49 protein-coding genes and 1 riboswitch (2 of these 50 only partly in view) are annotated in these 57,144 nt (G+C 61.0%); of the genes, 27 read left to right on the plus strand and 22 right to left on the minus strand.

Annotation, left to right across the window (positions count from 1 at the left end; genetic code table 11):
* Both secA and mutT read left to right on the plus strand, forming a co-directional pair.
* Window positions 1-1,189 carry the 3' portion of a preprotein translocase subunit SecA gene (gene secA / locus BN1123_RS02080; protein ID WP_042025088.1) on the plus strand. The gene continues 1,532 nt to the left of window position 1, outside the view, so the window shows 1,189 of its 2,721 coding nt (coding positions 1,533-2,721); its start codon lies beyond the left edge, outside the window; its stop codon occupies window positions 1,187-1,189.
* Window positions 1,190-1,279: 90 nt separating this feature from the next.
* The gene (mutT, locus tag BN1123_RS02085; protein ID WP_026457309.1) at window positions 1,280-1,675 is read left to right on the plus strand and encodes an 8-oxo-dGTP diphosphatase MutT; all 396 of its coding nucleotides are present in this window, start codon (window positions 1,280-1,282) and stop codon (window positions 1,673-1,675) included.
* A 62-nt stretch (window positions 1,676-1,737) separates the two neighbouring features.
* Here the strand turns inward: mutT and yacG are convergent, their stop codons facing one another.
* The 9 genes from yacG to BN1123_RS02130 form a co-directional block, all read right to left on the minus strand.
* Window positions 1,738-1,932, minus strand: a complete 195-nt coding sequence (gene yacG / locus BN1123_RS02090) for a DNA gyrase inhibitor YacG (RefSeq protein ID WP_042025089.1) — start codon at window positions 1,930-1,932, stop codon at window positions 1,738-1,740.
* 9 nt (window positions 1,933-1,941) lie between these two features.
* Entirely contained in the window at window positions 1,942-2,664 is a 723-nt protein-coding gene (gene zapD / locus BN1123_RS02095; RefSeq protein WP_042025090.1) for a cell division protein ZapD, read from the minus strand.
* Window positions 2,665-2,701: 37 nt separating this feature from the next.
* Window positions 2,702-3,316 (minus strand): dephospho-CoA kinase, encoded by a 615-nt coding sequence (coaE, locus tag BN1123_RS02100; protein WP_042025092.1) that lies wholly within the window; start codon window positions 3,314-3,316, stop codon window positions 2,702-2,704.
* 3 nt (window positions 3,317-3,319) lie between these two features.
* Window positions 3,320-4,195, minus strand: a complete 876-nt coding sequence (locus BN1123_RS02105) for a prepilin peptidase (RefSeq protein ID WP_042025093.1) — start codon at window positions 4,193-4,195, stop codon at window positions 3,320-3,322.
* A gap of 66 nt (window positions 4,196-4,261) precedes the next feature.
* Window positions 4,262-5,503, minus strand: a complete 1,242-nt coding sequence (locus tag BN1123_RS02110; RefSeq protein ID WP_026456598.1) for a type II secretion system F family protein — start codon at window positions 5,501-5,503, stop codon at window positions 4,262-4,264.
* 219 nt (window positions 5,504-5,722) lie between these two features.
* Window positions 5,723-7,429: a PilB family type IVa pilus assembly ATPase TapB gene (gene tapB, locus BN1123_RS02115; RefSeq protein WP_042025094.1), complete on the minus strand. Its 1,707-nt coding sequence runs from the start codon at window positions 7,427-7,429 to the stop codon at window positions 5,723-5,725.
* Between the two features lie 3 nt (window positions 7,430-7,432).
* Window positions 7,433-7,876 carry a type IVa pilus major pilin TapA gene (tapA, locus tag BN1123_RS02120; RefSeq protein WP_411595158.1) on the minus strand — a complete coding sequence of 148 codons (444 nt, stop codon included), beginning with the start codon at window positions 7,874-7,876 and terminating at the stop codon, window positions 7,433-7,435.
* 374 nt (window positions 7,877-8,250) lie between these two features.
* Complete coding sequence (nadC, locus tag BN1123_RS02125; protein ID WP_042025095.1) at window positions 8,251-9,108, minus strand: carboxylating nicotinate-nucleotide diphosphorylase; 858 nt, start codon at window positions 9,106-9,108, stop codon at window positions 8,251-8,253.
* Window positions 9,109-9,111: 3 nt separating this feature from the next.
* Complete coding sequence (locus tag BN1123_RS02130) at window positions 9,112-9,582, minus strand: retropepsin-like aspartic protease family protein (protein ID WP_042025097.1); 471 nt, start codon at window positions 9,580-9,582, stop codon at window positions 9,112-9,114.
* A gap of 23 nt (window positions 9,583-9,605) precedes the next feature.
* Here BN1123_RS02130 and ampD point away from each other — a divergent pair, with 23 nt between their 5' ends.
* The 5 genes from ampD (at window position 9,606) to lpdA (ending at window position 17,553) form a co-directional block, all read left to right on the plus strand.
* Window positions 9,606-10,187: a 1,6-anhydro-N-acetylmuramyl-L-alanine amidase AmpD gene (ampD, locus tag BN1123_RS02135; protein ID WP_042025098.1), complete on the plus strand. Its 582-nt coding sequence runs from the start codon at window positions 9,606-9,608 to the stop codon at window positions 10,185-10,187.
* Window positions 10,188-10,453: 266 nt separating this feature from the next.
* A complete protein-coding gene (gene pdhR / locus BN1123_RS02140) occupies window positions 10,454-11,218 on the plus strand; it encodes a pyruvate dehydrogenase complex transcriptional repressor PdhR (RefSeq protein WP_026456603.1) in 765 nt (254 codons plus the stop codon).
* 84 nt (window positions 11,219-11,302) lie between these two features.
* A complete protein-coding gene (gene aceE / locus BN1123_RS02145; protein WP_042025099.1) occupies window positions 11,303-13,963 on the plus strand; it encodes a pyruvate dehydrogenase (acetyl-transferring), homodimeric type in 2,661 nt (886 codons plus the stop codon).
* Window positions 13,964-14,079: 116 nt separating this feature from the next.
* Window positions 14,080-15,963, plus strand: coding sequence for a pyruvate dehydrogenase complex dihydrolipoyllysine-residue acetyltransferase (gene aceF, locus BN1123_RS02150; protein WP_042025100.1), 1,884 nt, complete (start codon window positions 14,080-14,082; stop codon window positions 15,961-15,963).
* Window positions 15,964-16,125: 162 nt separating this feature from the next.
* Window positions 16,126-17,553, plus strand: a complete 1,428-nt coding sequence (lpdA, locus tag BN1123_RS02155; RefSeq protein ID WP_042025101.1) for a dihydrolipoyl dehydrogenase — start codon at window positions 16,126-16,128, stop codon at window positions 17,551-17,553.
* A 128-nt stretch (window positions 17,554-17,681) separates the two neighbouring features.
* Here the strand turns inward: lpdA and BN1123_RS02160 are convergent, their stop codons facing one another.
* Both BN1123_RS02160 and BN1123_RS02165 read right to left on the minus strand, forming a co-directional pair.
* Window positions 17,682-17,864: a hypothetical protein gene (locus BN1123_RS02160; protein WP_026456693.1), complete on the minus strand. Its 183-nt coding sequence runs from the start codon at window positions 17,862-17,864 to the stop codon at window positions 17,682-17,684.
* Between the two features lie 134 nt (window positions 17,865-17,998).
* Window positions 17,999-19,909: a methyl-accepting chemotaxis protein gene (locus BN1123_RS02165; RefSeq protein WP_042025102.1), complete on the minus strand. Its 1,911-nt coding sequence runs from the start codon at window positions 19,907-19,909 to the stop codon at window positions 17,999-18,001.
* 248 nt (window positions 19,910-20,157) lie between these two features.
* Here BN1123_RS02165 and BN1123_RS02170 point away from each other — a divergent pair, with 248 nt between their 5' ends.
* The 4 genes from BN1123_RS02170 to BN1123_RS02185 all read left to right on the plus strand — a co-directional run bounded on the left by BN1123_RS02170 (window position 20,158) and on the right by BN1123_RS02185 (window position 28,809).
* On the plus strand, window positions 20,158-22,413 hold the full coding sequence (locus tag BN1123_RS02170; protein WP_042025104.1) for a patatin-like phospholipase family protein: 2,256 nt from the start codon (window positions 20,158-20,160) through the stop codon (window positions 22,411-22,413).
* Window positions 22,414-22,642: 229 nt separating this feature from the next.
* Window positions 22,643-25,240, plus strand: a complete 2,598-nt coding sequence (gene acnB, locus BN1123_RS02175; protein WP_042025177.1) for a bifunctional aconitate hydratase 2/2-methylisocitrate dehydratase — start codon at window positions 22,643-22,645, stop codon at window positions 25,238-25,240.
* 269 nt (window positions 25,241-25,509) lie between these two features.
* Window positions 25,510-27,102, plus strand: a complete 1,593-nt coding sequence (locus BN1123_RS02180) for an EAL domain-containing protein (RefSeq protein WP_042025105.1) — start codon at window positions 25,510-25,512, stop codon at window positions 27,100-27,102.
* A 129-nt stretch (window positions 27,103-27,231) separates the two neighbouring features.
* A complete protein-coding gene (locus tag BN1123_RS02185; protein WP_082037446.1) occupies window positions 27,232-28,809 on the plus strand; it encodes an EAL domain-containing protein in 1,578 nt (525 codons plus the stop codon).
* Between the two features lie 103 nt (window positions 28,810-28,912).
* On the opposite strand, the gene BN1123_RS02190 is transcribed toward BN1123_RS02185, so the two are convergent.
* Window positions 28,913-30,190 carry a cation:proton antiporter gene (locus tag BN1123_RS02190; protein WP_026456942.1) on the minus strand — a complete coding sequence of 426 codons (1,278 nt, stop codon included), beginning with the start codon at window positions 30,188-30,190 and terminating at the stop codon, window positions 28,913-28,915.
* A 202-nt stretch (window positions 30,191-30,392) separates the two neighbouring features.
* Between BN1123_RS02190 and metH the strand changes: the two genes are divergently transcribed.
* Both metH and rimK read left to right on the plus strand, forming a co-directional pair.
* Window positions 30,393-34,100 (plus strand): methionine synthase, encoded by a 3,708-nt coding sequence (gene metH, locus BN1123_RS02195; RefSeq protein ID WP_042025106.1) that lies wholly within the window; start codon window positions 30,393-30,395, stop codon window positions 34,098-34,100.
* A gap of 240 nt (window positions 34,101-34,340) precedes the next feature.
* Window positions 34,341-35,237, plus strand: coding sequence for a 30S ribosomal protein S6--L-glutamate ligase (rimK, locus tag BN1123_RS02200; RefSeq protein ID WP_042025107.1), 897 nt, complete (start codon window positions 34,341-34,343; stop codon window positions 35,235-35,237).
* 66 nt (window positions 35,238-35,303) lie between these two features.
* On the opposite strand, the gene BN1123_RS02205 is transcribed toward rimK, so the two are convergent.
* The gene (locus BN1123_RS02205) at window positions 35,304-36,515 is read right to left on the minus strand and encodes a sensor histidine kinase (protein WP_042025108.1); all 1,212 of its coding nucleotides are present in this window, start codon (window positions 36,513-36,515) and stop codon (window positions 35,304-35,306) included.
* Window positions 36,512-37,180, minus strand: a complete 669-nt coding sequence (locus tag BN1123_RS02210) for a response regulator transcription factor (RefSeq protein WP_026458199.1) — start codon at window positions 37,178-37,180, stop codon at window positions 36,512-36,514. Before BN1123_RS02210 ends, BN1123_RS02205 begins: the two co-directional genes overlap by 4 nt.
* Before the next feature lie 88 nt (window positions 37,181-37,268).
* On the opposite strand from BN1123_RS02210, the gene BN1123_RS02215 reads away from it, so the two are divergent.
* The 9 genes from BN1123_RS02215 (at window position 37,269) to thiH (ending at window position 47,127) form a co-directional block, all read left to right on the plus strand.
* The gene (locus BN1123_RS02215; RefSeq protein ID WP_042025109.1) at window positions 37,269-37,685 is read left to right on the plus strand and encodes a hypothetical protein; all 417 of its coding nucleotides are present in this window, start codon (window positions 37,269-37,271) and stop codon (window positions 37,683-37,685) included.
* A 72-nt stretch (window positions 37,686-37,757) separates the two neighbouring features.
* Complete coding sequence (locus BN1123_RS02220; protein WP_042025179.1) at window positions 37,758-38,228, plus strand: hypothetical protein; 471 nt, start codon at window positions 37,758-37,760, stop codon at window positions 38,226-38,228.
* 278 nt (window positions 38,229-38,506) lie between these two features.
* On the plus strand, window positions 38,507-39,985 hold the full coding sequence (locus tag BN1123_RS02225; RefSeq protein WP_042025110.1) for an aerolysin family beta-barrel pore-forming toxin: 1,479 nt from the start codon (window positions 38,507-38,509) through the stop codon (window positions 39,983-39,985).
* Window positions 39,986-40,094: 109 nt separating this feature from the next.
* Window positions 40,095-40,208, plus strand: a riboswitch (TPP riboswitch).
* A gap of 263 nt (window positions 40,209-40,471) precedes the next feature.
* Window positions 40,472-42,514, plus strand: coding sequence for a phosphomethylpyrimidine synthase ThiC (gene thiC / locus BN1123_RS02235; protein WP_042025112.1), 2,043 nt, complete (start codon window positions 40,472-40,474; stop codon window positions 42,512-42,514).
* Window positions 42,511-44,121 carry a thiamine phosphate synthase gene (gene thiE, locus BN1123_RS02240; RefSeq protein WP_042025113.1) on the plus strand — a complete coding sequence of 537 codons (1,611 nt, stop codon included), beginning with the start codon at window positions 42,511-42,513 and terminating at the stop codon, window positions 44,119-44,121. Before thiC ends, thiE begins: the two co-directional genes overlap by 4 nt.
* On the plus strand, window positions 44,111-44,887 hold the full coding sequence (locus BN1123_RS02245; RefSeq protein WP_042025115.1) for a HesA/MoeB/ThiF family protein: 777 nt from the start codon (window positions 44,111-44,113) through the stop codon (window positions 44,885-44,887). The genes thiE and BN1123_RS02245 overlap by 11 nt, the downstream gene beginning before the upstream one ends.
* On the plus strand, window positions 44,884-45,090 hold the full coding sequence (gene thiS, locus BN1123_RS02250) for a sulfur carrier protein ThiS (RefSeq protein WP_042025116.1): 207 nt from the start codon (window positions 44,884-44,886) through the stop codon (window positions 45,088-45,090). The genes BN1123_RS02245 and thiS overlap by 4 nt, the downstream gene beginning before the upstream one ends.
* Before the next feature lies 1 nt (window position 45,091).
* Window positions 45,092-45,859, plus strand: a complete 768-nt coding sequence (locus BN1123_RS02255; RefSeq protein WP_042025117.1) for a thiazole synthase — start codon at window positions 45,092-45,094, stop codon at window positions 45,857-45,859.
* Entirely contained in the window at window positions 45,856-47,127 is a 1,272-nt protein-coding gene (gene thiH / locus BN1123_RS02260; protein WP_082037447.1) for a 2-iminoacetate synthase ThiH, read from the plus strand. The genes BN1123_RS02255 and thiH overlap by 4 nt, the downstream gene beginning before the upstream one ends.
* A 636-nt stretch (window positions 47,128-47,763) precedes the next feature.
* Here thiH and BN1123_RS02265 read toward each other — a convergent pair.
* On the minus strand, window positions 47,764-49,038 hold the full coding sequence (locus BN1123_RS02265) for a radical SAM protein (RefSeq protein ID WP_156130314.1): 1,275 nt from the start codon (window positions 49,036-49,038) through the stop codon (window positions 47,764-47,766).
* Window positions 49,039-49,555: 517 nt separating this feature from the next.
* On the opposite strand from BN1123_RS02265, the gene BN1123_RS21950 reads away from it, so the two are divergent.
* Genes BN1123_RS21950 through BN1123_RS21960 form a run of 3 tightly spaced genes read left to right on the plus strand, consistent with a single transcriptional unit; the run spans window position 49,556 to window position 50,243 of the window.
* Window positions 49,556-49,708 carry a hypothetical protein gene (locus tag BN1123_RS21950; RefSeq protein ID WP_326938631.1) on the plus strand — a complete coding sequence of 51 codons (153 nt, stop codon included), beginning with the start codon at window positions 49,556-49,558 and terminating at the stop codon, window positions 49,706-49,708.
* 30 nt (window positions 49,709-49,738) lie between these two features.
* Window positions 49,739-49,924 (plus strand): hypothetical protein, encoded by a 186-nt coding sequence (locus BN1123_RS21955; protein WP_326938632.1) that lies wholly within the window; start codon window positions 49,739-49,741, stop codon window positions 49,922-49,924.
* On the plus strand, window positions 49,869-50,243 hold the full coding sequence (locus tag BN1123_RS21960; RefSeq protein WP_326938633.1) for a hypothetical protein: 375 nt from the start codon (window positions 49,869-49,871) through the stop codon (window positions 50,241-50,243). Before BN1123_RS21955 ends, BN1123_RS21960 begins: the two co-directional genes overlap by 56 nt.
* Window positions 50,244-50,505: 262 nt before the next feature.
* Here BN1123_RS21960 and BN1123_RS02275 read toward each other — a convergent pair whose 3' ends face one another.
* Genes BN1123_RS02275 through BN1123_RS02290 form a run of 4 tightly spaced genes read right to left on the minus strand, consistent with a single transcriptional unit; the run spans window position 50,506 to window position 52,674 of the window.
* A complete protein-coding gene (locus BN1123_RS02275) occupies window positions 50,506-51,048 on the minus strand; it encodes a GNAT family N-acetyltransferase (RefSeq protein WP_042025121.1) in 543 nt (180 codons plus the stop codon).
* 22 nt (window positions 51,049-51,070) lie between these two features.
* Window positions 51,071-51,586, minus strand: a complete 516-nt coding sequence (locus BN1123_RS02280; protein WP_042025123.1) for a hypothetical protein — start codon at window positions 51,584-51,586, stop codon at window positions 51,071-51,073.
* Window positions 51,587-51,590: 4 nt separating this feature from the next.
* Entirely contained in the window at window positions 51,591-52,010 is a 420-nt protein-coding gene (locus tag BN1123_RS02285) for a GNAT family N-acetyltransferase (protein ID WP_042025124.1), read from the minus strand.
* A gap of 28 nt (window positions 52,011-52,038) precedes the next feature.
* Complete coding sequence (locus tag BN1123_RS02290; protein WP_042025125.1) at window positions 52,039-52,674, minus strand: Vat family streptogramin A O-acetyltransferase; 636 nt, start codon at window positions 52,672-52,674, stop codon at window positions 52,039-52,041.
* 510 nt (window positions 52,675-53,184) lie between these two features.
* Between BN1123_RS02290 and BN1123_RS02295 the strand changes: the two genes are divergently transcribed.
* Window positions 53,185-54,357, plus strand: coding sequence for a CD0519/CD1768 family membrane protein (locus BN1123_RS02295; RefSeq protein ID WP_042025126.1), 1,173 nt, complete (start codon window positions 53,185-53,187; stop codon window positions 54,355-54,357).
* Window positions 54,358-54,437: 80 nt separating this feature from the next.
* On the opposite strand, the gene BN1123_RS02300 is transcribed toward BN1123_RS02295, so the two are convergent.
* Window positions 54,438-55,130, minus strand: coding sequence for a B3/B4 domain-containing protein (locus tag BN1123_RS02300; RefSeq protein ID WP_042025127.1), 693 nt, complete (start codon window positions 55,128-55,130; stop codon window positions 54,438-54,440).
* A 457-nt stretch (window positions 55,131-55,587) separates the two neighbouring features.
* Here BN1123_RS02300 and BN1123_RS02305 point away from each other — a divergent pair, with 457 nt between their 5' ends.
* The gene (locus BN1123_RS02305; RefSeq protein ID WP_042025181.1) at window positions 55,588-56,043 is read left to right on the plus strand and encodes a hypothetical protein; all 456 of its coding nucleotides are present in this window, start codon (window positions 55,588-55,590) and stop codon (window positions 56,041-56,043) included.
* A gap of 62 nt (window positions 56,044-56,105) precedes the next feature.
* On the opposite strand, the gene BN1123_RS02310 is transcribed toward BN1123_RS02305, so the two are convergent.
* Both BN1123_RS02310 and argH read right to left on the minus strand, forming a co-directional pair.
* Window positions 56,106-56,741, minus strand: coding sequence for an FMN-binding negative transcriptional regulator (locus BN1123_RS02310; RefSeq protein ID WP_042025128.1), 636 nt, complete (start codon window positions 56,739-56,741; stop codon window positions 56,106-56,108).
* A 144-nt stretch (window positions 56,742-56,885) separates the two neighbouring features.
* On the minus strand, window positions 56,886-57,144 hold the 3' end of the coding sequence (gene argH / locus BN1123_RS02315; RefSeq protein WP_042025129.1) for an argininosuccinate lyase. Its footprint extends 1,124 nt past the window's final position; the window shows 259 of its 1,383 coding nt (coding positions 1,125-1,383); its start codon lies beyond the right edge, outside the window; its stop codon occupies window positions 56,886-56,888.

Here is a 57,144-nt window from a genome sequence, read left to right on the forward strand (position 1 = left end):
CGACATCGTGCTGGGTGGCAACTGGCAGGCGGAGATCGCCGCGCTGGAGAACCCGACCGACGAACAGATCCGTGAGATCAAGGCAGCCTGGCAGGCGCGTCACGACGCGGTACTGGCCGCTGGCGGTCTGCACATCATCGGTACCGAGCGCCACGAGTCCCGCCGTATCGACAACCAGCTGCGCGGCCGTTCCGGTCGTCAGGGTGACCCGGGCTCCTCCCGCTTCTATCTCTCCATGGAAGATACCCTGATGCGGATCTTCGCCTCCGATCGCGTGACCGGCATGATGAAGAAGCTGGGCATGGAGCAGGGCGAAGCCATCGAGCACCCCTGGGTGACCAAGGCCATCGAGAACGCCCAGCGCAAGGTGGAAGGTCGCAACTTCGACATCCGCAAGAGCCTGCTCGAGTTTGACGACGTGGCCAACGACCAGCGCAAGGTGGTTTACGAGCAACGTAACGAGCTGCTGGATACCAATGACATCTCCGAGACCATCCACGTGATCCGCGATGACGTCTACAACAACGTGATCGACGAATATATTCCGCCCCAGTCTCTGGAAGAGATGTGGGACGTGGCCGGCCTGGAAGCGCGCCTCAAGGGTGACTTCTCCCTCGACCTGCCGCTGGTCAAGTGGCTGGAAGAGGATGACAAGCTCTACGAAGAGAAGCTGCGCGAGCGCATTCTGGACGAGGCCCGCAAGCTCTACGCCCACAAGGAAGAGCTGGTCGGCACCGCGGTGCTGCGCAACTTCGAGAAGGCCGTGATGCTGCAGACCCTGGACGGCCTGTGGAAGGAGCACCTGGCGGCCATGGATCACCTGCGTCAGGGCATCCATCTGCGCGGTTACGCCCAGAAGAACCCCAAGCAGGAGTACAAGCGCGAATCCTTCGATCTGTTCACCCAGATGCTGGAAACCCTCAAGCGCGACGTGGTCAGCATCCTGAGCCGGGTTCAGGTACAGGAGCGCGACGTGGAGGCGATGGAGGCCCAGCAGCGCCAGCAGGCTGAAGCTGCTCCCCGCACCTACACCCATGCCAGTGCCGAGAACCAGCTGGCGGGTGAAGAGGCAGCCTCCGACGAGGGTCATACCACCTTCGTGCGGGACGAGCAGAAAGTAGGTCGCAACGATCCCTGCCCCTGTGGCTCCGGCAAGAAGTACAAGCACTGTCACGGTCAGTTGACCTGATAACGCGCGATGCCATCACGAGGCGGGCCCAGTGCCCGCCTTGTTATTGATGAGGAACGCGCAGTGGCCGTATCTGACGAGGTAACCGAGATGGAACAGAAAAAACGGATCTGGGTGGCGGTGGGCGTCATCGAGAACGAGCGGGGCGAGATCTTCATCGCCAAGCGATCTTCCGACCGCCATCAGGGGGATCGCTGGGAGTTCCCCGGTGGCAAGGTGGAGTCGGGTGAAGACTTGCTCACCGCTCTGGACAGGGAGCTGTGGGAGGAGATCGGCATCCGGGTACAGGATTGCTCCCCCTTCATGGAGCTGCACCACGACTATCCCGAGAAGCAGGTGTTGCTGGATATCTGGAAGGTGACGCGCTTTAGCGGTGAGCCGTTCGGCAAAGAGGGGCAGGAGTGTCTCTGGGTGCCAGTGGCCGAGCTGCACAACTATCACTTCCCCGATGCCAATGGCCCCATAGTGGCGCGCCTGCAGGGCTGATCCTCTGATCCGGAAATGAAAAAGGGCCTTCAGGCCCTTTTTTGTATTTTGGCGGATGCGGCTTATAGCCAGCGGTCGCTCTCTTCCTGATCCGGCAACAGGTCGGGGTTGGTCTCCCCCGGGATGCGCTTCTCTTCATCGGCCCATTCGCCGAGATCGATCAGCTGGCAGCGCTTGCTGCAGAAGGGGCGAAACGGGCTCTGGGGGCTCCATTCCACTTCACTGTTACAGGTAGGGCACTTGACCTTGGTGACCATGAGAACTCCTCAGCAGCAGGCGAGTTGGAACGCTACATCGCCAATCTGTTGCTCTGCGGTGGGCAGAAAGCGCAGGGCGAAGCGATTCTTGTGACCGCTCAGGGTCGGGTAGCACAGCAGGTTGTCCGCCAGTCTGATGCGGATAAGCTCGGCGCTCTCGGCGGTGTCCTGGAAGAAGCCGTTGGTGGCCACCTGATCGCTGAAGCAGCCTGACTCGCGCCACAGCCGCAGCAGCAGGGAGATGGCATTCATCATCAGGGTGATGTCGCTGAGCCAGCCCTGCATCTGTTGATGGCGGGTGATGGCCGGGGTGGCGAGCCAGTGGTGCAGCTGCGGCACGTCGAAGGCGCACAGGCCGCCCGGAATGGAGAAACGCTGGCGGATGGAGCCGAGCAGGCGATCTTCTTTCAGGCGGGCACCGGGGCGGGGGGCATTCAGCAGGCTGCGGGAGAGCTGGCTGCACTCTTGTTGCATCAGCTTGACCTGCTCCAGATCCACGTCGGGCAGGTTGGCCCAGTGGCTCAGACGCTGGCTGAGGCGCTCCAGATCCTTGATAAGATCGGCCCGCAGATCGCCGCGCTCAAGCAACTCCTGCAGATCGAACAGCCCCTTGAAAAAGGCGATATGTGCCCAGGACTGGTCACTCTCCAGATTGTCGTGGATCTGGGAAAACAGGGATTCCAGACGCAGATAAGTCCGGCTTTTTTCATTGAGGGGGAAATCGTAAATCATGCCTAATCCTGGCCAGCCATAAACCGGCCTAGTGTACTCACTGTTGCTTGGCTTGTTGAGAGGCAAACGCCAGATATGTTTGGTGCAGGGCCAAAATTTGCGTTCTGATTGCCATTTTGTCCTCTACCCGGTTGTCGAGGATGTCGTCGGCGACCGCGAGACGCTCATCCCGGCTGGCCTGAGCGGCCAGAATGGCCTGGGCCTGCTCCCGATTCACCCCATCCCGGCGACAAGTGCGTGCGATCTGGGTCGCTTCGTCCACGTCGATCACCAGCACCCGGTCTGCGAGCCCGGTGAGCCTGTTCTCCACCAGCAGGGGAACCACCAGCAGGCAATAGGGGGAACGGGCGGCGGCGCACTGGCGCTGCATCTCGCTGCGGATGAGGGGGTGAAGCAGGGCATTGAGCCAGGCCTTGGCATCGGGTTCGCTGAAGACCCGCTCCCGCAGCTGGCGGCGATCTAGCCGGCCATCGGAGGCGATGACATCCGGGCCAAAGTGGGCTGCGATGGCGGCAAGGGCCGGGGTGCCCGGTTCCACCACCTCGCGGGCGATGACGTCGGCATCGATCACATCGATGCCGAGCTCGGCGAACTGGTTGGCCACCGTGGTCTTGCCGCTGCCAATTCCGCCGGTGATTGCGACTACATACATGGGTCAGAGCACCATTTCGAGATACCAGCGGGTGATGGTATCGCCCCACAGCAGGGCGATCCAGCCTGCGATGGCCAGATAGGGGCCAAAGGGAATGGGCTTGCCCTGATGGTGCTTGCGCAGCGCGATCAGCGTGATACCGATGATGGCGCCCACCAGGGAGGAGAGCAGCAGTATGATGGGCAGCGACTGCCAGCCCAGCCAGGCCCCGAGCGCCGCCAGCAGCTTGAAATCGCCATATCCCATCCCCTCCTTGCCGGTCAGCAGCTTGAATGCCCAGTAGAGGCTCCATAGCACCAGATAGCCGGCCATGGCCCCGATCACCGCGTCGCCTAGCGGTACAAAGCCACCCAGCAAATTGAACAGCAATCCGCCCCACAGCAATGGCAGGGTAAGCTGGTCGGGCAGCAGCATCTTGTCCAGATCGATAAAGGTGAGCGCCACCAGCACCCAGGTCAGCAGCAGGGCTGCCAGCACACCCCAACCCGGGGGCAGGGTCGTGGCTACCGCCACCGAGAGCAGGGCGGTCAGCAGCTCCACCAAGGGATAACGGGCCGAGATGGGGGCCTGGCACTCCCGGCAACGACCCCTGAGCCAGAGCCAGCTCAGGAGCGGGATGTTCTCGACGGCCGTGATGGCATGGCCGCAGTGGGGGCAGGCGGAGCGCGGCACCATCAGGTTGTAGCGCTCAACCGGCTCGCTGTTTGGCGTTTGTGTCTCGAAGTAGCCGTGATACTCGGCCTGCCACTCCCGCTCCAGCATAATGGGTAGGCGGTGGATCACCACGTTGAGGAAGCTGCCGATCATCAGGGAGAAGAGAAAAACCAGGGAGAGATAGAGCCAGGGCAAGCCGTGCGCCAGCTCGATAAGAAGTGTCATAACCAACCGTCAGTCATCAAATGAAGGGAAGGGCATGGGCGGCCTTGGCCTGCATGCCCTCATGAATCAACCCACGACATCGCCGAGCTTGAAGATGGGCAGGTACATGGCGATTACCATGCCGCCGACCAGCACCCCGAGCACCACCATGATGAGGGGTTCCAGCAGGCTGGTGAGGCCATCCACCAGATCATCCACCTCCTGTTCAAAGATGGTGGCGACCTTGGAGAGCATATCATCGATGGCGCCGGACTCCTCGCCGATCATCACCATCTGAATCACCATGTCGGGGAAGAGATCCACGGTGCGCATCGCCACGTTGATCTGCATGCCCGCTACCACCTCGTTGCGAATGGCCATGACGGCAGTGCGATAGACATAGTTGCCGGAGGCCCCCGCCGCCGAGATGAGGGCATCCACCAATGGGATACCGGCCGAGAAGGTAGTGGAGAGGGTGCGGGCAAAGCGGGCCATGGCCGCCTTGTGCAGTATCATGCCGACCACCGGGATGGTCAGCACAAACTTGTCGGTGTTGTCTCTTACCTTTTGAGAAGCGCGCCAGGCGCGGACGTAGAGGAAGATGGCGAGCGCCGCCCCGCCGAAGAAGACATACCACCAGTTCTGCATGAAGCGGGAGATGCCGATGACGAACTGGGTGAAGATGGGCAGCTCGGCGCCGAAGCTCTTGAAGATGTCCTCGAACTGGGGGATGACGAACAGCAGCAGGATTGAGGTGACGACGATGGCCACCAGGATGACCATGGTGGGGTAGAACATCGCCTTCTTGATCTTGGACTTGAGCGCTTCCGACTTTTCCCGATAGGTGGCGATACGATCGTAGATGGTCTCCAGTGCGCCGGACTGCTCGCCCGCCTCCACCAGATCGCAGTAGAGGGCGTCGAAGTAGCGGGGATGGCGGCGCAGCGCCTCCGACATGGGGGTACCGGTCTCCACATCGGCGGCGACGATCCCCATCAGCTCGCGCATCGAGGCTTTTTCATGGCTGCGGGCGATGATCTGCAGGCTCTGCACCAGCGGTACGCCAGCGGAGAGCATGGTGGTGATCTGGCGCGAGACGATGGCGATATCCATCGGCTTGATCTTGGCGCCGCCCTTGGAAAACAGCCCCTGGGATTTCTTGGCCACCTTGGTGACATTGACCCCCTGCTTGCGCAGCTCGGCCTTGACGGTATTGATGCTGTCGGCCTGGAGTTCGCCAGAAACTTTCTGGCCCTTGCGGTTGACCCCGCTCCAGCGAAACGCGAAGACTTTCTTGGGGGCATTATTCTTGTTGGTTAGCGTTGCCATCACTGCATCCTGCAATTGGGTCGGGCGCAGGGTGTCTTGCACCTCTTCGCCATTGACCTGGTCAAGGTCCCCGGTTGGCACTTGCCAGCGGGATACTGATTCGATGGGGGGCCATCTTGGCGCCTGCCCGATTTGCTCTCTGGCATCCCGTATTTATGTCGCCAGCTTCCAGAAGGCGTTACGGTACGATCCGGCATTGTCCGTAGAGGGGGCCTCTGGTTAGTTGGTCGTGACCCGGTTCACTTCCGCCAGACTGGTGACGCCCAAACGGGCCTTCTCCAACCCGGAGGTGCGCAGGGTCCGCATCCCCTCTTTCTGGGCGATGGCGGCGATCTGCAGCGAGTTGGCTCCCTGCATGATCAATTTTGCGATATTTTCCGACATCAGCATGATTTCGTAGATGCCGACCCGTCCCTTGTAGCCCCCCGAGCACTCCTTGCAACCTACCGGTTTGAACAGCCGCAGCCCCGCTGCCAGTTGCTGCGGGGTAAAGCCCAACTCCAGCAACTCGGCCTCCGGCACTACTTCGGGCGCCTTGCAGTGATCGCACAGCTTGCGGGCCAGCCGCTGGGCCATGATCAGGGTCACTGAGGAGGCGATGTTGAAGGCCGGCACCCCCATGTTCATCATCCGGGTCAGCGTCTCGGCCGCCGAGTTGGTGTGCAGGGTGGAGAGCACCAGGTGGCCGGTTTGCGCCGCCTTGATGGCGATCTCTGCGGTTTCCAGATCCCGTATTTCCCCGACCATCACCACATCTGGATCCTGGCGCAGAAAGGAGCGCAGGGCGCTGGCGAAGGTGAGGCCCGCCTTGGGATTGACCTGCACCTGGTTGACGCCGGGCAGGTTGATCTCCACCGGATCCTCGGCGGTAGAGATATTCACCTCTGTGGTGTTGAGAATGTTGAGGCCGGTGTAAAGCGAGACCGTCTTGCCCGAGCCGGTGGGACCGGTCACCAGGATCATCCCCTGGGGTTTGGAGAGGGCGCGCAGGTATTGTGCCTTCTGTCGATCGTCAAAGCCGAGCTGCTCGATATTGAGGCGCGCCGCCGATGAGTCCAGCAGACGGATCACGATCTTCTCCCCCCACATGGTGGGCAGGGTATTGACTCGCATGTCCATTGACTTGTTGCGTGACAGCTTCAGCTTGATGCGGCCATCCTGGGGCAGGCGCCGCTCGGCAATATCGAGCCGTGCCATCACCTTGAGACGGGCCGAGAAGCGGTTGGCCAGATTGACCGGCGGTGTGGCTATCTCGTGCAGGATGCCATCGATGCGAAAACGGATGCGGTACTTCTGCTCATAGGGTTCGAAGTGCAGGTCGGAGGCGCCGCGCTTGATGGCATCCATCAGGATCTTGTTGATGTATTTGACGATGGGGGCGTCATCGTCCGTGGTGTTGACACTCTCGTCGAGGCGACTGCCCTCGTCGGAGACCTCAAGATCCGAGATTTCGGACTCGTCGATATCCTCCATTCCGAGCACGTCGGTCTCGTTCTCCAGCAGCTTGCCGATGGCGGTGGTGAGCTTGTTTTCTTCCACCAGCAGCGCCTCGGTATGAAGCCCGAAGCTGAAGCCGAAGTCTTCCAGCGCCGACACATTGGTCGGATCCGACATGGCGATATAGAGGGTGTGGCCCTGGGTGTAGATGGGCAGCACATGGTGTTTTTCAATCAGCTTCTGATTGAGGTACTTCTGCGGGATCTCGGCCAGATCGAAGGCGGCAAGATCCAGTAGAGGTACCCCATACTCCAGCTCGCAGAAATCAGCCAACGCCTTGCTGTCGAGGATCTGGTTCTCCACCAGAAATGCCACGAAGGGTTTGCGCTGGGCCTTGGCCTGACTCAGGTAGCGCTGGGAATCCTCTTCACTGATCAACGAAGAGGCGGCCAGGCTTATCGCCAGGCCGCTATGGGGGCTAGAGGTCATGCGTTAGCAGAGGCCGCTAGTTTTACAGGTTCCAGTTACAGCCCAAGTAACCTTGCCATCAGCCTGGACCGTGGGGGTAATAACGTAGTTTTGTGTTGCCCCAAAGGTTGCTGATTGACCTGTAGCAGTTACAGCATTCGTTGTTGTACTAACCACCACAGAATCAACTTCACCTGTACCTGCACCAGCGGCTATGTCAGCAGGTACCCCATTAGTGCCTGAGTCACAAGTTGAGAGTGCTCCGCTTACAGCTGCGGTTGTCTGGGCACAGATCTCAATAGCTGTCTTGTAGGGGCCAACAGCAGAAACAACCTCAGAAAACTTCGCGCGTTTGGTGTAGGTCTGATACGCCGGCAGTGCTACCGCCGCCAGAATGGCCACGATCGCGACCACAATCATCAATTCGATAAGGGTAAAGCCTGACTGTTTCTTCATTTTGCTTTTCATAGAAAATGTCCTTTTATCCATTGTTCCTGGGAAGTGGCGGTGGAAAACTAACCACACGTCAATATCTTATCTGAGCGGATGGCGTTGGCAACAAGTGCGCAGGCCCGTCATTAAAGTTTTTGATCCAATCCTCTATTTGGGTGAAAAAAGAGCGAAAACTGACCTGTTTCTGCTTAATTGCCTCCCCCTTCTCTTGTTGCTGGTACGACATATAAAGAAAAGGCGCCGAGGGCGCCTTTTGCAAGTCGAGGGGGCGGTTATGTTGACGGGCCTCTCAATGAGTCTGTTTTAGCTGCCTTATCAAGCCATTACCTATAGAGGTGATGGTATCTGCCGGATATTCGGCTGGCGTAGCCGGAACGGTCACAATCCGTTCAGATAAAGCGCATGGAGAGATCCAGCGCCCGCACATGCTTGGTCAGCGCGCCCACCGAGATATAGTCCACTCCGGTCGCGGCAAACTCGGTCAGGATCTCCAGGGTGACGTTGCCGGAGACCTCCAGCTTGGCGCGTCCCTGATTGATGGCGACCGCTTCGCGCATCATGGCCAGGTCGAAGTTGTCCAGCATCACGATATCGGCACCGGCGGTCAGTGCCTGCTCCAGTTCAGTCAGGGATTCGACCTCGACCTCCACCGGTTTGTCCAGATTGAGGCGACGAGCCTCCTGGATGGCGCCGGCGATGCCGCCACAGGCAAGGATATGGTTCTCCTTGATGAGGTAGGCGTCGAAGAGGCCGATGCGGTGGTTCTTGCCGCCGCCGCAAGTGACGGCGTACTTCTGGGCACTGCGCAAGCCGGGAATTGTCTTGCGGGTGTCGAGCAGGCGGCAGCCGGTCTCTTCCAGCTCGGCCACATAACGGGCGGTGAGGGTGGCGACGCCAGAGAGGGTCTGCACAAAGTTGAGGGCATTGCGCTCGCCGGTCAGCAGCAGACGGGCCGGACCATGGAGGCGGAACAGTTCCTGATTGGGGGAGAGGTGCTCGCCATCTTGCACCAGCCACTCCACCTTCACCTCGCCGCCGAGCTGGGTAAAGACTTCATCCACCCAGGGCTGGCCGCAGAAGACGCCGGCCTCGCGGGTGATAACTCGGGCGCTGGAGATGCGATCGGCGGGGATTAGCTGGGCCGTGATATCGGCGCTGGCATCCGGCTGGTCCAGCGTGGTGAGGGCATCGCCCAGATCTTCGAGTAGTGCGGCGCGCACGGCGCGGCTGACATCCTGTTGAAACATGCCTTATTCCTGCAAGGGTCTGAGCAGCAACTGCCGCTCCTTTTGAACCAGCTCCAGCCGACCGAGGGCATTCATGCCTACCAGCACCTCGTCTCCCTCTGCCGCCGGATTGATGAAGATGGCCAGATCGTACAAGGTCAAAGGGCCCATCGCCAGCGTTTCGATGGTGCCGTTGCCGACCCGGATCATCCCGGCCGCCGTGTTGACCTGGCTGCTGCCATGGGCGGGCAGTCCCAGCCGTTCGGCGACCGGCAGCGGCACGGTTATGCGGGTGGCGCCGGTGTCGAGCAGCAGTTGCACCGGCTGACCGTTGATGGCACCCTCCAGACGATAGTGGCCGCTCTGGTCGGCCCTTAGCAGCAGTTCGCCGCTGGCGGTGACGCTCGGCTGGGAGCGGGAGTGGAAGTAGAGGGTCAGCAGACCCATCAGAGAGAGCCAGGCCAGTAACCAGAACCAGCGCGCCGTTTGCTGCATACCTCATCCATATCGAGCCAAAGATGACCCAGCCTAACACACATTTTTCCATCGACGCCGCCGGCTGGTGCCGGGAGGCACGCCGGGTTCCATCCCCCCATCACAACGAGCGACCCGTATCGGACGATATCTCCCTGCTGGTGGTGCACGGCATCAGCCTGCCCCCTGGCGAGTTTGGCGGCCCCTTTATCGACGATCTCTTTATGGGCAGGCTGGATCCCGGGGCTCATCCCTATTTTGCCGACATCCATCAGCTGCGGGTTTCGGCCCACTGCCTGATCCGCCGCGATGGCGAACTGGTGCAGTATGTGCCGTTCGTTGCCCGCGCCTGGCATGCGGGAGTATCCAGCTGGCAGGGGAGAGAGGCATGCAATGACTTCTCCATCGGTATCGAGCTGGAAGGGACGGATGAGCTTCCCTACACGGAGGCGCAATATGCAGTGCTGATTGGGCTCGCTCGGGCCATCTGTGACCAGTATCCGGCCATCACTCCGGAAAAAATTGTGGGTCATTGCGATATCGCACCTGGGCGCAAGACGGATCCGGGGGACAGCTTCCAATGGCAGGATTTTCGCAATAAATTCAACGTTTCCTGTAAAAATTAAAATTCACTTTGCCTTTTTAAATCAATGGCTTGCCAATGTGGCAGGCCATTTTTGTTGCTGGTTATCCAAATGTTATTTGTGAGCTATCTCAAGAATATTGGTAAGACCATTTTCTATGAGCTAAATCATGTTTGCACCAATTTACCCCTTAAGTGGTGCCTTTCATTCTTGATTCAGATCATCTTTTGGGTGGACTTTTCAATGCCCCTCTGCTAATTTTCGCCCCATCCATAAAATTGGTAATACCAATTTAACAAAGTAGCCTCATGCCCTATCGCAAGATCACGCAACCCAAGTTAGCTGACGCCATCGTCGCCGAACTGGAACAGATGATTCTGGAAGGCAGCCTGCAGCCGGGACAGAAACTGCCCCCCGAGCGCGAGCTGGCCATCCAGTTTCAGGTTTCGCGCCCCTCCCTGCGCGAAGCCATCCAGCGGCTGGAGGCGCGCGGGTTGCTCTATCGCCGTCAGGGCGGTGGCACTTATGTGCAGAATGCCCTGAGCAAGGGGATCGCCGATCCTCTGTTCGAGCTGCTCAGCACCCACCCCGAGGCTCGCTACGATCTGCTGGAGTTCCGTCATGCGCTGGAAGGCATCTGTGCCTACTACGCCGCATTGCGGGGCACTGAGTCAGACTTCGAGCGGATCCGCAAAGTGCAGATCTCCATCGAGGAGGCTGGGCAGCTGGGGTCGCTGGTGGCGGAATCCGCTGCCGTGACCCAGTTTTATCTGGCGGTGGCCGAGGCCTCCCACAACGTGGTGCTGCTGCACCTGTTGCGGGCCATGAGCCCCATGCTGGAGCAGAACATTCTGCAAAATAACGAGATTTTGAATCGCCGCCCGGGAGTGGTAGCCAAGATCCGTCGCCATCGTGCGAGTCTGATCGAGGCTATTCTTTCGGGGGCTCCGGAGCGGGCCAGAGCTGCTTGTCATGAGCACCTGGCCTTTATCGAGGACACCTTGTTGGATATGCAGAGGGAAGACAGCCGGATCCAGCGATCCATGCGTCGGATCCGTCAGCAGGAAAACTAATCCCACAAGGCTTTCTTTTATTGTCGAATGCTTGCGCCCTTCGCCGTGCAATGCCGTGCAATCACAACAAAATAGGAACCAGCCATGTCTGATATCCTGAAGAACGATGTGGACCCGATAGAAACGCTGGAGTGGCTTGCCTCTCTGGAATCCCTGCTGCGTGAAGAGGGTCCCCAACGCGCTCAGTTCATCCTTGAACAGTTGGCCGAGAAAGCCCGCGCAAGCGGTGTGGACGTGGCTGCCAAGGCAAACCGCGATTACATCAACACCATTCTGTCCAGCGAAGAGCCTGACTACCCGGGCGACCTGGAGATGGAGCGCCGTATTCGCGCCATCATCCGCTGGAACGCCATGATGATCGTGCTGCGCGCCTCCAAGAAAGACCTGGACCTGGGTGGTCACATGTCTTCCTTCGCTTCCTCTGCGACCATCTACGAAGTCTGCTTCAACCACTTCTTCCGTGCCCGCAACGAGAAGGATGGTGGCGACCTGGTTTACTTCCAGGGTCACATCTCCCCGGGCATCTACGCCCGTGCGTTCGCTGAAGGTCGTCTGACCGAAGAGCAGCTGGATAACTTCCGTCAGGAAGTGGATGGCAAGGGTATCCCCTCCTACCCGCACCCGAAACTGATGCCGGACTTCTGGCAGTTCCCGACCGTCTCCATGGGTCTGGGCCCCATCGCCGCCATCTATCAGGCCCGTTTCCTGAAGTACCTGACCGACCGTGGCATCAAGGATTGCTCCGAGCAGACCGTTTACGCCTTCCTGGGTGACGGCGAGATGGACGAGCCGGAAGCCAAGGGCGCCCTGACCGTTGCCGTGCGTGAAAAGCTCGACAACCTGGTGTTCGTGGTCAACTGCAACCTGCAGCGTCTGGATGGCCCGGTTGTCGGCAACGGCAAGGTCATCAACGAGCTGGAAGGCCTGTTCGCCGGCGCCGGCTGGGATGTCACCAAGGTGATCTGGGGCCGCAAGTGGGATGAGCTGCTGAAGAAAGACACTTCCGGCAAGCTGATCCAGCTGATGAACGAGACAGTGGACGGTGACTACCAGACCATGAAGTCCCGCGACGGCGCCTACGTTCGCGAGCACTTCTTCAACCGTTATCCGGAAACTGCCGCCCTGGTCAAAGACATGACCGACGAGGAAATCTTCGCCCTGAACCGCGGTGGTCACGATCCTCGCAAACTGTTTGCCGCTTTCTCCAAAGCCGCAGCAACCAAGGGCAAGCCGACCGTTATCCTGGCCAAGACCATCAAGGGCTATGGCATGGGCGAAGCGGCCGAAGGCAAGAACATCGCTCACCAGGTCAAGAAGATGGAGCTGGACTCCGTGCGTCACCTGCGTGATCGCTTCAACCTGCCGGTATCCGACGAGCAGCTGGCCGACCTGCCGTACCTGAAGATCGAAGAAGGTACCGAAGAGCACAAGTACCTGCACGCCCGCCGTGCCGCACTGAAGGGCTATGTACCGACCCGTCTGCGCGAGAGCACCACCAAGCTGGAAATCCCGGCACTGGATGCCTTCGGCCCGCTGCTGGGCGAACAGGCGCGCGAAATCTCCACCACCATGGCGTTCGTGCGTTCCCTGAACGTGATGCTGAAAGACAAGTCCATCGGCAAGCGCATCGTCCCGATCCTGGCTGACGAAGCCCGTACCTTCGGTATGGAAGGTCTGTTCCGCCAGATCGGTATCTACAGCCCGCACGGTCAGCAGTACACCCCGCAAGACCGTGACATCGTCTCCTACTACAAGGAAGACAAGCAGGGTCAGGTTCTGCAAGACGGTATCAACGAGCTGGGCGCCATGTCCTCCTGGCTGGCTGCTGCAACCTCTTACAGCACCAACGACTGCCCGATGATCCCGTTCTACATCTACTACTCCATGTTCGGCTTCCAGCGGATCGGCGACATGGCGTGGGCAGCCGGTGACCAGCAAGCCCGTGGCTTCCTGCTGGGCGCGACCTCCGGTCGTACCACTCTTAACGGAGAGGGCTTGCAGCACGAAGATGGTCACAGCCACATCCTGGCCAACACCATCCCGAACTGCGTCTCCTACGACCCGTCCTACGCCTATGAAGTGGCGGTGATCGTACAGGATGGCCTGCGCCGCATGTACGGCGAGAACCCGGAGAACGTGTTCTACTACATCACCACCCTGAACGAGAACTACGCCATGCCGGCCATGCCGGAAGGCGCCGAGGAAGGCATCCGCAAGGGTATCTACAAGCTGGAATCCGTGGCCGGCGACAAGGCCAAGGTTCAGCTGCTGGGCTGTGGCTCCATCCTGGGTCACGTGCGCAAGGCCGCCCAGATCCTGGCCACCGAATACGGTGTCGGCTCCGACGTGTTCAGCGTGACTTCCTTCAACGAGCTGGCTCGTGACGGTCAGGACGCGGACCGCTGGAACATGCTGCACCCGACCAGCGAAGCCCGCGTGCCCTACATCGCTCAGGTGCTGGGCGCCGAGGCCACCATCGCTGCGACCGACTACATGAAGTCCTTCGCCGATCAGGTCCGTGCCTTCGTTCCGACCGAGAACTACCGTGTGCTGGGTACCGACGGTTACGGCCGCTCCGACAGCCGTGCCAACCTGCGTCGTCACTTTGAAGTGAACGAGTTCTACGTGGTGGTTGCTGCCCTGACCGAGCTGGCCCAGCGTGGCGAGATCGACAAGCAGGTTGTGGCCGAGGCCATCACCAAGTACGGCATCGACGCCGACAAGGTGAACCCGCTGTACGCGTAAGAGGATCAAGTGCCGTGCCGGGACAAGCTGCCCGGCATGGTCTTGCAAAGGTTAACGCGAGATGCGCGTGAGGCTGCCAGTCAGCAACGCGGATGCACGCAAGAGGATAAAGCACAATGTCCAAACAGATTATGGTGCCGGATATCGGCGCCGATGAGGTTGAAGTTACCGAGATCATGGTAGCCGTGGGTGACAAGGTCGAGCTCGACCAGTCCATCATCGCGGTAGAAGGCGACAAGGCCTCCATGGAAGTCCCGGCTCCGGCCGCCGGCATCGTTAAAGAGATCCTGATCAAGGTGGGCGACAAGGTCGCCACCGGTTCCCAGATTATGATCTTCGAAGCCGAAGGCGCTGCCGCCGCACCTGCAGAAGTGGCTGCACCGGTTGCTGCTGCCCCTGCCGCCGCTCCGGCTGCTGCCGCCCGTCAGGACGTTCACGTACCGGACATCGGTGGTGACGAAGTCGAAGTCACCGAGATCATGGTTGCCGTGGGCGACATGGTCGAGGCCGACCAGTCCATCATCGCCGTGGAAGGTGACAAGGCTTCTATGGAAGTGCCGGCACCGTTCGCCGGCCGCGTGGTCGAGATCAAGGTTGCCGCTGGCGCCAAGGTTTCCACCGGTTCCCTGGTGATGGTATTCGAAGTGGCTGGCGCCGCGCCGGTTGCCGCCGCTGCACCGGCTCAGGCTGCCGCCCCTGTGGCTGCTGCCCCTGCTGTTGCCGCCGCCAAGGACGTCAACGTACCGGACATCGGCGGTGACGAAGTGGAAGTCACCGAGATCATGGTGGCCGTGGGTGACAAGGTTGAAGCCGACCAGTCCCTGATCGCCGTGGAAGGTGACAAGGCCTCCATGGAAGTCCCGGCTCCGTTCGCCGGTGTGGTCAAGGAAATCAAGGTGAAGGCGGGTGACAAGGTCTCCACCGGATCGCTCATCATGGTGTTCGAAGTGGCTGGCGCCGCGCCGGCTGCAGTTGCTGCTCCGGCCCCTGCCGCAGCCCCGGCCCCGGCTCCGGTTGCCGCCGCCCCTGCGCCGGTCGCCCAGGCTGCTGCCTCCGACTTCGTCGCCAACGATGCCTACGTCCACGCCTCTCCGGCGGTGCGCCGTCTGGCCCGTGAATTCGGTGTCAACCTGGCCAAGGTGAAGGCCTCCGGTCGCAAGGGCCGCATCGTCAAAGAAGACGTGCAGGCTTATGTGAAGGATGCGGTCAAGCGCGCCGAGTCCGCACCGGCTGCAGGTCAAGGCTCTGGCAACGGCATGAGCGTACTGCCGTGGCCGAAGGTCGACTTCAGCAAGTTTGGTGACGTGGAAGAGGTCGAACTGACCCGCATCCAGAAGATCTCCGGTCCGAACCTGCACCGCAACTGGGCCATGATCCCTCATGTCACCCAGTTCGACGAAGCCGATACCACCGAGCTGGAAGCGTTCCGCAAAGAGCAGAACGTGCTGGCCGAGAAGCAGAAGCTGGACGTGAAGATCACCCCGCTGGTGTTCATCCTGAAAGCCGCCGCCAAGGCCCTGGAAGCCCATCCACGCTTCTGCAGCTCCCTGTCCGAAGATGGCAGCAAGCTGATCATGAAGAAGTACATCCACATCGGTGTGGCGGTGGATACCCCCAACGGTCTGGTTGTGCCGGTCGTGCGCGACGTCAATAAAAAGGGCATCATCGAGCTGTCCCGTGATCTGGCCGAGATCTCCAAGAAGGCTCGCGCCGGCAAGCTGACCGCAGCCGACATGCAGGGCGGTTGCTTCACCATCTCCAGCCTGGGTGGCATCGGCGGTACCAGCTTTACCCCGATCGTCAATGCGCCGGAAGTGGCCATCCTGGGCGTCTCCAAGTCCGAGATGAAGCCGAAGTGGAACGGCAAGGAGTTCGTGCCGCGCCTGATGCTGCCGCTGGCTCTGAGCTACGACCACCGCGTTATCGATGGTGCCGATGGAGCCCGCTTCATCACCACCATGAATGGCGTACTGTCCGACATTCGTCGACTGGTCCTGTAAGTGAGAGGGCGGGCCCAGAGCCTGCCCTTTTTACTTCTCATTTCGTTAACAGGATTGTAAACTTGCCCCGTTTTTTCACGGCTGCAGCCGCCTTGTTTTGCAACAAAAAGAAGGTTTAAGAGTGCGCAGTCCTGGGGATATAAGAACGACAAAGAGGTCATGATGAGTAAAGAAATCAAAACCCAGGTCGTAGTACTGGGTGCTGGCCCTGCCGGTTATTCCGCTGCTTTCCGCGCCGCCGATCTGGGCCTGGATACCATTATCGTCGAGCGTTACTCCACCCTGGGTGGCGTCTGCCTGAACGTGGGTTGCATTCCCTCCAAGGCCCTGCTGCACGTCGCCAAAGTCATTGAAGAAGCCAAGGCGCTGGCCGAGCACGGCATCGTCTTCGGTGCCCCGCAGACCGACATCGACAAGGTGCGTCTGTGGAAAGAGAAGGTCATCACCCAGCTGACCGGCGGTCTGGCCGGTATGGCCAAGATGCGTAAAGTTCAGGTTGTGAATGGCTTTGGCAAGTTCACCGGTCCGAACACCCTCGAGGTGGAAGGCGCCGATGGCAAGACCACCATCACCTTCGACAACGCCATCATCGCGGCCGGTTCCCGTCCGGTGAAACTGCCGTTCATCCCCCATGACGATCCCCGTGTATGGGACTCTACCGACGCGCTGGAGCTGAAAACTGTTCCCGGCAAACTGCTGGTCATCGGTGGCGGCATCATCGGTCTGGAGATGGGTACCGTGTACTCCTCCCTGGGCTCCGAGATCGACGTGGTGGAATTTGCCGATCAGCTGGTACCGGCTGCCGACAAAGACATCGTCAAGATCTACACCAAGCGCGTTGCCAAGAAATTCAACATCATGCTGGAGACCAAGGTCACCGCAGTTGAAGCCCGTGAAGACGGCCTGTACGTCTCCTACGAAGGCAAGCACGCTCCGGCCGAGCCGGTTCGCTACGACAACGTGCTGGTTGCCGTAGGCCGTGTGCCGAACGGCAAGATGCTGGACGCCGAGAAGGCGGGCGTTGCCGTCAACGAGCGCGGTTTCATCGAGGTGGACAAGCAGCTGCGTACCAACGTGGCCCACATCCACGCCATCGGTGACATCGTCGGTCAGCCCATGCTGGCCCACAAGGGTGTTCACGAAGGTCACGTTGCTGCTGAAGTCATCGCTGGCAAGAAGCACTACTTCGACCCGAAAGTGATCCCGTCCATCGCCTACACCGAGCCGGAGATGGCCTGGGTTGGTCTGACCGAGAAGGAAGCCAAGCAACAGGGTCTGAACTTCGAAGTCGCCACCTTCCCGTGGGCAGCTTCCGGTCGTGCCATCGCCTCCGATTGCTCCGACGGCATGACCAAGCTGATCTTCGACAAGGAGAGCGGCCGCGTCATCGGTGGTGCCATCGTGGGTACCAACGGTGGTGAGCTGCTGGGTGAAATCGGTCTGGCCATCGAAATGGGTGCCGACGCCGAAGATATCGCCCTGACCATCCACGCTCACCCGACTCTGCACGAGTCCGTGGGTCTGGCTGCCGAAGTGTTCGAAGGCTCCATCACTGACCTGCCGAACGCCAAGGCCAAGAAGAAAAAGTAATTTTCTTCAATTGGTTGCACAAGAAAGCCGCTCAATCGAGCGGCTTTTTTTGTTGCTGCACTTTTTATTGATGCCTGTTGCGGCACTTCCCGTTGCAGCTCATGCGGCCTGGTCGAGGTTAACTGCCTTTAGCAGCGTCCCTTCTTCGCCTGGCCCGGCGGGCAGAAGGTGCCGTAACCGTCCCTGCTGCCATCACTGATGCGGATACGGGCGTCATCGACGCTCACATCGGCACTGTGTACCCGTACCGGTCCACTGCTGCAGGCACTGAGCAGTCCCCCCAGCAACATTACGACAACCAGCTTGCTCATACTGCCTCCTGTTTTTCCCTGATTATGAGGCATTTCCGGCCTTTGGAGCAGAGAGGGCGAGAGGGCTGCGTCATGGTATGGCGCGACCATGAAAAAGGGCGCCAAGGCGCCCCCGAATAATCTCGCAATGCTCATCACAGGCGGAAGCTGCCGACCAGTTTATCGAGCTGGCCGGATAGCTGCTGCAGGCTGCGACTCGATTCGGTCAGCTGATGAGCGATGTCGGCGGTCTCCATGGTGAGCTGGTTGATGTCCTCCACGTTGCGGTTGATCTCGCCGACCACGCTGGACTGCTCCTCGGTGGCGGTGGCCACCTGGATGTTCATGTCGCTGATCTGGGTGATGTGGGCAGTGATCTGGCCGAGCGCTCCGTTGGCCTCATCTGCCTGGTTCACCACTTCCAGACTCTGGTTGCGGCCCCGGGCCATGGCGCTGACCGCACGGGCACTCTGCTCCTGCAGCCGGTTGATCATCTCCTGGATCTCCGCGGTGGAGGCGGCGGAGCGGCTGGCGAGGTTGCGCACCTCGTCGGCCACCACGGCGAAGCCGCGGCCCTGTTCCCCGGCCCGGGCCGCCTCGATGGCGGCGTTGAGGGCCAGCAGGTTGGTCTGCTCCGAGATGCTGCGGATGGTGTCGAGGATGCTGCCGATGGAGTCGGTCTGGCTGGCCAGGGATTCAATGACGCCAGCCACCTGCTCGATCTCGCCGGAGAGATCGACGATGCCGTGGCGGGCCTGGGCGACCACCTGGGCCCCCGCATCCGCCTGATCGTTGGCCTGTTTCGCCACGTCTGCCGCCAGCGACGCATTGCCGGCGATCTCGCTCACCGTTGCCCCCATCTCGTGGATGGCGGTGGCCACCTGCACGGTGCGGTCGCGCTGGGCGGTGCAGTTGTGCTGGGTCAGTTGCGCCTTGCCGGCCACCTCGTTGGCGGTAGCGGCCAGTTGGCGGGAGTTGTCGGCCACCTGCTCGATGGAGGCGTGGATCTTGGCCACGAAGTTGTTGAAACCACTGGCCACCTGGGCCAGTTCATCCCGCCCTTCCACCTTGAGGCGGCGGGTCAGATCGCCATCGCCGCTGCCAAGCTCCTTGAACAACCCGGCCAGGTCGTTGAGCGGGCGGCTCACCGAGCCCGCCAGCAGCATGCCCATGGCGCCCATGGCCAGCGCGATGACGAGAGAGATCATCAGGATCTCGTTGCGGGTCTGGGCCAGCCCGGCATAGATCTCGGCCTGGGGCACCTGGGTGACCAGATACCAGTCCAGCATGGGGATATAGCTGCTGGCCAGCACCATGGGTTGGCCGTCCACCTCGGCGTTGATGACGGCGAAGGGACGCTTGGCGAGCAGGCTGGCACTGTCACCGCTGACCAGCGCGCCCAGGGTATCGCGATCGATATGACTGGCGTTGGGGTGCAGCTTCACCTTGCCGCTGCCATCGACTATGAAGACGATGCCGCTTTGCTCAAGCCGGAAGCTGGAGACCATGGCGACCATGGTATCAAGGGATTTGGCAAATCCGGCCAGGCCGCGGCCATCGAGTTGCTGGAAGTTGACGAACAGCTTCATCTCGCCGTTGCTTTCGCGAAAGATGCTGAGAGTCATCTCCTTCTGGCTCTTGGTGTAGTCGTAGAACCAGGCATCCTGGGTTGGCGTCAGGTTGCGCAGGAAGCCGTCCTGGTTGTAGTAGGCCGCGCTCTGGCGATCGGCGAAGGAGGCGGTCACCAGACCATACTGGCTGGCCACGTCCTTGAGCTGGTTGATCACGATGGGTTCCTGCTCTTTGGGCATCCCCCTGTCCACCCAGTCGAGGATGAAGCGATCGGTGGCCAGCTGCCGTGCCGCCTGGGCGATCCCCTTGAGATCCTGTTCGATCTCCTTGCTGATCCGCTGGGTCAGGTTGGGTAGCTCCTGCTCGAACATCCGCTTCTCGATCAGCTGCTGGGCCGAGCGCTGGCTGAAGTAACCCACCAGCAGGCAGGAGAGCACGACGGCCAGAGTGATGGTGGCCAGGATTTTCTGTTTGAGTGTCAGGCTTGCAAGCATAAGAGTGACTCGGGTGGAGGAACACGGGATGAGCTGATATTAGCGGCCAGGGGGCCATGCCCTTGAGTCAAGGGACACCTTTATTCGCAGATTACGTTTGCGCTCACAGGAGGCGAATCCCGTATGGCACCAAGGATGCGAACTGGTGACCACCTGACACGCGGATGCAGTTTGCGATCATCGGAGCGGCCCTTATAGTAGGGGCCAATCCTGGTGAGTAATCCCCCTTGAATGATATGGAAAATATGATGCGCTGCTTCCGTGCGGGATGGACCCGTTTGTTTCTGCTGCTCCTGGCTCTCTGCCCCCTGCTGGTGCAGGCAAGCGAAGGGAGCCGCCCCAAGGTCGCTCTGGTACTGAGTGGGGGCGGGGCCAAGGGCTCGGCCCATATCGGTATCCTCAAGGTGCTGGAGGAGAAGCGGATCCCGGTCGACATCATCGTGGGTACCAGCATGGGCTCCTATGTGGCGGGGATGTACGCCATGGGGCTCAGCGCCGAGGAGGTGGAGCGCACCACCCTCGCCATCGACTGGAACAAAGGCTATCAGGACAAGGTCGGCCGCAACGAGCTCTCCCTGCGCAAGAAGCAGCAGAGCGAGCAGTACCAGCTGCGCACCGATATCGGGGTCAACGGCGATACCACCCAGCTGCCGGACGGTTTCTTCCAGGGGCAGTCCATGGCCAGCCTGCTGCGTCACGCCACCTCCAACCTGCCGGTGCAGAAGAGCTTCGACGATCTGCCCATCCCTTATCGCGCCATGGCGACCGACATGGAGACGGTGACCCCCTTCGTGCTGGATCATGGCAGCCTTGCCAAGGCGATGCAGGCCTCCATGTCCATTCCCGGCGCGCTCAAGCCGGTGGAGTGGGAGGGGCATATCCTGGCGGACGGGGGAAGCGTCAACAACATGCCGGTGGATGTGGCCAAGGCGATGGGAGCCGACGTGGTGATCGCGGTGGATATCGGTGCCAAGCTGCGCACCAAGGAATCCCTCAAGTCAGGGCTCGCCATGATCGATCAGCTCACCACCTACATGACCCAGGTAGGCACGGAGAAGCAGAAGGCGTTGCTGGGGCCCGGGGACATACTGCTCGTGCCCGAATTCGGCGACATGGGGATCGCCGATTTCAGCCGCATGCCGGAGGGGATCAAGATAGGAGAGGCGACGGCCGGCAAGGCATCGGCGCAGCTTGAACGCCTCTCCCTGAGCAAGGCCGAGTACAATGACTACCGCAATCTCAAGCTGAGTCGGCGCGCCGAGCGCAGCGGCCAGCCCGCCTACTTCATCGACAAGGTGGAGATCCTCAACAAGTCGCGACTCTCCGACGAGACGGTACGCGCCATGCTGAAGGTACGGCCCGACAAGATCCAGACCAACGAGAGCCTGGAAGCGGGGATCCGCCGCCTCTATGCCCTGGAGTCGTTCGATCGCATCACCTACGAGGTGGAGGAGCGGGACGGGGAGAACGTGCTGGTGGTGGATGCCAGCGAGAAGAACTGGGGTCCGGGATACCTCAACTTCCAGTTCGGCTTCACCGATGACTTCGAGAACACCTCCAACTACAACGTCGGCATGTCCTACACCCTGACCAACGTCAACGACTGGGGGGCCGAGTGGCTGACCGAGGCGTCGCTGGGCACGGCCAAGCACATCAAGACCGATTTCTATACGCCGCTGGAGCCCTCCCAGACCTTCTATGGCGAGGCCAGCCTGGCATATGACCAGACCGACCGTCGTCTGTTCAATCCGGTGCCGGACGAAATCGACCTGAACTACCTCGATACAGACTACTCCTTCTTCAGCGCGGATCTGGCCATCGGCTGGAACCGCCAACCCTGGAGCCGCCTCTCCATGGGCCTGGAGGGACAGACCGGCAAGGTGGATCTGCAAAACTTCAGGAATTACAGCGTGGATGCGACGGCTTGGGGCCCTTATGTGCGTTTCGAGCACGATAACCTCGACAGCCTCTATTTCCCCTATGAAGGGGTCAAGTGGGACATCAAGCTGGGCCACTCTCACGTCAACTTCGAGGGGCCGGAGGATCTGAATGATCGCAGCGAGGGGTGGAACTACCACCTTTCCATGATCAAACCCTGGTCCTGGGATCGCCACAGCCTCAACCTGATACTGGAAGGGGGGGGCTCCGGCAGCGAGGAGGCGGTCCCCCTGCACATCCAGGATCTGGGTGGCCTATTCCGCCTCTCCGGCTTCCAGCGTTACCAGCTGAGCGGCCGCTACAGCCTGTTTGGCGGGCTGCGCTACATCTATCGGGTGGCCGACAACGACTTCGGCGCATTCAGGATGCCGCTCTACCTGGGGGGCTCCCTGGAGCAGGGCGGGGTCTGGAACAAGGGCAAGGACATCGGTATGGGGAGCTCCTTCACCGCGGGCTCCGTCTATGTGGGGGTGGAGAGCTTCCTCGGCCCCGTCTTCCTCGGCTATGGCATGGCGGAGGGGGGCAATGATGTCTTCTATCTGCAATTGGGCAGTACGTTCGAATAATGCGAAAATGATGCTGATTTGTTAAGTCTGGTTGTGGCGGATTTTTAAATTTCCAAAAAAACAGAGACTGATTAATTGGTTATGAGTTTGCGGTGAATAAGTAAACAGCGTTTTGATTTTAATTAGTCGTTAAAACTTATATAGTGGGGAGCACCCTACAGGGTGTCCCGCAAGGACGATCGCCGCGAGCGTGGGCGAACCCCAAAAAAAGACCAAAGAGGAATTAGTCGTGCTTGAAACTTACCGTAAACACGTCGCAGAACGTGCCGCCGAGGGCATAGTTGCCAAACCTCTGGATGCTGAGCAAGTCGCCGCCCTGGTCGAGTTGCTCAAGAATCCGCCCGCCGGCGAAGAAGACTTTCTGAAAGAGCTGTTGTCCTCCCGAATTCCCCCTGGCGTTGATGAAGCGGCTTACGTGAAGGCCGGTTTCCTCACCGCCGTCGCCAAGGGCGAGGCCCATTCCCCCATCCTGACTGCCGCGCAAGCCGTCGATCTGCTCGGTACCATGCAGGGGGGTTACAACATCCAGCCGCTGATCGACCTGCTGGATGACGCGACGCTGGCCCCTCTTGCTGCCAAGGGCCTCTCCCACACCCTGCTGATGTTCGACTCCTTCCACGACGTGGAAGAGAAGGCCAAGGCGGGCAACGCCCACGCCAAGCAGGTGATGCAATCCTGGGCCGATGCCGAGTGGTTCCTCTCCCGTCCCGAGCTGGCCGGTAAGATCACCGTCACCGTCTTCAAGGTGACCGGCGAGACCAACACCGACGACCTGTCGCCGGCGCCGGACGCCTGGTCCCGCCCGGACATTCCGTTGCATGCCCTGGCCATGCTGAAAAACGCCCGTCCCGGCATTACCCCGGACAAAGACGGTGTGGTCGGCCCCGTCAAGACCATTGATGCGCTGAAAGAGAAAGGTTTCCCGCTCGCCTATGTGGGTGACGTGGTCGGTACCGGCTCTTCACGCAAATCCGCCACCAACTCTGTGCTCTGGTTCATGGGCGACGATATCCCGTTCGTGCCGAACAAGCGTGCCGGCGGTGTTTGCCTTGGCGGCAAGATTGCCCCCATCTTCTTCAACACCATGGAAGATGCCGGCGCCCTGCCCATCGAGGTAGACGTCTCTGCGCTTGCGATGGGCGATGTCATCGACATCTACCCGTACCAGGGCAAGATCTGCAAGCACGGCACCGAAGAAGTGCTGGCCCAGTTTGAACTGAAAACCGACGTGCTGATCGACGAAGTGCGCGCCGGTGGCCGAATTCCGCTGATCATCGGTCGCGGCCTGACCGACAAGGCCCGCGAAGCGCTGGGTCTGCCGTTCTCCACCGTGTTCCGTCGTCCGCAACCTGTCGCCGACACCGGCAAGGGCTTCACCTTGGCCCAGAAGATGGTGGGCAAGGCGTGCGGCGTGCAGGGCATTCGTCCGGGTACCTACTGCGAACCCAAGATGACTACCGTCGGCTCCCAGGACACCACGGGCCCGATGACCCGCGACGAGTTGAAGGATCTGGCCTGCCTCGGCTTCTCCGCCGACCTGACCATGCAGTCCTTCTGCCATACCGCTGCTTATCCCAAGCCCATCGACGTGCAGACCCACCACACCCTGCCGGACTTCATCATGAACCGCGGCGGTGTCTCTCTGCGTCCGGGTGACGGCGTCATCCACTCCTGGCTGAACCGTATGCTGCTGCCGGATACCGTGGGTACCGGTGGTGACTCCCACACCCGTTTCCCCATCGGGATCTCCTTCCCGGCGGGCTCCGGTCTGGTAGCCTTCGCCGCCGCCACCGGCGTGATGCCGCTGGACATGCCGGAATCCGTGCTGGTGCGCTTCAAGGGCGAGCTGCAGCCGGGCATCACCTTGCGTGACCTGGTCCACGCCATTCCTTATGCCGCCATCCAGAAGGGGCTGCTGACGGTCGAGAAAGCGGGCAAGAAGAACATCTTCTCCGGCCGCATCCTCGAGATCGAAGGTCTGCCGACCCTCAAGGTGGAGCAGGCGTTCGAGCTGGCGGACGCCAGCGCCGAGCGCTCCGCCGCCGGTTGCACCATCAAGCTGGATAAAGAGCCGATCATCGAGTATCTGAAGTCCAACATCGTGATGCTGAAGTGGATGCTCTCCGAAGGCTACGGCGACGTGCGCACCATCACCCGCCGTATCAAGGGGATGGAAGAGTGGCTGGCCAACCCGACCCTGATGGAAGCGGACAAGGATGCCGAGTACGCCGAAATCATCGAGATCGATCTGGCCACCATCAAGGAGCCGATCCTGTGCGCACCGAACGATCCGGACGACGCCCGCCTGCTGAGCAGCGTGGCTGGCGACCAGATCGACGAGGTGTTCATCGGCTCCTGCATGACCAACATCGGCCACTTCCGTGCCGCCGGCAAACTGCTCGAGAAGTACCAGGGCGAGCTGCCGACCCGCATGTGGATCGCCCCGCCGACCAAGATGGACAAGGATCAGCTGACCGAAGAGGGCTACTACGGCATCTTCGGTCGGGTCGGTGCCCGCATCGAGATCCCCGGCTGTTCCCTGTGCATGGGCAACCAGGCGCGGGTAGCGGAAGGAGCCTCCGTGGTCTCCACCTCCACCCGTAACTTCCCGAACCGTCTGGGCAAGGGGGCCAACGTCTATCTGGCTTCTGCCGAACTGGCTGCGGTTGCCGCCATCCTCGGCAAGATCCCGACCGTAGAAGAGTACCTGCAGTATGCCAAGGCGCTGGACGCTACCGCGGCCGATACCTATCGCTACCTCAACTTCAACGAGATCGCCTCCTACACCAAGAAGGCCGATGCGGTGATCCTGCAGCAGGCGGTATAACCGCTCTTCGCCGGAGTCCGTATCGGAAATAAACCATAATGCCGCGTCCCGACGCGGCATTATTCGTTTCTATGGGGGCCTCTTGCTGCGGGAGCGGCTGGTACAAGTGTGATCTGGTCACAGTTTCATCGGTTCGTTTTATAAACGCTTTGCGTTATGTTATTCGGTTATGAGCGGTAGCGATGTGTCATCGTTACCTGTGTAACCCGACTCTTGGTCTAGTGCAGCGTCTGCCTGGGCAGGCCTGACAGCTTGTGGCGTGGTTTTTTATGTTTCTTTTCCGGTTGGATCTCTCCCGTACCAGATTGCGCATCGGCAGCACACTGCTGGCGTTCTCCCTCCCTCTGCTGGTCGGTGGCTGGATCGTTCACAGCAACTATCTGTATGATCTTAAAGCCGATTCCCGAGCTTCGGCACACAAGGCCATTACCTTGATGGAAGAGGTGCTGGATCGTGCGGAACAGGTCAACCGGGAAGTGCTGCCGTTTGTAGCGACCCCCTGTGAACGTAATTTGCTGATCTTGCGCAAGAAAGTAGCTGTGGAGCCCTTCCTGCGCTCGGTCAACCTGGTCAATGATGGAGTGATCAGCTGTACCTCGTTGTTCGGGGCTGTCAGCGAAGTCGATGATGGCTCCCGTTATCTCGATCGCAAGTTGCTGCTGATGCGCGGCAACAAGGTTAGGCAGAACCACCCCCTACTGGTGGTGCGCACCGAACAGGGCAGGGATGCCGCGCTCAGCGCCGTCGACAGCTCATTGCTCAGTTTCATGCTCTCCCTGGGAGACAAGCCCGACGTCCTGTTTCTGCAGGTGGGCTCGGCCAGCATCGACGAGTCTGGCCGCTATCTGGACCATGCCCCCAGGCTGGAGCGCAGTACCAGCCTCAGGCTCTCCTCCGACCGCTACCCCTTTGCCATCTACGCAGGCTACAGCATTCCCCACTACTGGCAGTCACTCTGGGAGGCGCGTCAGCTGGCGTTGTTGTCACTGGCTGCCAGCGCCTTGTTGCTTGCCTGGCTGGTGTGGTGGGTGCTGGGCCGCCCGGGTTCCCCCAATGACGAGCTGAAACGGGCCCTGCGTGCCAGGGAATTCGTCCCCTATCTGCAACTGCAGGTGGCCAGTGACGACGGCAGCATGATGGGAGGGGAGGTGCTGATGCGCTGGCATCATGCCACCGAGGGAGTGATCAGGCCCGATCTCTTCATTCCCCAGGCGGAGGAATCCGGCCTTATCGTGCCCATGACCAGCCAGATGATGAGAAGCGTGGCGAACCAGTTGGGGCGGATACAGACGCAGCTGCCGGATGGTTTTCATATCAGTTTCAACATCAGTGCGGCCCACTGCCACGACTTTTCCCTGCTCAGCGAATGCCGCACTTTTCTCGATCACTTTGCCCCCGGCAAGGTGGTGATGGTGCTGGAGCTGACCGAGCGGGAGCTGCTGGTGGCGGATAACCAGACGATCTCCCTGTTCCAGCAGCTGGATCAGATGGGGGTCAGGCTGGCGATCGACGACTTTGGCACAGGTCACTCCAGCCTGCGTTACCTGCAGCAGTTTCATGTGGATTATCTCAAGATAGATCAGTCATTTATCCGCAGGATAGGCACAGAGTCCCTCTCCCAGCACATAGTCGACAACGTGATCGATCTGGCGAGCCGTCTTGGTCTCGCCCTGGTGGCGGAAGGGGTCGAGACAGAGCAGCAGGCCGCCTATCTCAGGAGCAAGGGGGTCCAGTTTCTGCAGGGATTCCTCTACTCCCACCCCATGCCGTTGCCGCAATTTTGCGAAGAGCTGCAGTCAGGGGATATCCCCGCCAGCTCGCCTGTTACTGCACGGGAAAAGCGCAGCGTGAACGCCAGTTAAAGGGCCCTGGCCAGAGTGGTGAGTGGGCTGGCTGTTTTGGCTCCATTTTGGTCAAACTTTGTTCGTGTTAGGCCTGAGTTCAGCATCGCCTGTTATGTTGGGTCGCCATGTTCGCTGTATGGTGCCCTTATGTCGATGACGTTGCCCAACCTGGATTTCTCCCGTCCCTGGCTACGCCTTGGTTGTACCCTGCTGCTGTTCGGACTGCCTTTCTCCCTGGGTCTCTGGATGTTGTACAACAGCCATATACAGACCCTGGAACGCCAGTCCGAGGAGTCCGCCAAACAGGCGGTCTCCCTGATGGAAACCATGTTGTCCCATGCGGAAGAGGCCAATCAGGCGATCCTGCCCTTCCTCGGCAAGTCGTGCGAACGGGCCCTGTTTGCCCTTCGCCAACAGGTAGCGCTGGTGCCCTTCGTGCGCACCGTCAATCTGGCGGGGGAGGAGGAGGCCTACTGCAACTCCCTGTTTGGTCCCATCCGCTGGCCCGATCGGCAGGAAAATTACATCGACGGGCGCCTGCGCCTGGTGTCGGGTAGCCAGGTGCGTGCCGATCACCCCTTGCTGATCCTGCGGGACAACAAGGAGCAGGGGGCGGCGGTCAGCACCATAGATGGCGACTATCTGCGCTTCATGCTGGTGATCAGCGGCCGCCCCTGCAAGCTGCTGCTCCACGTGGGGAGCCAGTGGCTGGATGACGAGGGAGTGCTGAGCGACAAGGAGGTAGCCCTGCCCACCCTGGCCAGTCACGAGACCCCTTCCGCCCGCTATCCGCTCTCCATCTATGCGGGACACGAAATCTCATCGCTCTGGCTCTCCCTGTGGCAGGAGAAGCGCTGGGGGGCCCTGCTGCTGGCAGGCATCTCCCTGACTTTTGCCCTGCTGATCTGGTGGTTGCTGGGACGGCCCCGCTCACCCGTCAGCGAGCTGGAACGCGCCCTGCGCAACAAGGAGTTCGTGCCCTACCTGCAACCCCTGGTGGCGTCGGATGGCGAGCGGGTGATGGGGGCCGAGGTACTGATGCGCTGGCAACATCCGACGGCCGGGCTGATCCGCCCCGATCTCTTCATCCCCCAGGCGGAGGCGAGTGGCCTCATAGTGCCGATGACAACCCTGATCATGGAAGAGGTGGCCCGGGAGCTGGGCATGGAGCGCCAGCAGGTGCCCCACGGATTTCACATCAGCTTCAACATCAGTGCGGCCCACTGCCGCGAGGCCGGGTTGCTCGCCGAGTGTCGCCGCTTCCTCGATCATTTCGCGCCGGGCCAGGTGGTGCTGGTGCTGGAGCTGACCGAGCGGGAGCTGCTGGTGGCCGATCCCCAGACCCTGTCGCTGTTCAGACGGCTCAACGAGCTGGGGGTCAGGCTGGCCATCGATGACTTCGGCACCGGCCACTCCAGCCTGCGTTATCTGCAGCAGTTCCAGGTGGACTACCTCAAGATCGACAAGTCCTTTATCAGCCGTATCGGGACCGAGTCTCTCTCCGAGCACATTGTCGACAACGTGATCGACCTGGGTTCCCGCCTCGGTCTCTCCTTGGTGGCCGAGGGGGTAGAACATCCGGCACAGGCGCAATACCTCAAGACCAAAGGGGTGACCTATCAGCAGGGATATCTGTTTGGCCGGCCGATCCCCCTTGGACAGTTCAGGGCGGAGCTGAACCAGAACGCCGCCAATCCCCGGTCGGTACCCGCCGTCGCTTGTTGAGGGCATCGGCAATCCGCGCCCAAATAAAAATCCGGCCCCGTAAAGGGGCCGGATTTTTTTATCAGCGTGCCAGTGGGTCGCAAAACCCGGCGGCAGGCGGCGATCAGTAGTCGCCGCTTGCCCGCTTGGCAGCGGTGATCATCGGGGTGATGGTCATGCCCTGCACCACGATGGAGAACATCACCACCGAGTAGGTCATCACCAGGATGACCTGGCGCAGGTCGACGCCGTGCTCCGGGAGCATCATGACGCCGGACGGCAGTGCCAGGGCCATCGCCATGGCCAGACCGCCGCGCAGGCCGCCCCAGGTGAGGATCCGCACCGAGAAGGTGTTGTAGGTACGGAAACGGCGGAAGGCCACATAGGGCAGGGAGACGCTGATGAAGCGGGCAGCCAGGCAGAGCGGCACCGCGATGACTAGCAGGATCCAGTCACGCCAGGCGAGATCCAGCAGCACCAGCGCCAGACCGATCAGCAGGAACAGCAGGGCGTTGAGGAACTGGTCCATCAACTCCCAGAAGTGATCCAGGTGATGGCGGCTCTGCTCGGAGAAGCCGGAGTGGCGGGTCCAGTTGCCGATCATGATGCCGGTCACCACCATGGCCAGAGCGCCGGAGACACCGATCATGTTGGCAAAGGCGAAGCCAGCGGTCGGGATGCAGAGGGTCAGCAGCAGCTCCAGAGAGCCGTCATCGGTGGCGCTGATCATCACGTGGGCGATGACCCCCAGCACGGCACCGAACAGGATGCCACCCAGGGCTTCATGCAGGAACAGACCCGCCACGCTGCCGAAGGTGGGCTCGACGCCGCCAAATGCCACGGCAAACACGGTGGCGAAGATGACGAGGCCCACACCGTCATTGAACAGGGACTCCCCCTCGATCTGGATGGAGATCTGGGGCGGCGCCTTCATCTTCTTGACGATGGCCAGCACGGCGATCGGGTCGGTGGGGGAGATCAGGGCACCGAACAGCATGCAGTAGACCAGCGGCACATCCCAGCCCAGCAGCTTGGCGATGAACCAGAAGCCATAGCCGATGAGGAAGGTGGAGAGCAGGGTCGCGACTATGGCCAGAATGGTGATCTCCCACTTCTGGCTGCGCAGCGCCTTGAGGTTGATGCCAAGGCCTCCGGCGAACAGCAGGAAGCCCAGGATCCCCTTGAGCAGGAAATTCTGGAAGTCGATGCTCTTCATGGTCTCGACGGCAAGGGGTTCCAGGTTGAACCAACCCAGTTTACCGAACAGCACCATCAGCGCGGAGATCAGCATGGAACCGGCGGTGATGGCGATGGTGGTCTGGATCTTCACGACATACTGGTTGGCAAAGGCGATAAATATCGCCAACGCTGCCAGGAAGCAGAGTGTGTAGTAGACGCTCATAGTTATTTTTTCTCGTTTGTAAACAGCAAGCACGTATCCCTGTCGGGACGCCCATAGGGTACTCCCGGGTCATATGTTACTCATTACCCACAAGTGAGTATATGAAGGCCATTTTGGACTGATAGACGGCTAGATTTCCATTTTCCAGGTTTACTGTTAGGATGCTGCTTACGCAGTTGCATGGATGTAAGAGGAAAGCGCCGTGGCGAAGAGTGGGCAAAGTAGGGATCCGAACCAGAAGTCGGACATAACAAAGAAACTGGAAACCTGCCTCAAGGAGCGGATCCTGATCATCGACGGGGCCATGGGCACCATGATCCAGGGCTACAAGCTCGGCGAGGCGGACTATAGAGGCGAGCGTTTCGCCGACTGGCACACCGACATCAAGGGCAACAACGACCTGCTGGTGCTGACCCGTCCCGCCGTGATCCGCGAGATACACGACCAGTATTGCGCCGCCGGCGCCGATATCCTCGAGACCAATACCTTCAACGCCACCCGTATCGCTATGGCCGACTACGAGATGGAGGATCTCTCTGCCGAGATCAACCGGGAGGCGGCCCGCCTGGCCCGCACCGTGGCGGACGAGTGGACCGCCAAAGAGCCCCACAAGCCGCGCTTCGTGGCAGGCGTCCTGGGGCCCACCAACCGCACCGCCTCCATCTCGCCGGACGTGAACGACCCCGGCAAGCGCAATGTCACCTATGACCAGCTGGTGGCCGCCTATACCGAATCGACCCATGCCCTCATTGAGGGCGGCGCCGACATCATCCTGATCGAGACCATCTTCGATACCCTCAACGCCAAGGCGGCCGCCTTCGCGGTGGACCTGGTGTTCGAGGCGCTGGGCTACAGCCTGCCGGTGATGATCTCCGGCACCATCACGGACGCCTCCGGCCGTACTCTCTCCGGCCAGACTACCGAAGCCTTCTACCACTCGCTGCGCCACGTCAAACCCGTCTCCTTCGGTCTCAACTGCGCGCTTGGGCCAGATGAGCTGCGCCAGTACGTGGAGGAGCTCTCCCGCATCAGCGAAACCTTCGTGAGCGCCCACCCCAACGCCGGTCTGCCGAACGCCTTCGGCGAGTACGACCTCGACACCGCCGAGATGGCGGGCCATATCCGCGAGTGGGCTCAAAGCGGCTTTCTCAACCTGGTGGGCGGCTGCTGTGGCACCACCCCGGCCCATATTCGCGCCATGAGCGATGCGGTGGCGGGCATCAAGCCCCGCGCCCTGCCGGATCTGCCGGTGGCCTGCCGGTTGTCGGGCCTGGAGCCCCTCATCATCACGGCGGAGTCCATGTTCGTGAACGTGGGGGAGCGCACCAACGTCACCGGCTCGGCCAAGTTCAAGCGGCTCATCAAGGAGGGGCTCTACGACGAGGCCCTGGATGTCGCCAAGCAGCAGGTGGAGAACGGCGCCCAGATCATCGACATCAACATGGACGAGGGGATGCTGGACGCCGAGGCGGCCATGGTGCGCTTCTTGAACCTCATCGCCGGTGAGCCGGACATCGCCCGGGTGCCCGTGATGATCGACTCCTCCAAGTGGGAGGTGCTGGAAGCCGGCCTCAAGTGCGTGCAGGGCAAGCCGGTGGTCAACTCCATCTCCATGAAGGAGGGGGTGGACAAGTTCATCGAGCAGGCGAAACTGCTGCGCCGCTACGGCGCCGCCGTCATCGTGATGGCGTTTGACGAGGTGGGGCAGGCCGATACCCGCGCCCGCAAGTTCGAAATCTGCCAGCGCGCCTACCGCATCCTGGTGGATCAGGTGGGCTTCCCGCCGGAAGACATCATCTTCGACCCCAACATCTTCGCGGTGGCGACCGGCATCGACGAGCACAACAACTACGCGGTGGACTTCATCGACGCGGTGAAGGACATCAAGGATAACCTGCCCCACGCCATGATCTCCGGCGGCGTCTCCAACGTCTCCTTCTCGTTTAGGGGCAACGAGCCGGTGCGCGAAGCGATCCACGCCGTCTTCCTCTACCACGCCATCAAGAACGGCATGGACATGGGGATCGTCAACGCCGGCCAGCTCGCCATCTATGAAGACATCCCGGCCGAGCTCAAAGAGAAGGTCGAGGCGGTGGTGCTCAACCTCAATGACAACGCCACCGAAGAGCTGCTGGCCATCGCCGAGAAGTACCGCGGTGCCGGCGCCCAGGCCGAAGATCCGCGGGAGCAGGAGTGGCGCAGCTGGCCGGTGGGCAAGCGGCTCGAACACGCCCTGGTCAAGGGCATCACCGACTTCATCGAGGAGGACACCGAAGAGGCGCGCGCCCAGGCCGAGCGGCCGCTGCACGTCATCGAGGGGCCGCTGATGGACGGCATGAATGTGGTGGGCGATCTGTTCGGCGCCGGCAAGATGTTCCTGCCCCAGGTGGTGAAGTCGGCCCGGGTCATGAAGCGGGCAGTCGCCTACCTGCAGCCCTATATCGAGGCGGAGAAGTCCGGCGGCTCCAGCAACGGCAAGATCGTGCTCGCCACCGTGAAGGGGGACGTACACGACATCGGCAAGAACATCGTCGGCGTGGTGCTGCAGTGCAACAACTTCGAGATAGTTGACCTCGGGGTCATGGTGCCTTGCGAGACCATTCTCAAGACGGCGCGGGAGGTGAACGCCGACATCATAGGCCTGTCGGGCCTCATCACCCCGTCCCTGGACGAGATGGTGCACGTGGCGAAAGAGATGGAGCGCCAGGGCTTCAAACTGCCGCTGCTCATCGGCGGCGCCACCACCTCCAAGGCCCACACCGCGGTGAAGATAGAGCAGAACTACTCCGAGCCCGTGGTCTATGTCTCCAACGCCTCCCGCGCAGTGGGGGTGGCCCAGAGCCTATTAAGTGCGGATCTCAAGGAGGCGTTTGTCGCCCGCATCGACAAGGAGTACGAGATCGCCCGCGAGCAGCACGCTCGCAAGCAGCCGCGCTCGCGCCCCATCACGCTGGCGGAGGCCCGCGCCAACCGCCATCAGCTGGACTGGGTGGGGTATGAGCCGCCGGCGCCCCGGGAGCTCGGCGTACAGAAGTTCGAGAACGTGCCCATCTCGGTGCTGCGCCCCTACATCGACTGGACGCCGTTTTTCCTCAGCTGGGAGCTGGCGGGCAAGTTCCCCCGCATTCTGGAAGATGAAGTGGTGGGGGAGGAGGCAACGCGCCTCTTTGCCGACGCCAACGCCATGCTGGATCAGCTGGAAAAGGATCAGAGCGTGCGCTGCGCCGGCATCGTCGGCCTGTTCCCCGCCAACGCCGTGGGGGACAGCATCGAGGTCTACACCGACGAGTCGCGCACTGAAGTGAAAAAAGTGCTGCACCACCTGCGCCAGCAGAGCGAGAAGCAGGGCTTTCCCAACTACTGTCTGGCGGACTATGTGGCGCCGAAGGAGAGCGGCAAGCCCGACTGGATCGGCGCCTTTGCGGTGACCGGCGGCATCGGCGAGGAGGCCATCGCCAAGGCCTACAAGGCCGAGCACGACGACTACAATGCCATCCTCATCCAGGCGGTGTGCGACCGTCTTGCCGAGGCCTTTGCCGAATACCTGCACGAGCAGGTGCGCAAAGTGCACTGGGGTTATGCCCCGGACGAGGCGCTCTCCAACGAGGAGCTCATTCGCGAGAACTACCGTGGCATCCGCCCGGCCCCCGGTTACCCGGCCTGTCCGGAGCACACCGAGAAGGGGAGCATCTGGGAGCTGCTGGACGTGGAGCAGGCTATCGGCATGCAGCTCACCGAGTCCTACGCCATGTGGCCGGGGGCGGCGGTGTCGGGCTGGTACTTCTCCCACCCCGACAGCAAGTACTTCGCGGTGGCCCAGATCCAGCCCGATCAGGTGGAGGACTACGCCGTGCGCAAGGGGATGACACTGGAGGAGGCCCAGCGCTGGCTGGCCCCCAATATCGGCTAAGAGTGAAAGGCCGGATGAAATCCGGCTGATCGTCAGGCAAAAAACGGCGGCATGCTCGGGCTGGTGGACCAGCCAGCCCGAAGCCGTCGTTTTCCATGGTCGCGGCGAGGAGCTGAGCGGTGAGCTCTGTGTGCGGTTTGTCTTGTTGTCAGGAGAAACAATTGGCGTTGTCTTGGCGCTGTGGCACCTTATACTCTCCCGCCCCATCCTGCCCAGGCACTGCCTTCTAGCGGAATTGTCATGAAGATCGCCATTTTATCCCGTGAGCCGAAAAACTACTCCACCCGCCGTCTGGTCGAGGTGGCACAGGCCCGTGGTCACCAGGTCGAGGTGCTCGACACCCTGCGTTGTTACATGAACATCGCCTCCCACAACCCCTCCATTCACTACGAGGGGGGGGAGCTGGAGAGTTATGACGCCGTGATCCCGCGGATCGGGGCCAGCATCACCGCCTATGGCACCGCCGTGCTGCGCCAGTTCGAGATGATGAACACCCTGGCCCTCAACAGCTCGGTGGCCATCAGCCGCTCCCGCGACAAGCTACGGGCCATGCAACTGTTGTCTCGCCACGGGGTCGGCCTGCCAGTGACCGGCTATGCCCACAGCACCCATGACGTGCCCGACCTTATCACCATGGTGGGCGGCGCCCCCCTGGTGGTGAAGCTGTTGGAGGGCACCCAGGGGATCGGCGTGGTGCTGTGCGAGACCCAGAAGGCCGCCGAGAGCGTGATCGAGGCCTTTATCCAGACCAACAACAACATACTGGTGCAGGAGTATATCCGCGAGGCCAACGGCGCCGACATCCGCTGCCTGGTGGTCAATGGCAAGGTGGTGGCGGCCATGCGCCGGCAGGCCCAGCCCGGGGAGTTTCGCTCCAACCTGCACCGGGGCGGCACCGCAGAGGCGATCAAGATCACCCCGGAGGAGCGAGCCACCGCGGTGCAGGCCGCCAAGATCATGGGGCTGGATGTGGCTGGCGTAGACATACTGCGCTCAGCCCGCGGCCCGCTGGTGCTGGAGGTCAACTCTTCCCCGGGTCTGCAGGGGGTGGAAGCTGCCTCCGGCAAGGACGTGGCGGGCAAGATCATCGAGTTTCTCGAGCTCAAGGGCAGCCGCAAGCACAAGCCTGCCGAGTAAAGGATTGTGAGTGACAAGCTGCATCAAGCAGCATAAAGAGAAGGCGCCCTCGGGCGCCTTCTTGTTTCAGGGACTCATCGCCAATCGGGCGCTGAAGATGCCGTCTTCCAGCCGGGTCTCTATCTGCCAGTCCAGCTTCTCGCAGATGCGCTGGATGATGGTGAGGCCGCAGCCGTAGCCGAGGATCTGATCCGGCGCCGCCGCTGTCGGATTGCTGATGGTGAGCACCTGCCCGCGCAACTCGATCTCGATATGACCTTCGGCGTAGCTGAGGGCGTTTTTCAAGAGGTTACCCAGTGCAATGGCGAGCAGGGAGAGGGGAGCGTTTACTTCGCTTGCCTCGTCCAGTTCAAGCCGGATGTCGAGGGACTCCCGTTGCAGCAAGGGGGCAAGGCGGGCCAGCTCCCGGCGAATCAAGGGCGCCACCTGCTGTGGCGGCCGCTCCACCTCTTCTTTGCGCCCCAGCAGCAGGAAGGTCTCGGTGAGCAGGGCCATCTCGTCGGCGGCGGCGCGAATGCGGACGGTGGCGCGGGCCGCCGGGGCGGGCAGATCGGTCACCTTGCCGAGCAGGGCGGCGGAACCCTGGATCACCATGTTAGGGGTGCGCAGCTCGTGGCTGGCGAAGCGGCTGAACTCCTGCTCGCGGGCAAACACGGCGCTGACCTCTTGTTTGCCGGTCAGCAGCGCCTGTTCTATGTCCCGCAGCTCCTGCCAGGGGGCATCGGGCACGAAGTCCGCCTGATCCGGGGTGAGGTGGGCAACCCGCTGCTGCAACCGCTGCAACGGTCCAGTAATGTGGCGCACCAGCCAGATGCCAAACCCGATGAAGGCGAGCAGAAGCGCCAGCCCGATCAGCCGGGTGGCAAGATGCAGTTTGTCTTCGTAAGGATCCAGGTAATCGTCGGCGTCGTCGTTGAACACCAGATAGAGCAGCCCTTTGCCAGAGGGGTGGCGCGCCACCAGGAAGTGCTTGTCCTCCTCGCCCAGCTGATGCTCGAAAAAGCCGGGGGTCTGGTAGGGCCTGAGCCAGACCGGCAGGCGGCCGGCCTCGGTCCAGTAGCTGGAGAACTGGCGCGGGCTCGGCGCCGGCGCCGCCATGCCGAGGCGCAGCCAGTCATCGCCGTAGCGGGTCACCTCAGCCTCCAGCCAGTGGCGCAGGCTCAGCTCCTCCATCTTGTCCTCGGCCACCAGCATCAGGCCCGAGATCAGCATCAGCAGCACCAGGCCGGCCCCGCCAAGGGCCACCACCAGGCGACGGCGCAGGCTCGGCAGGCTCATGGGGTCACCAGCCGGTAGCCCTGGCCGTGCAGGGTCTCCAGCATGGGGGTCGGAAAGGGCTTGTCGAGGGCGTTGCGCAAGGCATAGATGTGGCTGCGCAGGGCGTCGGAGTCCGGCTCCTCATCCCCCCAGACGGTGTCGAGCACCTCCTGGCGGCTGACGATGGCGGGGGCACGGCGAGCCAGCAGGGTGAGGATCCGGAACGGGATCTTGCCCAGCTTGAGTTCGACCCCGGCCCGGGTGGCACGGCCGCTGGCGGCATCGACGGTCAGCTCGCCCACGCTGATGGCACCCACGTCTCCGCGTGGCCCCCGCAGGCTGAGGGCCTGCAGGCGCACCTCCAGCTCCTCCATGGCGAACGGCTTGACCAGATAGTCATCACCCCCCGCCTTGAAGCCGGCCAGCTTGTCCTCCAGGCTGTCGCGGGCGGTGAGAAACAGCACCGGGGTGGCAATGCCCTGCTCGCGCAGGCGGGCTACCGCGCTCAGGCCGTCCAGGCGCGGCATCATGACGTCCATGATGATGACGTCGAAGCGCTGCTCCGCCAGCAACTGCAGGGCGGCCTGGCCGTGATAGGCGCAATCCAGCCTGTGGCCCGCCAGCTCCAGATAATCCATGATGGTTTCCGCTACCTGAGGATTGTCTTCCACAACCAAAATCTTCATGCTTTGCTCTCCTGGTCAGCGACCTTTTCACGGTCTTTTCACACCGGATACGGCATCCTGTGTGCCAGTGTAACCCCGAGGATCCCCGATGAAGAAACCTATCTGTGCCCTGCTGTTGTTGCTCATGCTGCCATTTGGCATGGCACATGCCGCCGAATTCAAGCTGACCGGCCGCACCACCTGGCAGCTGGGGCAGCTGATGGTCAATGGTCTGCCGTTTGTGATCGACGATCAGACCCGCTTCAAGGATTGGCTCAACGAAGACGATCTGGGGGGGACCTGGGTCGATCTGGAAGGGGTGGTGCTGGACGGTGTGCGCTACGTGCGGGAAGTGGAAGCGATCGACGAAGCGGACGAGATGGAGCTGGAAGGGCCGGTCGAGCGGGGGCGGATCTGGGGTTATACCACCTCGGACAACAGCCTGGCCCCGTTCGAAGGGCGCTGGCTCGAGCTGGAGTGCAAATTCGACGGCATGCGCCTGAGCCGCTGCCGCCAGGACGACTGACACGCCAGCGGAAAATCTCTCCATCCCGGCCCATAGTTAAGGCTTCTCCTGCACTTGACCATGGGCCGCCACATGAAACCCGCCATCCTTCTTCTCCTCTCTCTGCCCTTTTGTATCCAGGCTGCCGAGCGCGAACTCTGGCTGGTGGAACTGGAACACAACGACGGCCTGCGCCTGCAGTTTCAGGGAGCCGAACTCGAACTGGGCAGCGCCCGGCTGGAGGGCATTCGGCAGTTATCTGATTTGAGGCCCGGTATGCGTCTGGCCATCTGGAGCCGTGATGGCGTGGCCGAGCAGATTGCTCTGGCGCCACCCCGGCAGCCGGATGAGTGGCGGCGGGCGCAGGTACCCTTGATCGCACAAGGTGCCGGGACGCTCTCGATGGCGGGGCTGGGGGAGGTGGCGTTTGATCATCATACCCGCTGGCTCAACGGGGGGCCCGGTGACCTGCAACCCGGACGCGAGCTGGTGCTGACCCGGGATGAAGCAGGGAGCCTGCAGGAGATCCTGGTCGTCAATCCGGAAGATGAAATCACGGAATAAAACCGGGAAATATCTATTCTCTGTCTTATCCAATAAGTCAGGATATTTAAGAATATATAAAATTGTTAGATTTTATTTCATTTAAAGAGGATCGCTTATAAGTATTTAGTCATTAAAGTGATAACTCCAATTCAAACGTTTTCGTCATATTGAGATCATGAAATTAAATATTCCTGCTTGAGTCTAAATAACCTCGACTGATATGGTGGTCTGGCGTGCTGCTTGTTAATAAAAATAACCCTCTCATTCGTGTTGTTCTCCAAAAATAAGGGGTTGCTATGAAAGCACTCAAAATAACAGGCTTGTCATTAATCATTTCCGCCACGCTGGCCGCCCAGGCCGGTGCTGCAGAGCCCATCTATCCTGACCAGCTGCGGTTGTTCTCTCTTGGGGAAGATGTCTGCGGTGCTGATTATCGTCCAATTAACCGGGAAGAAGCACAGAGTGTCCGGAATAATATTGTGGCCATGATGGGGCAGTGGCAAATCAGTGGGTTGGCCAATAATTGGGTTATTCTTGGGCCAGGTTATAACGGTGAAATAAAACCGGGTAAAGCATCGACAACTTGGTGTTATCCCACTCGTCCCGCCACGGCAGAAATACCTGTATTGCCCGCCTTCAATATTCCTGACGGCGATGCGGTGGATGTGCAATGGCGTATGGTTCACGACAGCGCCAATTTCATCAAGCCGGTGAGTTATCTGGCCCACTATCTCGGCTATGCCTGGGTCGGAGGCGATCACAGCCAGTTTGTCGGGGATGACATGGACGTGATCCAGGAGGGGGACGACTGGGTGCTGCGTGGCAACGACGGCGGGAAATGCGACGGCTATCGCTGCAACGAGAAGAGCAGCATCCGGGTCAGCAACTTCGCCTATACCCTGGATCCGGGCAGCTTCAGCCACGGCGACGTGACCCAGTCAGAGCGTACCCTGGTCCACACCGTGGTGGGTTGGGCGACCAACATCAGCGACACGCCACAGTCCGGTTATGACGTGACCCTGAACTATACCACCATGAGCAACTGGTCCAAGACCAACACCTATGGCCTGAGCGAGAAGGTCTCGACCAAGAACAAGTTCAAGTGGCCGCTGGTGGGGGAGACCGAGGTCTCCATCGAGATTGCCGCGAACCAGTCCTGGGCCTCCCAGAACGGAGGGGGCGTCACCACTGCGCTGTCCCAGTCGGTACGTCCGGTCGTGCCCGCCCATTCCCGGGTACCGGTGAAGATCGAGCTCTACAAGGCGAACATCTCCTATCCCTATGAGTTCAAAGCGGATATGAGCTATGACCTGACCTTCAACGGCTTTCTGCGTTGGGGTGGTAACGCCTGGCATACCCATCCCGAGGATCGTCCGACCCTGAGTCACACCTTCGCCATCGGTCCGTTCAAAGACAAGGCGAGCAGCATCCGTTACCAGTGGGACAAGCGCTACCTCCCTGGCGAGATGAAGTGGTGGGACTGGAACTGGGCCATCCAGCAGAACGGCCTTGCCACCATGCAGGACAGCCTGGCCAGGGTACTGCGCCCGGTTCGCGCCAGCATCACGGGTGACTTCCGCGCCGAGAGCCAGTTCGCCGGCAATATCGAGATCGGCACCCCGGTGCCGCTTGGCAGCGACAGCAAGGTACGCCGTACCCGCAGCGTGGACGGTGCCAATACCGGGCTCAAGCTGGACATCCCGCTGGATGCCCAGGAGCTTGCCGAGCTGGGCTTCGAGAATGTCACGCTCTCGGTGACTCCGGCTCGCAATTAAACAAGCACACGCAACGTAACGACCAGACCGGGCCCAGTGCCCGGTCTTTCTTTTGCACTGGTCGGGCGTGTTAATGGGTTGTACTTTGCAAAACCCCACTTATACTGGCGCCATCTTGTCGGAGTGCTGACCGTCGAACGACGCTAAGCTGAGACCGTTAATTCGGGATCCGTGGAACCTGATCAGGTTAAGACCTGCGAAGGGAAACAAGGGTAACTTGCGGGTTACCGCGCCGGGGAAGGAGCACCTTCCCGCCAGCCAGAGGCAGACCGCCTCTGGCCGTTGCAGGCGCACAGGGGGAGGCTGCCCCATCCGGTTGTCCATAGGGCGCCGGGTCTCCAGAGCAAGGGAAACACGGGACGGCAGAGCTGGGAAGATCCATGCCCGACTCACTCCCCCCAGCACACCCCGCCGCAAGTTCATCTTCTCCTCGAACTCCAGACAAGCAAACACCCATAACTTCAACCAGTTAATGTGAGTTTTGCTATGTCTACTTCCGTATCTGATACCACCAAATCCAGCCGCCGCGAGCAGCGATCCAGCGCCCAGACCTTTATCGACAACCTCAAGGGGATGGCTCACCCCAATTCCCGCCGCATCTTTATTGAAGGCTCCCGCCCTGACATCCGGGTGCCCCTGCGGGAGATCCAGCTGGCCGACACCTTCGTCGGCGGCACCAAAGAGGATCCCCGGTTCGAGCCCAACGAGCCGGTGCCGGTTTACGACACCTCGGGCCTCTATGGGGAAGAGGCTGCCCCCATCGACGTGCGCCGCGGTCTGCCGCGCCTGCGTGAAAACTGGGTGCTGGAGCGCGCTGACACCGAGGCGCTCGAGGGCCTAAGCTCCGTCTTCACCCAAGAGCGCCTGGCCGACGAGGGGCTGGATCACCTGCGCTTCGAGCATTTGCCCAGCGCTCGGCGCGCCAAGCCGGGTCGCCGGGTGACCCAGCTGCACTATGCCCGCGCCGGCATCGTCACCCCCGAGATGGAATTTATCGCCCTGCGCGAGAACATGGGCCGCGAGCGGGTGCGCTCCGAGCTGTTGCGCACCCAGCATCCGGGCCAGGGCTTTGGCGCTAGGTTGCCCGAAAACATCACCCCCGAGTTCGTGCGCGATGAAGTGGCTGCCGGCCGCGCCATCATCCCCTGCAACATCAACCACCCGGAAGCCGAGCCCATGATCATCGGCCGCAACTTCCTGGTGAAGATCAACGCCAACATCGGCAACTCGGCGGTCACTTCCAGCATCGAAGAGGAAGTGGAGAAGCTGGTGTGGTCCACCCGCTGGGGCGCCGACACAGTGATGGATCTCTCCACCGGCCGCTACATCCACGAGACCCGCGAGTGGATCCTGCGCAACAGTCCGGTGCCCATCGGGACAGTGCCCATCTACCAGGCGCTGGAGAAGACGGGCGGCATCGCCGAGGATCTCACCTGGGAGCTGTTCCGCGACACCCTGCTCGAACAGGCTGAGCAGGGGGTGGACTACTTCACCATCCACGCAGGCGTCTTGCTGCGCTTCGTGCCCATGACAGCCAAGCGCCTCACCGGCATCGTCTCCCGCGGTGGCAGCATCATGGCCAAGTGGTGCCTCTCCCACCACAAGGAGAACTTCCTCTACGAACACTTCCGCGAGATCTGCGAGATCTGCGCCGCCTACGACGTCAGTCTGTCGCTGGGTGACGGCCTGCGCCCGGGCTCCGTCTACGACGCCAACGACGAGGCCCAGTTTGCCGAGCTGCGCACCCTGGGCGAGCTCACCAAAATTGCCTGGGAGTACGACGTGCAGGTGATGATCGAAGGCCCCGGCCACGTGCCTATGCACATGATCGAGCGCAACATGACCGAGCAGCTGGAGCACTGCCACGAGGCGCCCTTCTACACCCTGGGCCCGCTCACCACCGACATCGCACCGGGTTACGATCACTTCACCTCCGGCATCGGTGCGGCGCTCATCGGCTGGTACGGCTGCGCCATGCTCTGCTACGTGACCCCCAAGGAGCACCTGGGCCTGCCCAACAAGGAAGACGTGAAGCAGGGGCTCATCACCTACAAGATCGCCGCCCACGCCGCTGACCTTGCCAAGGGCCACCCGGGCGCCCAGATCCGTGACAACGCCATGTCCAAGGCGCGCTTCGAGTTCCGCTGGGAGGATCAGTTCAATCTGGCGCTGGATCCCGACACCGCCCGCGCCTACCACGACGAGACCCTGCCCCAGGAGTCCGGCAAGGTGGCCCACTTCTGCTCCATGTGCGGGCCCAAGTTCTGCTCCATGAAGATCACCCAGGACGTGCGCGACTACGCCGCCAAGCTGGAAGCCGTAGAGATCAAGATGGTCGGCATGGATGGCCAGCAGGAGCGGGTCGTGGCCGAGGTGGAGAGCGGCATGGCCCGTAAGGAGACGGAGACCTTCAAGCAGGCCGACGTTGAGAGCGGCATGGCGCGGATGGCGGAGACCTTCAAGGAGACCGGCGGCGAGATCTACCACCAGGCGGCGACCCTGAAGCAGGCCGCAGGGGAGGAGGCGTGAACAGGGAGCGCGGGGCTTTTAGCCCCGCCGACCTGACAGCGGTGACGGCGGTTCCGCGCCCCGTGGTCTGGACCATAGCGGGTTCCGACTCCGGCGGCGGGGCCGGCATTCAGGCCGACCTGCACACCATGCACGATCTGGGCGTGCACAGCTGTTCGGTCATCTCCGCCATCACGGCCCAGAACTCGGTGGCGGTGAAGATGGTCGACCCCGTGTTAATGCAGACCTTCACCGCCCAGATCGACGCCCTTAGCGTCGATCTGCCGCCCGCCGCCATCAAAATCGGCCTGTTGCCGACCCGGCTCCATGTGGAGGTGCTGGCCCGCAGGTTGTCGACCGTCGATGCTCCCTTCGTGGTCTACGACCCGGTGGCTATCGCCAGCACTGGCACCCCCATGGCAGAGCCCGGCATGCTGGCGGCGGTGCGCGAGCACCTGCTGCCGCGCCTCTCCTTGATTACCCCCAACGGCCCCGAGCTGGAAGCCCTGACCGGTCTGCCAGCCACCAGTCCTGAGCTGGTGCGCCTCGCAGCACGGCGACTGCGCGAACTCGGCGCCCGCGCCGTGCTGGTCAAGGGGGGCCACCTTGAGTGGAGCGGGGATCTCTGCCTCGACTACTACCAGGATGAGACCCGCGAATTCTGGCTGGCAGCGCCGCGCCTCGATACCCGCCACGGCCACGGCACCGGCTGCTGCTACGCCAGCGCCATCGCCGCCGTGGTGGCGCAGGACTACCCGGTGGAAGACGCCATCACCCTGGCGCGCGCCTACCTGCAACAAGGCTTGGCGGCGGCGCAGGGGGTGGGGGCAGGCCCCGGCCCCATCGCCCACCTGGGTTGGCCAGCCGATCTTGCCCACTTCCCCCGCGCAGTGCTGGCGGGGTCAGCCCTGGATCGCCGCTTCGGCCTGTATGAGACAAGCAGTGCCCGCCTGCCGCAGGGCCCCTTCGCGCCGACCGAACACAACCTCGGCCTCTATCCGGTGGTGGATTCGGTCAAGTGGCTCAAACGCCTGCTGGGGGCCGGGGTCAAGACGATCCAGCTGCGCATCAAGAACCTGCCCGTCGCCCAGGTGGCGCCGGCCATTGCTGAGGCGGTCGCGCTCGGTCGCCGTCATGGGGCGCGGCTCTTTATCAACGACTACTGGCAGCAGGCCATCGAGGCGGGCGCTTGGGGCGTGCATCTGGGGCAGGAGGACATGGAGACCGCCGATCTCGCCGCCATTCAGGCCGCCGGGCTGCGCCTTGGCATCTCCACCCACGGCTACTTCGAGCTGATGCGGGCCCGCGAGCTGGCCCCCTCCTATATCGCGCTCGGCCATATCTTCCCGACCAACACCAAGGCGATGCCTTCGCGCCCCCAGGGGCTGGAGCGGCTGCACCGCTACCGCGCCCTGATGTGCGACTGGCCGACGGTCGCCATCGGCGGCATCAGCGAGGAGCGGGTGGCGGCGGTCAAGGCGAGTGGGGTCGGTAGTATCGCGCTGGTCTCGGCCATCACCGCCAGTGACGACTGGCAGGGGGCGACCGAGCGGCTGCTCGCCGCCGTGGGGGCGGGGGACGAGCCACGTTCGGCCTGTGTGATGCGGGAGGTGGAACATGCGCTCTGATGCCGCATCTCTCAGTGACAAAGAGTATCTCAGATACGGCCGCCAGCTGATGCTGGCGGAAGTGGGGGAGGCGGGTCAGGCGCGGCTCAAAGATAAGTCCGTGCTGATCGTGGGCCTCGGCGGGCTCGGCTCGCCGCTCGCCCTCTATCTGGCCGGGGCCGGTGTGGGCACCCTCTGGCTCGCCGATGGCGACACGGTGGATTCCAGCAACCTGCCGCGCCAGATCCTGTTCGATAGCGAGGCAGTCAACCACTCCAAGGCGGAGCTGGCCCGCGAGTGCTTGGCCGCTCACAACCCGCTGGTGGAGCTGATCGCCATCAACCAGCGACTCGATGCCGCCAGCCTGCCGGAGTTTGTGGCTGAGGTGGATTTAGTTGTCGATTGCTGCGACAACCTGGCCACCCGCCAGGCCATCAACGCCGCCTGCGTGGCCCAGGGCAAGCCCTGGATCTCCGCCGCCGCTGTGGGTTGGCAGGGGCAGCTGATGGCGCGCACAAGCTTTGATCACGCCTGCTACGCCTGCCTCTATTCGCAGGATACGAAAGTCAGTCAGAGCTGCGAGACCAGCGGCGTCACCGGCCCTTTGGTCGGGGTGATGGGCACCTTGCAGGCGCTGGAGGCACTGAAAGTGTTGCTCGGCCTGCCGAGCCCGGTCGCTGGCACATTGCGCCGCTTCGATGCGCTGGCCCATCAGTGGCAGACCCTCACTCTGGCCCCCGATCCCGATTGCCCGGTTTGCGGGCCGCACAAGGAAATCACCCCATGACCTTGACCATTCGACTCAACGATAAAGCCCAGCCGCTGGCGGTTGGGCAGAGCGTGGCCGACCTGCTGGCCGCCCAGGGCGTCCATCCCCAGGGGGTGGCGGTGGCCCTTAACGGCGCCGTGCTGCCCCGTGGCCGCTGGGCCGAGACCCGTCTCAATGACGGGGACGAACTCCACCTCTTCACTGCCATTGCAGGAGGCTGACATGCTCAAGATTGCCGATCACACCTTCTCCTCGCGCCTCTTCACCGGCACCGGCAAGTTTGCCCGCCCGGATCTGATGGCCGCCGCCATCGAGGCGAGCGGCTCCCAGCTCGTCACCATGGCCATCAAGCGCCTCGAACCGGGCAAGGCCCACGACGATATCCTCAGCCCCTTGCTGCAACTCGGGGTCAAGCTCTTGCCCAACACCTCCGGCGCCAAGACCGCCGCCGAGGCGGTGTTTGCCGCCCACCTTGCCCGTGAGGCGCTGGGAACGAACTGGCTCAAGCTCGAGATCCACCCCGATCCCCGCTATCTCTTACCCGATCCCATCGAGACGCTGAAAGCCGCCGAGCAGCTGGTGAAAGAGGGCTTCGTGGTGCTGCCTTACTGCGGCGCCGACCCCGTGCTGTGCAAACGGCTGGAAGAGGTGGGCTGCGCCGCCGTGATGCCGCTCGGCGCGCCCATCGGTTCCAATCAGGGGCTGGTGACCCGGGAGTTTCTCTCCATCATCGTCGAGCAGGCCAATGTGCCTGTGGTGGTGGATGCGGGGATCGGTGCGCCTAGCCACGCGGCCGCCGCCTTTGAGCTCGGCGCCGACGCCGTGCTGGTCAACACCGCCATCGCGGTGAGCAGCGATCCGGTTGCCATGGGCCGCGCCTTCGCGTTGGCCTGCAGCGCCGGGCGCAGCGCCTATGAGGCGGGCCTGGGTGCGCGCGGCGTGCAGGCCCAGGCCTCCAGCCCGCTCACCGATTTTCTGGGGGCGCTATGAGTCAGCATGCCAATGACCCCACCCCAATCCTCCCCTTGTCAGGGGAGGGTGCGTTGACTCCGCCCTCTTGTGAAGTAGGAGACCGGGGGGGCGGATTAACACCTCCCCCTTATGAAGGGGGAGGCCGGGAGGGGGTTGAGAGAAAGTCCGAGAGCTTCCTCGATCGCTGGCAGGCGCTTGATTGGGACGATGTGGGGATGCAGGTGCGTGCCAAGACCGCCGCCGATGTAGCGCGAGCGCTGAGCGCCCCCCGCCGCACCCTGGTCGATTTTATGGCGCTGATCTCCCCAGCCGCCGAAGCCTATCTACCGCAGATGGCCGCCGAGGCCGAGCGGCTGACCCGCCAGCGCTTTGGCAACACCATTGGCTTCTATGTGCCCCTCTATCTGTCGAACCTGTGCGCCAACGACTGCACCTACTGCGGCTTCTCCATGAGCAACCGCCTCAAGCGCAAGACCTTGAACACAGAGGAGATAGAGCGCGAGTGTCTGGCCATCAAGGCGCGTGGTTTCGACAGCGTGCTGCTGGTGACCGGCGAGCACGAGCACAAGGTGGGGCTCGCCTATTTTCGCGAGGTGATGCCCATCATCCGCCGCCACTTCAGCACGGTGGCGATGGAAGTGCAGCCCCTCTTGCAAGCTGAATATGCCGAGCTCAAGAGCCTCGGCCTAGACTCCGTCATGGTCTATCAGGAGACCTACCACGCCTCCACCTACGCTCGCCACCATCTGCGCGGCAACAAGCGGGACATCGCATGGCGCCTCGCCACGCCGGACCGGCTCGGCCGCGCCGGTATCGACAAGATTGGCTTGGGGGCGCTGATCGGCCTCTCTGCGGATTGGCGCGCCGACAGTTATTTTGTCGCCGAGCACCTGAGCTGGCTTGAGCGCCACCACTGGCAGAGCCGTTATTCCCTGTCGTTTCCGCGCCTGCGCCCCTGCACTGGCGGGCTGGAGCCGGAAGTGATCATGTCGGATCGCCAGCTGGCCCAGCTTATCTGCGCCTGGCGCCTCTTCTCGCCGACCCTGGACTTGTCCCTCTCGACCCGGGAATCGCCGGCGTTTCGCAACGGCGCGGTGCGCCTTGGCATCACCCAGATGTCGGCCGAGTCGCGCACCCAGCCGGGTGGCTATGCGGAAGGGGATGCTGAGGAGCTGGAGCAGTTCGCCATCCACGACGACCGCCCGGTGGGGGAGGTGGCCGCCGCTGTGCGCCAGGCGGGATTGCAGCCGGTGTTTAAAGATTGGGAGCCGTTTTTGGGCCGATAGGGGCGGCCATGCCCCCCTTTGCTGGTGGCACCCCGGCGTCCAGCCAGACTCCGTGCCTGTGGCAAGCAGGCACGGCTGCGCCGTGCAATCGTAGGGTCGATTAGCTGTCAGGCGTAATCGTCCGCTCCGTATGATGGGGGAATGGCACGGCCTTGCCGTGCAGGACGCGAGGCCGCTGGCCTCGAAGGGGTTTCGCCCGCCCTTCGGGCTTGGGCGAGTAACTTTTCTTTGCGTGGCCAAAGAAAAGTCACCAATCGAGCGGCCACCCCCGCTTATTCACCAGACTGACGTCGGGTTCCTTCGGCTCACCCGCCTGTCCGACGGTACGCGCCGACGGGCCTTTGGCCTTCGCCATCCATGGCTTCGGCCAAAGTCCGCTTCGAACATCCCTGTTCTCGCGCCAAATCGGGTCGAGCTGTGCTTACCCTTTCCCGATTTGGCCCATGGCCCGGCGCCGCTCTCTCGACATCCTGTCTCGCGGCCTGGATAAGCGGGCTCGCCTCAGCGAATAAGAGGAAAGCAAGACGTCGGTTTGAGGCCAGTGTCAGGTGATAACTGGATCTGTACAGCCAAATTTATTTGTTGCCTGATTTAGGAAATAGTCTCACTCATTCCACTGCTTATATTAACAATACGCTACACATTTATTTTGAATTTTAAGATTGGATTTGATAGTTCAAATTCATCTCGAAGCATGAATTGTATTTCATTAATTGATTTTTCTGACAATGAGGCAATTAGTATCTTGGCTTCGCTTTTTTTATGTAACACATTGGGATTATCGACAGGAAATCCGTTAAAAACAGAATCTCCATCTATAGAAGAACTATAAATAACCCCCTTGACATTAAATGATTTACTTTGCAGAAACGTATTAAATAGTGAATCTGCCGTTTCACCTGTACCATATATATATATATCACCATCGACTACTTCTTTAGCCGTATCGAAATCAACAATATTGAATAGGTCACCGTAAAACCTAAGAAACTCAATTATTCCAACGGGACTCTGGGCTATATAATCAATTGACAAGGATGAACACTCATTACAAATTTCCATGCCATTTCTTTTTTTTTGAATTTCTATAAGATCCATATCGAATAGATTGCCAACCAGCCCTTGTTCTCCACATGCCTTTTCCATTGCACAGCACATGAGTACGTTACTATTTTCATCTATCGAAAGACGCTCAAATTGCGGGCAGATATAATTTGCTGGCCTGCGTAACTGCAGTTCTCTCAAATGGTCGGTAAAAACCTCTGTAGAAATCATTTCAATATGCTGAGGCGACATGTTTTTCGTTAGAAAATGACGAAACATGTCATAACCATTTAAATATGCAAGTGAAGGGACAAAAACCATATCATTTTTTTTTGCAAAAGCTGCAGCGGAATTTATCTCATCCAAGTTAAATTTATATATATGATACGCAAGAACCATTTCACCTACATAGTTGTTTTCTCGAAGAGATAAAGCCATATCGGAAATGTTTTTTATAATTCTATCAAATTTAAAACCATGGATCCTATCATAGGATGCTTGACTAAATCCTGGCATTGAAAAAGTAATGCTTTTGAGATTGGATAATTCATCCTTATTGAAATCAGTGCATTTTGATGCATTAGTGCTAAGGTTATAATATAGACCTTTCGACTTTATTATCTCAATGATTTCTTTAAGTTCTTTATGTAAAAAAGGCTCACCCCAGCTATATAAAACAACCTCACTACCACAACTAATAACCCCTTTGTTTAACATGTGTTCAATGGAGTTATGGAATTCTTGTACTCCAATAAATGAACCTTGCTTACGATGTGCAGAGCCAGATATGGATTTTTTCCCACTAACACAATATCGACAGTGTGCGTTGCACACCCCTGAAATGTCGAAGTAAATTGTCTTAAACATATAAAGCCCTTCATCTATGTACAGACCTAGTTATCACCTGACACCTGCCTCAAACTGGTGTCTCATTTACGCTACTTTAGAGCGCACATCCTTCGGTATCAATTTCAGTCCCTTTTTGAACATGATCTAACCCACTATCCATACACACAAATCAGTTCCTGAATTGCCCATGCATTATTCAGAAGCTATAGCGCTGGCCTTCCCATCCATCGAAGATATATGACCACTTATAGGGGGTATCTTCCTAATACAGGTCCTTGAGATAGTTTGAAGACCCGTATGATACCCCAGAGAGGCCTTGTTGCTCAAATCGGGGAACTATCTGTCATCTCGGTGATCTGATCCTGTAGAGCCGTCTCGACAAATACTGGACAGATACTGAGACACCCACCATTTTGACAGCGGTGTAGCGCGAAGCTTGGCTTAAGCGACAGCGAAGGGGGAACTTGCCATGACCATCGCCCGCTCACGTTAGATCAATCTGCAGAATACGTTCTACTACCACCTAGTGCTGAAAGTGGATGCAGGGCAGGCGCAGGGTTGGAGCGAGCAGGAGGTGGCCGAGCGCTGGGCCGGGTTGTTTCAGTGGCCGCTGCTCGACGCTGGTATCAGGGGGGATACCCTGATTGAGCCAGAGCTCTCGGGATTGCAAGGGCTGATAGAAGAGTAGCGTGGCCGACTCTATTCCATCTGCTGGTTTGTGCGCCTGCTCAATGAGGGGCTGGCCCGTCAGGCCAATCAGGAAGATAGCTGCAAGGGTCACTTCAGGGAGGGGCGTTTCAAGAGCCAGGCCCTGCTGACGGAATCGGCGCTATTGGCCTGCATGGCCTATGTGGAGCTCAACCCCGTGCGAGCCAAGTTGGCTGAGACACCTGAAGAAGAGTGACTACACCAGCATCAGCCAGCGTCTGGGAAGAGCACAAACCACCGAGTTGCCACCCCTGCTACTCTCTTTCGCTCAGAAGGGTAAACCCGAGTCACTCCCCTACACCTTCACCGACTATCTGGTCTTGGTCGACTGGATCAGCCGTGCCATTCGCGACGACAAGCTGGGACATATTCCCGAGGCGCTTTCCTCCATCCTGCAACGGTTGCAACTCGATGGTGATGACTGGCTCAAGAAGGTGAGGCTGTTCAAGCGACGCGGTATCCGGGCCGTTGACCACGGTGTGGCTCGAGAACTCTACGCCCACCACTGCGGGTAGTGACGATGTAACCAGCCTGCAGTCTGAATCTTTTTAGTGCCTCTCGATGACACCGTATTATCCAGGCTTGTCTGGCATGACCCACCGCTATTGTCTCCGTGTGGATTTCGTATCCGCAACAGCCATATTGTGAGTTCTCATCCAACTGCTCTGGCGGTAACGCTAGTCCGTCGTGCCGTTATGAGAGGCATCCAGATGCCTGCATGATGAGTCAGTGCCTTATACAAAACAGTGGGAGTCCCCAAATGAGGAGTGACATGCTTCAGTTGGCGGGAACAAGGACGTAGATATGTGCATCAAGGGGTTGGCCATGAAGGAAGATGCGATTTCTGGCCCGGCATTCAAAGGTGGCCCCGGCGGCGATGGCAACGGCTTCGCTGGCCGTGTTGTCGACCCCCATCACGATCTCCAGCCGAAATAGACCCAACTGCTGAAAGCCGAAGTCACGGAGCAGGGCGACGGCCTGCCTAGCGATGCCGCAGCCTTGGCGGGATTGCCGTACCCAATAGCCGATATTGCCGTAGCGATGATGGGGCGACAGCTGGTTGATGCCAGCGCCACCCAAGAGCTGGCCGGTGGTGGCGCAGAAAATGCCCATGTCAAAGGCACGTCCTGCGGCGCGATCCTGATCGCAGCTGGCAAACCAGGCCAGCGCCTGCTCCTGGTTGAACGAGGGAGTGCACCAGCTCATCCAGCTGCCGACCGTCTCGATCGATTCGTGGGCCGCTCGGACAAACTCATCGGCATCGCCCGGCTCGAAGGGGCGGATCACGATCTGGGTGTTGGCAAGGGTGGTGAGCTGCATAGGGCCTCCTGCTTGAGGGTGGCTATGGGGCGGCGCTGCCCAGTTGCTTGAGGTAAGCGGTCAGCGAGAATGGCTGAGCAAATTCCTTCAGGCTGGATAGCCGCTCCAACTCTGCCTGACTCATCTGCTGCAACTGGGTTTTCTGGGCTGGCTTCAGGGTGGTAGCCCTTGCCTTGATCAGGGTGTCGAGAAAGGTGCCGTCTCCCTCTACGGCTTGATGGAACGCCTTGAGCGCCAGCGCATCGACCTCTGCTGCGGTGCAGCGTTCCATGCTCTTCTCATGCAGATAGATAAGCGCGGTCACTTGTTGTCCCCTCTCCAGCGACCAGAAGGGGTCGCTTTTCGCGGGCAGTGTGGCGCCGTGTTGTGACTTGATCGCTTCGCACCGCTCAAACGCCGGATCCAGGTCGTGCAGTGACAGGGCAAGGGCGCTGGAACTGAGCGCAAGTAGCGGGAAGAGCAAAGCAAGGCGTAGATGGAGAGGACAACAGCAGTCATTCGGCGTCTTGTCTGTTGCTGGGAGGTTCAACTTTCTCATCGGCTTATAACTGCTCCTGCTTTTTCAGAAAGTAACTCACATGCCCCGGCGGCATATCGGGCAGCTGACCAAAGATCTCGTAGCCCTGCTTCTGGTAGAAGGGGAGGGCCTGAAAACTGGTGGTTTCGAGATGAAAATTGGTGATGCCTTGGCTTCTGGCGTACTGCTCCATGGCGGAGAGCAGGCGGGCACCCCAGCCAGTTTGACGGATGGCGTCATCGACCCAGAGCCCCTCAATATGGAGCCAGCCCCATTTTATCTCCCCCAGAATACCGCCCAGCACCACCCCTTCTTCATCCTTGATAAAGCTGGCGATCCGCTCGCGATGGAGGGGGCCGGTGACTGCTTCGTTGAAACCGTTAAGGCCACGACGCAGGGCCTCGAATTCATGGGCCTGAGGCGGTTGGGGTGGGGTTAGTTGCATGGTGCTTCCTGCTTGATGGTGGTCGTCTCTATCGGGTTGCCGCTTCCAGCTCGGCGATCTCCCCGCTGCTAATCAGCGCCACGTGCTGGCTGATCCGTTCCACCGGCCAGTCCCACCAGGCGATGGCGTTGAGACGGGCGATGGTGTCGTCGTCGAAGCGGTAGCGGATCACCTTGGCGGGGTTGCCGCCGACCACGGCGTAATCGGGCACGTCAGTGGTGACCACGGCGCGGGCGGCGATGATGGCGCCGTTACCGACCTTCACCCCCGGCATGATCAGGGCCTCGTAACCTATCCAGACGTCGTTGCCAACCACGGTATCCCCCTTGTAGGGGAGGGTGCCAGGTTTGGGGGCGGCACTCTCCCAACCGTTGCCGAAGATAAAGAAGGGGTAGGTGGAGGGGCCCGAGCTCTGGTGGTGGGCACCGTTCATGATGAACTTGACCCCGCGGGCTATAGCGCAGAACTTGCCGATGATGAGCTTGTCGCCGACGAAGGGGAAGTGGTAGAGGACGTTGCGCTCGAAGCCTGCCGAATCCTCAGGGTCATCGTAGTAGGTGTACTCCCCCACTTCGATATTGGGCCCCTTGATGGTGTTCTTGATAAAGCACACCTGGGGGAAGCCCGCCATGGGGTGCGGGTTGGTGGGGTCGGGTCCGTGCATGGGGTGCTCCTTTCGAATCTGAGCTCGGGTTACCGTAACGGAATCGAGAGGAGCGGCGCCACCTTTTTGTGGCATGGCGCAGGCTGCCACTCTGAGAGCCGCCAGATGAGGATATAGAAACAGGCAAAAGTGCTGCCATTGGAGCCCTGTTTGGCGTGGGGCCGGGGGAAAAGGCCCCCGCGGCCGCCGATTCTTTTACTGACTGACCCCAGTTGTTATACTCCCGCCCCTCAATGCTGGCCGGCCGGGGATTGAACGCCATCCGGTGCGATGGCGGGCTGGCCGCGCTGGCTTGCCCACTCCCCAGCGTATTTCTCCTCCCCGGCTCAGCCGGTTGTGCCGAGCCAGTCGCGCCGTCGGGTGTGACGGTGGCCGCGCATAGGCCGCAGGCGCAGGGCCGGCGGGAGGAGCCAGTTCAGCGGGCCCTTGTCGCAAGACGGGGGCTTGTCATTTGGCGTGGGCCCTGACGCCACCATAACAACACACGCACAGACACAACGCAGGATAGATATGGAAAACCATGTAGTTATCGAATCCAAGGGGCGGCTAGCCGCCCTTCGTGGCTGGCTGGAACCCGTGCTGGTTCTGCTGATCCTGGGGGGACTGTTTGGCTATCTGGGTAGCGAGATGGGCCTCTCCGCCATGGTGAATACCCTGTTCAACACGGCGCACCAGCTGCTGCTCAATACCGTGCTCTTTATCATGGGGATCACCGTGCTCTCCGGTGCCCTGAGCCAGCTGTTGAGCGAGTTCGGAGTGATCCGCCTGCTGGAGGTGCTGCTGGCGCCCCTGATGAAGCCGGTGTTTCGCCTACCGGGTCGCACCGCCCTGGCGGCCCTGATGACCTTCTTCTCCGACAACCCGGCGGTGATCAGCCTCGCCAGGGACAGCCGCTTTCGCAAGGGCTTCACCCCCTGGCAGCTGGTATCGCTGACCAACTTCGGCACCGCCTTCGGCATGGGGCTGATCGTGGTGACCTTTATGGCTACCCTGCAGCTGCCGAGCGGTGAATCCACCGCCACGGCGGCGCTGATCGGCTTGCTCGGGGCCCTGGTGGGCTCAGTGGTATCCACCCGACTGATGCAGCGGATGATCCGCCCGCTGGTTGGCGAGGTGCTGCCCGAGAGTCTGGAGGGAACCCATGGTCCCAAGCCGGGCCTTCGCAAAGAGGCGGCGCCGGGCTGGCTGCGGGTGCTCAACTCCCTGCTCGATGGCGGCAAGTCCGGCGTCGAACTCGGGATGGCGGTGATCCCCGGGGTGCTGATCATCAGCACCTTCGTGATGCTGCTGACCTTCGGCCCGGGGGAGAAGGGTTATACCGGCGAGGCCTTCCAGGGGGTGGCGCTGCTGCCTGTGCTGGCGGCCAAGGCGGGCTGGCTGTTTGATCTGCTGTTCGGCTTCCAGCAGCCGGAGCTGGTCGCCTTCCCGGCCACCTCCCTCGGTGCGGTCGGCGCGGCCATGTCGCTGGTGCCCCCCTTTATCGCCAAGGGGTGGATCACCGGCAACGAGGTGGCCGTGTTCACCGCCATGGGGATGTGCTGGAGCGGCTTTTTGAGCACCCACACTGCCATGCTGGATGCCCTCGGCTATCGTCATCTCACCTCTCGCGCCATCGTGGCCCACACCGTCGGCGGCCTGTGCGCCGGGGTGGCGGCGCACCAGCTCTATCTGCTGCTCGGCTAAGTGGGCAAGGCATAAAAAAGAGGCTCTTCTGAGCCTCTTTGCATTTCTGCCCCTGCCGGTGTCGTCAGGGGGAAAGGGGCTCAGCCCTGCTCGCCAATCAGGACCTGTTCGATCAGGGCTCCCGGCATCATCTGGCGAATGCCGGCTACCAGCTTCTCCCCGGCCTCATGGAGGGCTTCCAGCGGCATCTCGGGCAGGCTCTCCAGAATGAACCACATCTTGCTGGACTCCACGCTGAGGCGGGTGCGCACCCCCTGCCGCCAGTTCCAGCGCCGGCAGGTGACGCCCTTGTCATCCCGCCAGACCACTTCGCCCGGCTCGGGAGATTCGTGGGCGGTTTCACCCCCCTTGACGGTGTCGAACAGCTCGCTGCCATCGGCCACCACCAGACGGGGGATGCCCTGATAGGCGACCAGGTTCTCCCCTCCGACCGGGATGGCGTACTCGATGCTGATGGCGTTGTAGAGATCGACGATGGGGTCGATGCTCGGCAGGCTGCCATCGCGAGCCACCCGCTTTCTCAGCGCCTCGGCGGAGCAAGGGGTGCGCTGCGGCTTGGCACCAAATTTCCTGAACACGTCCGCCCAAGCGCTAAGGTGCGCCTCGGCCCATGGGGCATCCCCCTGCGCCATGGCGGCAAAGGCGCTGTCCAGCGCACGAGCGCCCACGTCGGGATCGCTGATGGCCGCCGCCTGCACCGTGATGCTGAGGGCTCTGAATCCGGGAGCGATGGGAGTGACTTCGGGGGCAATCAGGGGTGTTATCAACGACATAAGGACTCCAGGACAGGTGTTTGACTTAAGAGAGGCAGGGCCACCGAGAACAAGGGACCCAAGATACCAAGATGAGCGGACCCGATCTGCGAGCCATCTTGCGGGAAGCGGGATGATAAGAAAATCGACATCATCTTAATGCCAATAAGATTCCCTAATAAATGCGCCGATAAAAGGGGACTTGTCTGCTGCCTCTTATGGCCGCAAGGGGCCAGAGTGCAGGAGGCAAACGGCCTTGCCGCTGCCACTTGCCGCTTGGCGCGCAGGCGGCAGCTTCTGGCCGCCGGTGGCTTGCGGGGAGGGGGCGCTTCCCACTTCACGAGTCGATGCGGCTCGGTAAATCAGATGGCGGCTCAAGGCGTTAGCCATGGTCGGCGTTTTTTTCGCCATGTTGGCCCCGCTTATGCACTTCTCTTGGCAACACCACCCAGGGCCATCGCCGCGGAGAGATATCATGATGATCAGTACCCTGCTTCCCATCGCCTCAATTGCCCTCAAGCTCGGCAGTCAGTTGCTGAGCGGCAGTGGCAAGACGCAAGCGGCGCCGCAGGCCGCACAGCCGGAGCGCCTGGCCCCGACGGTCCAGAGCCTGTTCCAGCGGCTCGGCATCAAGGATGCTAACAGCGAGCAAAACCGCCCCGCCATCAACCACTTTATGAGCGATCTGGTGCAGAGCCTGGGGCAGGAGTTCGGTGGCCAGTCCCTGCCGGATGCCATCGACGCAGCCCGCAGCCAGCTCGCCAATGGCACCCAGGGCACCCGCCTCGATGCGCTGCGCAGCGAACTCGACACCCTCAAGGGCTCCCTGGGTGCAAGCAGCCTTAACCTTGATCAGCTGCTCGCCGCCTTTAAACAGACCCTGCCCAACGGCAAGGGGGAGGGGGTCGGCAGGCTGCTTAATGCCAGCGTGTGAACTCGGCTGAATAAAACAAAACGGCAACCTGATGGTTGCCGTTTTGTTTTTTGCTCAAAGGGTTATGCGCGAGGCGAGGGCGGGCTTGCCATGTCGCCGGCCAGCTCCGTCAACCCTTTTGCCTGGAGGGCTTGGACGGCACCCTGGCGATCCCCCTCATCCTTGTTCTGGCTCAGTTTGAACTTGCCGACCAGCCGCACTACCTCGATCTCGATGCCAACCACGGCTTGCACCATGGCCTCGAGATAGTCTCGCGGCGCATCCGCCATCTTCCATGGCGCTGGCTCCCCGGCCTCGTGGCGGCGGGTCAGGTTTGCCAGCAGACGGCGTACGAAACGGGCATCGTCGCGCACCCGGATGCGGCCGTGGGCATGCACCACGCTGTAGTTCCAGGTCGGCACTTGTTTATGGTGCGCCTGCTTGCCCGGATACCAGTTGGGGGAGATATAGCCGTCGGCGGCCTTGAAGATCACCAGCACCTCGCCGCCATCCTTGACCTCCTGCCAGAGCGGGTTGTTGCGGGCCACATGGGCGCGCAGGACGCCGTGCTCCCCCTCTTCACCGTCAAATTCAAAGGGGAGGTGGTTGGCATCGAGCCCCTGTTCGCCATGGGTGATCAGGGCGCCCAGCGGATGGGCCAGGATCAATTGATGCAAGGCCTTGGGGTCGGTGGCCGAGAAATGGGGTGGCAGATACATGCAGGTTCCTTCTGGTTGGCGCTGAGATCCATTCAGCCTGGTCAGGGAGATATGCCCGCTTTGCCGCCTTCGGGGCAAGCGGAACGAGCGGATAACCCGACATAAAAAAGAGGGCTGGCGCCCTCTCCTGATATCCCGGTGGGATTAACCGCGTTTGGCCAGCCAGGCTTCGGCGGCGGTGAGGGCAGCTTCTACCTGCTCACGGGCGACACCGCCCTTGGCAACCCGCTTGGCCAGGGTCGCTTCCAGCTCCAGATTGGGGTAGACGTCGAAGTCGATCTCCGGGCTGAAGCGCTGGAACTCGCCGATGGAGAGCTCCTCCAGCGGCTTGTGCACGCCGATGGCGTAGACCACGGTCTCACCGACGATATGGTGTGCCTCCCGAAACGGGATCCCCTTGGCC

Origin of the sequence: Aeromonas enteropelogenes (genome assembly GCF_000819845.1) — a bacterium.
Taxonomy (GTDB): Bacteria; Pseudomonadota; Gammaproteobacteria; order Enterobacterales; family Aeromonadaceae; genus Aeromonas; species Aeromonas enteropelogenes.

Excerpts from the sequence above, each read along its gene's own strand:
- yacG (WP_042025089.1), bottom strand. The coding sequence starts at position 1,932 with ATGGTCACCAAGGTCAAGTGCCCTACCTGTAACAGTGAAGTGGAATGG.
- BN1123_RS02110 (WP_026456598.1), bottom strand. The coding sequence starts at position 5,503 with ATGGCAACGCTAACCAACAAGAATAATGCCCCCAAGAAAGTCTTCGCG.
- ampD (WP_042025098.1), top strand. The coding sequence starts at position 9,606 with ATGACCCAGCCTAACACACATTTTTCCATCGACGCCGCCGGCTGGTGC.
- pdhR (WP_026456603.1), top strand. The coding sequence starts at position 10,454 with ATGCCCTATCGCAAGATCACGCAACCCAAGTTAGCTGACGCCATCGTC.
- BN1123_RS02130 (WP_042025097.1), bottom strand. The coding sequence starts at position 9,582 with ATGCAGCAAACGGCGCGCTGGTTCTGGTTACTGGCCTGGCTCTCTCTG.
- coaE (WP_042025092.1), bottom strand. The coding sequence starts at position 3,316 with ATGTATGTAGTCGCAATCACCGGCGGAATTGGCAGCGGCAAGACCACG.
- BN1123_RS02180 (WP_042025105.1), top strand. The coding sequence starts at position 25,510 with ATGTTTCTTTTCCGGTTGGATCTCTCCCGTACCAGATTGCGCATCGGC.
- aceF (WP_042025100.1), top strand. The coding sequence starts at position 14,080 with ATGTCCAAACAGATTATGGTGCCGGATATCGGCGCCGATGAGGTTGAA.
- BN1123_RS02225 (WP_042025110.1), top strand. The coding sequence starts at position 38,507 with ATGAAAGCACTCAAAATAACAGGCTTGTCATTAATCATTTCCGCCACG.
- thiC (WP_042025112.1), top strand. The coding sequence starts at position 40,472 with ATGTCTACTTCCGTATCTGATACCACCAAATCCAGCCGCCGCGAGCAG.
- BN1123_RS02310 (WP_042025128.1), bottom strand. The coding sequence starts at position 56,741 with ATGTATCTGCCACCCCATTTCTCGGCCACCGACCCCAAGGCCTTGCAT.
- BN1123_RS02245 (WP_042025115.1), top strand. The coding sequence starts at position 44,111 with ATGCGCTCTGATGCCGCATCTCTCAGTGACAAAGAGTATCTCAGATAC.
- BN1123_RS02255 (WP_042025117.1), top strand. The coding sequence starts at position 45,092 with ATGCTCAAGATTGCCGATCACACCTTCTCCTCGCGCCTCTTCACCGGC.
- thiH (WP_082037447.1), top strand. The coding sequence starts at position 45,856 with ATGAGTCAGCATGCCAATGACCCCACCCCAATCCTCCCCTTGTCAGGG.
- BN1123_RS02170 (WP_042025104.1), top strand. The coding sequence starts at position 20,158 with ATGCGCTGCTTCCGTGCGGGATGGACCCGTTTGTTTCTGCTGCTCCTG.
- tapB (WP_042025094.1), bottom strand. The coding sequence starts at position 7,429 with ATGACCTCTAGCCCCCATAGCGGCCTGGCGATAAGCCTGGCCGCCTCT.
- BN1123_RS02160 (WP_026456693.1), bottom strand. The coding sequence starts at position 17,864 with ATGAGCAAGCTGGTTGTCGTAATGTTGCTGGGGGGACTGCTCAGTGCC.
- BN1123_RS02275 (WP_042025121.1), bottom strand. The coding sequence starts at position 51,048 with ATGCAGCTCACCACCCTTGCCAACACCCAGATCGTGATCCGCCCCTTC.
- BN1123_RS02290 (WP_042025125.1), bottom strand. The coding sequence starts at position 52,674 with ATGCACGGACCCGACCCCACCAACCCGCACCCCATGGCGGGCTTCCCC.
- rimK (WP_042025107.1), top strand. The coding sequence starts at position 34,341 with ATGAAGATCGCCATTTTATCCCGTGAGCCGAAAAACTACTCCACCCGC.
- BN1123_RS02280 (WP_042025123.1), bottom strand. The coding sequence starts at position 51,586 with ATGAGAAAGTTGAACCTCCCAGCAACAGACAAGACGCCGAATGACTGC.
- BN1123_RS02285 (WP_042025124.1), bottom strand. The coding sequence starts at position 52,010 with ATGCAACTAACCCCACCCCAACCGCCTCAGGCCCATGAATTCGAGGCC.
- BN1123_RS02205 (WP_042025108.1), bottom strand. The coding sequence starts at position 36,515 with ATGAGCCTGCCGAGCCTGCGCCGTCGCCTGGTGGTGGCCCTTGGCGGG.
- BN1123_RS02215 (WP_042025109.1), top strand. The coding sequence starts at position 37,269 with ATGAAGAAACCTATCTGTGCCCTGCTGTTGTTGCTCATGCTGCCATTT.
- aceE (WP_042025099.1), top strand. The coding sequence starts at position 11,303 with ATGTCTGATATCCTGAAGAACGATGTGGACCCGATAGAAACGCTGGAG.
- lpdA (WP_042025101.1), top strand. The coding sequence starts at position 16,126 with ATGAGTAAAGAAATCAAAACCCAGGTCGTAGTACTGGGTGCTGGCCCT.
- BN1123_RS02210 (WP_026458199.1), bottom strand. The coding sequence starts at position 37,180 with ATGAAGATTTTGGTTGTGGAAGACAATCCTCAGGTAGCGGAAACCATC.
- BN1123_RS02305 (WP_042025181.1), top strand. The coding sequence starts at position 55,588 with ATGATCAGTACCCTGCTTCCCATCGCCTCAATTGCCCTCAAGCTCGGC.
- BN1123_RS02185 (WP_082037446.1), top strand. The coding sequence starts at position 27,232 with ATGTCGATGACGTTGCCCAACCTGGATTTCTCCCGTCCCTGGCTACGC.
- BN1123_RS02265 (WP_156130314.1), bottom strand. The coding sequence starts at position 49,038 with ATGTTTAAGACAATTTACTTCGACATTTCAGGGGTGTGCAACGCACAC.
- BN1123_RS02220 (WP_042025179.1), top strand. The coding sequence starts at position 37,758 with ATGAAACCCGCCATCCTTCTTCTCCTCTCTCTGCCCTTTTGTATCCAG.
- zapD (WP_042025090.1), bottom strand. The coding sequence starts at position 2,664 with ATGATTTACGATTTCCCCCTCAATGAAAAAAGCCGGACTTATCTGCGT.
- BN1123_RS02295 (WP_042025126.1), top strand. The coding sequence starts at position 53,185 with ATGGAAAACCATGTAGTTATCGAATCCAAGGGGCGGCTAGCCGCCCTT.
- mutT (WP_026457309.1), top strand. The coding sequence starts at position 1,280 with ATGGAACAGAAAAAACGGATCTGGGTGGCGGTGGGCGTCATCGAGAAC.
- nadC (WP_042025095.1), bottom strand. The coding sequence starts at position 9,108 with ATGTTTCAACAGGATGTCAGCCGCGCCGTGCGCGCCGCACTACTCGAA.
- BN1123_RS02300 (WP_042025127.1), bottom strand. The coding sequence starts at position 55,130 with ATGTCGTTGATAACACCCCTGATTGCCCCCGAAGTCACTCCCATCGCT.
- tapA (WP_411595158.1), bottom strand. The coding sequence starts at position 7,876 with ATGAAAAGCAAAATGAAGAAACAGTCAGGCTTTACCCTTATCGAATTG.
- BN1123_RS02165 (WP_042025102.1), bottom strand. The coding sequence starts at position 19,909 with ATGCTTGCAAGCCTGACACTCAAACAGAAAATCCTGGCCACCATCACT.
- BN1123_RS02105 (WP_042025093.1), bottom strand. The coding sequence starts at position 4,195 with ATGACACTTCTTATCGAGCTGGCGCACGGCTTGCCCTGGCTCTATCTC.
- BN1123_RS21960 (WP_326938633.1), top strand. The coding sequence starts at position 49,869 with ATGTGGAGCTCAACCCCGTGCGAGCCAAGTTGGCTGAGACACCTGAAG.
- BN1123_RS02190 (WP_026456942.1), bottom strand. The coding sequence starts at position 30,190 with ATGAGCGTCTACTACACACTCTGCTTCCTGGCAGCGTTGGCGATATTT.
- thiS (WP_042025116.1), top strand. The coding sequence starts at position 44,884 with ATGACCTTGACCATTCGACTCAACGATAAAGCCCAGCCGCTGGCGGTT.